The following is a 44,476-nucleotide window of genomic DNA, read 5'->3' on the forward strand; positions in this document are numbered from 1 at the left end:
TTGTAGTTAATAATAGGGTTGTAATTCTGAGCTTTAATAACTCCAAATGAAGCTATCATAATAGCTATTGCTGTAATATATTTTATAGTTTTCATTTTTTTATTGTTTTTAATTCTTTTTCCAGCTGCTGTACTTTTTTTTGTTGTTCTTTAATTAGTTTATTCTGTTCGATGGCATATAATGTCAGCTCTTCGATCTTTTGAAGTAACAGTTTCTGACTTTCACCAAGAGATAAGCCGTTGTCTATGACTTCTTTTGCACTGGGAATATTTGGAAGGTGGCCTTTTTCCTGAATATGTTTTTCGACTTCTTCAAGAGCTGACAATTGATAGTCACTTTGGAATACAAAATCTGCCCATCCGGCCATATCAACTTTTACCTCTTTAGCATGTACAGTTCCGTTAACATCCAGTTTATTTTGTGGATTAATAGTTCCGATACCTACATTTCCGTTTACATTTTCAGAAATAATTTTAACCCAGTCTGTCCAGCTATTTGAGTATCTTCCTCTAAAATAAATTCCTGAATTAATTGAAGCTGGAGATGAGTAGGGAATTGCCATTTGAGTAATATTTCCATTCCCGTTTTTACTTGCAAATTCAAAGTTGAAAGTATGAAAATACACAGCTCCTGCTCGGGTAATACCGTTTTGCGCTGTCCCGAGTAAAAGTGTTGCCCCTGAACCTGATTTTGTGTTTGAAACATCATTGAAATCCAGAACGCCTGAAGTAGAGGCAGCACCAAAACCTCCCTGAATAAGTCCGTTAACATCAAGCTTTTGAGAGGGAGTATTAGTGCCAATCCCAACATAAGATGTAGCTGGATTTGTAGTGCTTTGGACAAGTCCTGATGGTGTGGCTATCTGTGAAAAAGACAGAATAGGTATTAACGATAGGGATAATAATATTTTTTTCATAATGTTTTGTTTTTAAGATTAATAATTGATTTTATTGTTTTGGACAAAGATCATTGCTGGCGACGCCAAAACTTGACGTATTAAAAAAAGTTTTAGCTTTTTGTTTTTTTGAAAGGATAGTAATAAGAATTATAAAAGGTTCAGTTATAAGGGCTAGCTTCTAATCTCTAATAGAAGAGAGAGCAGGTGATGAAAGCACCAACCTGCTTCTTTCTCTCTTAATTTTAATATTTTGTACTTCTAACTTCCGACTTCGTATTTAATTCTTATATCGGTACTGATACTCTTTCAGTAAGTTTCCGTTTACATCTTTTACGGATTCCAGTCTGTTAGCCGAATCATACTTGTAGATTTCGCGTATCCCTGAAGATGGCGTGATGCTGGTTACACCAATCAGTGGATTATAAGTATAAGTAGTGATCTGATAAGTGGATAATGCAGTATTGTTTCTGAAAAGATCCAATGCTCCGATTAAAGCCTGTTCAGACTGATCAGTTCCTTGTGTATTATCTGCATCCGAAGCGGCAATAATAGCAGATACATAAGCAGAAACCTGATTGTAAGCAGCGCCTTCTATTTTTGCAATAGGTTGTGTCTGACCATAACCCCAGATAACCGTTACCGGCTTTCCTTTTACTGAGTACTGAAGAATATTTCCTTTGTTGTCATACAGATCATAGGTGATTTCAGCCTTAGCAATTGTCGGGTTTTGTAGATCCTTGCTTTGAACGGACTTTGGAAGTGGCAATCCTGAAGTTTCTGTATTAGCTTCTGTTTGACTGGTTGGATACTTGGTTTCAATATTAGATAAAGTTTTATTCACACTACCCTCAATTTTTGACGAAGTAGTTTGTAGTGGAACCCCGATTATGTTCTTATCAATTAGATACTGATTGTTTTTTTCGTGGGCATACTGGTATGTAGTGTTAAGGGATGTGCCATCAGAACTGTTCATTTTTGTTCCCGTTAATCTGTTATGCACTGGATTATCATACGTATTTGAGGTTGTTGTTATTAATTTTCTGTAGGAGGTATCATCTTGTACATTTACAGGAACATTGTCAAAATACTCTTTGGTAGCTGTACTTACTAGATTTCCATAATATGATGCCAGAGGATAGTATCCAATTAAAAAGTTTGACGTTGTTGTACCTGGTTGAACTCCTGATGGAAAGGTTAACTTTTCATAAACCTCAGTTCCTATCAAATTATAGATTTCTTTATTGGTTGTCTTGGAATAGGTATTATTGACCACTTGCTTTACAAAGAGGCTATTTCCTTCTCTCCTGAAGATTCTGTTTTGAAGTAACTGTCCGTTATATTTTTGAAAATATTGTTTTTTTCCTTCCAACGTCTGTTCCAGCAAATGAGTTAAAGAAGAAAAATCCGGGGTACTGCCATCTGCATTTTGTGGAAAATCTGAAGGAGTTACCAGAAACGCTATACTGTTAACATTTCCATTATCAAAAACTTTTTCTTCTCCACCTTTTTCAAAATTGTCTCCCCCATAACTCACAACAACATTATTATATGAGATATCATTGTAATTAATATCATCCAAATAAAGCATACTGTTAGGAGAAGATTTTAAATAATAATATGTAGCGCTTAGCATACCCCCTGTTGAACAGGATGAAGGCTGTACAAATTTAGCCTGAGACTTGATATCTACGAAGTAAGGTTTATAAATATCTCTTAAATTCATAATATCACCAATTCTATTATAATCAGTATAATAATATCTTTTTGTATTGATAGAAGAATTGTCTGTAGTATCATATTGCCTTTTTAACCTTAGTCCTGCATCTTCAGTGGTTGTATAACCATTGGGATAGGGTTCTACAGTAAGTATGCCCTCACATTCTTTACAATAAGCTCCAATCCTTAATACAATTCTGTAATTCACAGTTTTATCAATATCTAATGGAAAATCCACTGCTAAAGCATCATTCGTTTTTGGAATATTATAGGTTCGAGTAAACAATAGCTGATTAGTATCTCTATTGAAAACTTCTGCAATAAATTCTCCCTTTTGGACAGTGATTTGATCAATAAATGATGACATATCTATTTTTACATTTATTGATGCAGAATCGACTGTAGCCCCATTAATATCCAAATATGCCTGAGTATTTCCATTATATGAAACCCCAATACTTTGAGGAGCCTCATAAGTTTTTGTTTTAGCAATGATGGATTCATATTCAAAAACAGATTTTCCTTTACTCGGATAAGTAATAGATTTTAAAGTTCCTTTTTGGGCATTTATAAAACTAGGTCTCCGGTCAGCATCGCCGCTAATTTTTGCTATTTTCGCACCCATATACCACGCATAAATAGTATTCCCAAAAAGATCCGTATTGGGAAGTAAGGTCAAATTATTGATACCATTATAATACCCCAGATAATCCACACTATTACTTAGTCTTTTAGGTAATCCTTGTGGATCATTATACTCCAGTAGATACTCATCTTTTTTTGTTGTCAGTCCATTTTGATAGGTATAGCTTTCTATTTTTTCTAAGAAAAATCTTTCTTCTACTGCTGTAAAAGTCTGAATCAAATAATTAAATCTGAATTCACTTTTCAAATCTCCTTTATAATAGATTTTAAAATTATTAAGTTTGCTTGTACCCGGAGAAGATGGACTTCTGTCAAAAACAATTTCGGTATCATCTGTATAGATCTTATTTAGTGTAATGGGAGTTTTTATAGTAAACATCTGGTTATTTTCTACTATTCCATTATCACTTCCAAGTTGTGGACAGTTAGGATCGTCCGTCACATGCATTAATCTTGACTGTACCTTTTCTGAAGTGTATGATTTTGCAGAACCAACAGAATATTGATAGTTAACTTCATTTCCTTTTGTATCTACAATTTTAGTTAAAAAGAAACTGGTAACAGCTCTTGTAGCCATATTAAGTTTATTTCCGGTTTCTTCCTGTGCATTTACTCCGCCAAAATAGTATTTAATGCCAGAATTGTCTGTGACAACAAACTGATACCAGTCATTAAAGTTATTATTAAATTCTACTTTGCAGCTCTTGTTATCAGTAATCAGTACCGGCTTGTAGTTCTTGTCCAAATAAAAACTGCCAGAATTACCAGGATAAGTGAAGTTAAAATAATCAACCTCCAGATCAATAGTGTTTTGAGTAATTAGTCTATTAAGTTCAGTTGCTCCCGAAGTACCATCTGGAGTATTTAATGCTACTAATTCACTATAAGAGTCAAAATATTTTCGTTCCCCGGCTAGTTCGTCTGCAGCATCATTGATTGTTCTGTTGATTAGACCTCCTGTTTCCAGCACCCAGCTCATTCCAACATCATTAGGAATATCATTGACTTTAACGCCTAGTTTAGAATAATTCAAGGTTATAGGAATATTTATATCTCCGTATTTTAATGTATGTAATGGTATGGAAAGATTTTGCATACCACGGAATTCATTGGCAGGAACATTTCCAAACTGGGTTCTGTAAAAAGATTCCGGACTGGGTTTAATAGTCTCCGGTAAATTATAATTGGGCTCTGTTCCGCCAGAAAGTGCCTTGGGAACAATTTGAGGTGTATATAGTAAGCTGGTAAATAAACAAAGCATACTGTATATATTTTTCATAATATTTATTTTTAGGATTAATAATTGGTTAGATTTGTTTTAGGTTGTTTCTAAGGAGACCTATTTTTGGAATTTTTTAATGGTTTCATAATATTTTATTTTTTAGTGTTTCTCTTTCTGGTACAAAGATCATGGCCCGTGGCGACAGAACTTGACGTATTAAAAAAGACTTTCAGTTTTTTTTTCGTAGTGTTGAGAAGTTTATTTGTTAAATAAGGTTTTAATCTGCCCTTCAAGTTTTTGGATTCTTTCCTGTTGTGCTTTGTTCTGTTTATTCTGCTCAATAGAATAAAGTGTCAACTCCTCAATTTTCTGTAAAAGTTTAATCTGAAAATCGCCGATGTTTACACCTTCTTTTTGCATTTCAGCAGCTGAGGCAATCTCTGGTAGGTGTTTCTTTTCCTTAATGTGTTTTTCTATACTGGCTAGGTCGGGGAGTTGATACGAATCTTCAAAAACAAAATCTGCGGTAGGAGTGGTGGTGACTTTAATTTCTTTAGCCTCGAGCTTGTTAGTAACTGATACGTTACCCCCTGCTGCAATATTTAGTGCTTTCGTTGGCTTACCTGTAGCATCTACAGTAGTAAACAAAATCTGATTGTCCAGTAACCTCATGTAAGAGCCTCCTCTTAACAGATCAAATCGTGTAAAGGGAGTTTGTGAAGCTATATCCCAGTGTTTAATGTTATTCCCAATTCCCACACCATTGTACGTAAGACCAGGTTCTGACGCCCACAAATTTAAATAGGCTGGTACATCAGTACCATTACCAATTGAATGTAATAAAAGATTTGTATCTCCATGGGCTCCATAAATATTGAGTTTCGCCTGAGGAGAAGATGTACCTATCCCTATGTTCCCATTATAATTCAGACGCATCTTTTCCTGACCATTGATTCTGAAACCTAAACCTAAAATATCCTTATCCCCTCCTCTAATCATACCTATATCTGCATTTTCATTATACCAAGTAAACATTAATGAAGATGCTAATGAATAAGCAGGATTTGAATTGAGTACTGGTTGATAGAATTTTATTGTTTTAGGTTCATTATTAAAGCTGACTACCAATTTTTGATCTGGGGTTGTTGTTCCAATCCCTATATTTTTGGTTTCGGGATTAGTAGTTGACTGTATTTGCCCTAAAGGTGTTGTTAATTGGGCAAAATATAAACTAGGGACTGCAAATAGTAAAATGCTTAATTTTTTCATAATATTTTAAATTTTAAAAGGCTAATAATTGATTCATTTGTTTCATTGTGGTTTACGGTGGTTTTGTGATGTAGTGTTTCATAGATTTTAAGTCTGTAAGATTATTAAGATTATGAGGCTAATGGGTTTGAGGATATGAGACAGGAAGTGATATTTATTTCTAATATCTGACTGCTGACTTTTCTTTATGGGGCAAAGATGAAGGCTCGTGGCGACAAAACTTGACGCATTATATTTTAGTTAGGAATTTTTTAATTGAGTAATAGTATTTTACTGTTTTCGGGTACTGTATAATCCCCGGGATTTATTTCTTGCAGATTTAATAAACAGTTAAAAGGAGCCACAATGAAAATATATAACTTTGACCAAACGTTAGCCAGCCATGTTATATATTATAATGGTAGTAATGCTTCAGGCGCTGATTACGCTTGCATTATTAATGTGTTTAATAAAAAACAGAAAGTCTCTGCTCAATATGCTATTGCTCTATATTCTGGTAGTAGTACTGGACATGGGGTATGAATATTTTATTATTCAGAGATTTGGATACGAATGGGTGATGTATGAAATTCCGGGAAGCCTGCGCGTTTTTAAAGGCTTAATTTTTCTTTATGCTACAGCAGATCTTATTAATGCCCGCTGGCGGGACAAGCTGAAGTATCTTATACCACCTTTGTCTTTAGTCGTGGTGCATCATACGGTAGTGATATCAGCGAAATTGCTCGATCTTTCGTGGGCAGATGCTGCGATAGCCTTTTACAAAGCTTATTTCATTTACTATACTTATTACTGGATTCTATGTCTCGCTTTGTCTATTTTTCTTCTGGTGAAGCATCGGAAAACTGTTAATCATGCTATAGCTAATAACTTCAGATATCTTTTGTGCTATATTCTTGCCAGTATTCTCATTTTATATGCTATATCTTATTCTTCATCAGATAGAATGCAATATCAGAAGGTTTATATACTGATGTTTCTTATTCAGTTCGGGTGGATATTGTACGTTTATATTTTAACGTACCAGTTCCGGCTGAAAGAAGAACGCGAAATTATTCAGCAATCTGCTGAATCCAAGGAGACATACCAGTATAAAGATCTTTCAAAAATAGATTTCGATTCGTTACAGAAAGCTATAGAGTATTTTTATAAAGAGAGTAATGTTTATCTTGATGAGGAATTTACGCTGAGTCAGCTGGCAGATCATCTGGAAATTAGTAAAGCAGATCTTAGTATAACCTTTAATAAGTATCTGAATTCCAACTTTCATGAGTATACCAACAGAAACCGCATTATGCACTTTAAACAAATCCTGACACAGGATCCTTCAGTGAATGTTACCGATCTTGCTTTTCAGTGTGGTTTCAAATCCAAATCCACTTTTTACAAATATTTTAAGAGAGAATTTAACTGTCTCCCTTCAGAATATTTACCTGGTTTACAATAATTTAATATTTGTAATTTACTGACAATCAATATTTTGTTTTTGATGTTTCCGAATTTTAGTTGTTTAAAGTTTTAATGAACTAAAACTTTTTGGGGGACAGACATCTTTGTACAAAATTTTACGAAGATGACACGAAAAAGACTTTTGATAACGAAAGCTGCATTTTTCTTTTTAGGCTCTTTTGCTTTTGCCCAGACCTCCGTCAGCGGAACTGTGACAGATAATGAAGGTAACCTTCCCAATGCCCTTGTATATATTGAGAACAGGCAGGAGCGTATAACCTCTAATATAGATGGTTCCTTTATTCTGAATAATATTCCGGACGGATCATACAAACTGATTATAGAATATAAAGGCTATGATAATCTTTCTGTTCCTTTTACAATTTCAGGAACTGTCCCGGTAAGTTTGGGACTGATTAAGTTAGGCGGTACAAAAGTTAAAGAGAATAATATTCAGGGAGTTGTTGTTACCAGTGTATACAAAGCTTCTCAGGCCAGGGCTATTACCATGAAAAAGAATTCCAATACGATTACAGAAGTTCTTTCTGCAGATGCTATTGGGAAACTGCCGGACCGTAATGCTGCAGATGCTGTACAGCGAATGCAGGGTGTATCTATTGAACGGGATATGGGGGAGGGGCGTTTTGTTGCTGTAAGAGGAACACCTATACAATGGACTGCCTCTACGCTCAATGGAAACAGAATGCCGAGTGCCAGCGGAGACAATGCTAACCGTGGAATACAAATGGATATTTTTCCGTCCGAACTAATCCAGAATGTACGTTTATCCAAAGCACTTACGCCAGATCTTGATGGTGATGCTATCGGAGGACATGTAGATTTTATTACCAAAACATCACCTAATAAAGAAGTTTTAGCAGTAAGTGCAGCCAGCGGATACGTTAATATGGCTAAAGCTCCAACTTATAATGCTTCCGTGGTCTATGGGAATAAGATTACCAGTAAACTGAAATTTATTACTTCTGCTGTAATCTGGGAACGCTCCACAGCAATAGACCAGATGCGAAACATTTTCAATTACGGACTTGCTGATAAGACCGCTTCTTATTCTGTTAATCAGTTGCAGCTTCGGGATTATCTGGCCAACAGAAGAACACTAGGTTTTAATATGGGAATGGACTATGAGATCAACAGCCGGAATAAACTATATGTAAGAGGGTTATATAGCCAGTATAAAGACGGACAGTCTGTGCGGGAAACTTATTTCAATTTTGATAATAAGAATGTGACACTTCAGGCCAGACATGCAGATTATCTTACGGATTTGTACTCTATGGAATTAGGCGGGAGTCATCAGGCTGGTCAGCGTATGGAAATTACCTGGTCGTTATCAAAAGCACGCTCAGAATTCAGATTCGACTCACCGAAGAATCTGGAGAAATCGGAGCGGGGATATCCTATCGTTAATTTCATCCAGCCAATGACGTACGGAAATCTCTCTGCGGATGGCAGGAAATATATGGCGATGGATGCGCCGGACGGTATAGGGGACACGGGTGATTATACATTACCGCATCAACAAATGCCAATAGCAGCAGATCAGTTAAAGCTAAATCAGGTAATCCTTAGTCAGAATCACAACAGCGAAACAGATTTAAGAGGGCAAATAGATGTAAAGTATAAGGTATCGGATAATTTTGAATTAAAGTTCGGAACAAAATACGCAAATAAAGAAAAAGTAGTAGATGCCAGTGTATTGGTCTGGATGCCCAAATCTTCATTGGGAATTCCGGGTAACCCTGTTACTTATATGAATCAGCTGGAGCGTGAAGGATTTCCATACAAAGGAGGTTTTATGAATCCCCTGGGGAATCCTTATAATACTGTTATTATCGATCAGATTACCAATGGGCAGATCGACAATATGTATGATGCTGCAACACAAAACCGTCTGGGGCTGATGCAGGTAAGCAAGAAAGACAGCAACTCCAACCTGACAAGCTCTTACCGCGGAACTGAAAAAGTCTGGGGAACTTATATTATGGGAACCTGGAAAATTACAGACAATTTTCAGTTGTTGGGGGGAATTAGAAATGAATATAATGATATTACATTCTGGGGAAAGAAAGTTGTTGCAGATAAAGCGGAGGATATAAAAGATAGTAAAACTTATAATGTAGTCCTTCCGATGGTCAATGTAAAATGGAATCTTAGCAAAGACCGTATCCTTCGGGCAGCTTATACCCGTTCGTTCGCAAGACCGGACTTCAATGATCTTAATCCGGGAACAATTATAAACGACATTACCAATACAGTCAATCAGGGAAATACCAGGCTGGAACCTACATTTTCCAACAACTTTGATCTGATGTTTGAAAACTATTTTGGTAAGCTGGACCTTTTTACAGCTGGAGTTTTTTATAAAGATATTACCAATCTTATTTACAAAGATCAATCTATTGTGGATATCGGCGGGAGGCCATATACATTTACTTCGCCCAAAAACCTGGAAGGAGCCAGCCTTTTTGGTTTTGAAGCAGGAATATCCAAACGTTTTGAAGGCCTTCCCGGATTTTTAAAGAACCTCGGTTTTGAAGGAAATTATACCTATATCACATCCAAAATGAGGATGCCTGTATATGAAAACGGAAAACAGACGGGTACTATGACAGCCACTATTCCTAATCAGGCCAAGCATATTTTCAATGCAATATTGTTTTACGAAACCAGCAAATTGATGCTTCGTCTTGCGGGAAATTATAAAGGCAATTATGTTAGCGAAGTGAGAACTGCAGCAGGCCCGGATCATTACCAATATTTTGATAAAAACTTTACGGTAGACGCTTCTGCTTCATACAGCATTAATAAAAATATTCGCCTGTTTGTAGAGCTTAATAATATTTTCAACGAACCCAACCGCTATTATATGGGAGTAAAGAGCCGTGTTGAAAACATCTCTTATTCAGGAATCAGAGGACAAATGGGGATCAATTTCAATTTTTAGTCAGAAACAATTTTATTTATATGAAAAAGTATATATACACCGCTGCATTTTGTATGGCGGCGCTAATACAGGCACAGGACAAATGCCAAAATCTGAAAATTAACCAGATACAGGTTGTCGGAACACATAATTCGTATGCACAACCGGTAGATCCTAAAGTACTGGATATGGCATCACCAATTATTAGCGGATTGATGCAAAAATTTGGCAGTACGATGTCCGAAGAACAAAAAGCAAAGTTTAAAGAATACCATCCGTATGATTTTGATATAAAAGAAGGACTTAACTATAATCATCCGGATTTTACAGAGCAGCTGAATGCTAATCTGCGTGGTCTGGAGCTTGATGTATACTATGATCCGGATGGCGGCAGATTCAGTACTCCGGCTACTTATCAGATACTAAAAGAAAAAGGTATTACTAATTTGGCTCCTCACAATACAAAAGGACTGAATCAGCCCGGATTCAAGGTTTTACACATGGCCGATATTGATTTCAGATCACATTATCCAACCCTCAAAGATGCGCTTATAGCACTGCGCAGCTGGTCCGATGCTCATTCCGGTCATACCCCAGTTTTTATTATGGTCGAAGCCAAGGATTCAGGGTTTCCGATTTTTCCTAACAGTACCAAGGTTTTACCTTTCGATAAGAAAGCCTATGACGATCTGGATAAAGAAATCTTGCAGTACCTGGGTAAAGATAAGATTATCACTCCTGCAAGTATTCAGGGTAAATATGCAAGTCTGAAAGAAGCTGTAACTCACAATAACTGGCCAAAACTAAGCGACAGCAAAGGTAAGTTTATCTTTATGTTGCTACCCGGAAGCGCGGGGACACTTTCGTCTAAGAATAATCCATACCTGATAAACGGAACTCTTCAGAATCGTGTTATGTTCCTGAATAGTGAACCGGATGATGATTTTGCAGCTTTCATACTATTAGACAACGCTATTGTAAGACAAAAAGAAATTCAGGAAATGGTTAAAAAAGGGTTTATGGTAAGGACGAGATCAGATATAGAAACTTATGAAGCCAAAATGAATGATTTTACACGTTCCAAAGCTGCTTTTAGTAGTGGCGCACAGGTTATCTCTACAGATTTTTTTCGTCCCGGAAATACATATGGAACTTCCTATTTTGTACAACCGCCAAAAGGAGCGGGGTATATTAACAATTCAATCAATTCTTCATGCAGATAGATTTTTAATTCTGATATACCGAACCAGCAGCCCCATAGAGCTGCTGGTTCTATAATATGAATGCATACTATTTTAGATGATGCTATACCAATGTTAAGGTAGTATGAAGAAATAATTAAATATGTGTTGGTAAACAATTGCAGATCAGTATTCTAATTATTTTTGCGGGAAAGTTTTTCAAAGAGACTTATATACCAATCACAATTAATATTATAATATGAATTATCTCAATTGCAAACCTTATTGGTTTTTGTCATTACTAACTCTTATGTTTTTTGTTTCCTGCCGACAAGAGCAAACTTTGTTCAGAGATCATGATGCAGAAGCCAAAAACATTCAGAAATTCAATGAATTTTCCCGACTTGGAGGAAGCCAGATAAAAGTACTCAGTTATAATACCTTTCTGTTGAGAGATATTGCTGTAGCCTCTACAACTCAATGGTCGCAAAATACAAGAGCCGAAAAATTGGGTGATGCAGACTTTATCAAAAACTATGATGTTCTTTTATTACAAGAGTGTTTTGACAATACAGCCTGTACAAGTCTGCGTAAAAAACTATCCATCAATTATCCTTATCTGACACCGGTTTTGGGACAGACTAAACAAGGGTGGAACAATACACTTGGTGACTGGCGCGAGATTATATCCGGTGGATTTGAGAACGGGGGAGTAATGGTGGCCAGCAAACATCCTATTGAATATATGGATCAGTATATCTTTCCTAAAGGATGTGATGCCGATGGTCTGGCGCTGAAAGGTTTTGTATATGTCCGCATACTGAAAGATAATAAGCCTGTACATTTTATAGCTACCCATTTGCAGTCTACACAACCTGGATGCAAAGGAAGTGAGGTACAAATCCGGGAAAATCAGTTAAAGACCATAAAAACCTATGTAGACAATCTGAAAATTCCAAAGGATGAAATGTTAATCTATGGTGGAGATTTCAATATCATTAAAGATACACCTGAATACCCGAAGATGTTGAGCCTGTTGAATGTTTCTGCACCCAACTATAAAGGACTTCCTTCTACTTGGGATACAAAGACCAATACTATGGCTGCTTATCATTATCCATATCCGGCGAATAAGCAGGAATATCTCGATTATATTTTTGTATCCAGTGAACATTTAGCCCCTCCTGTATGGCAGAATGTTGTTTTCGATCCTGTAAGTCCGAATCTGATGACCTATACCAATCTTACACAGGACAAATATTACTGGACAGATTATTCCGATCATTATCCTGTAGAAGGGAATATTTATTCGGATGAAACAACTCCTAAAAGTAGTCTGAAGTTCAGAAAGTATGATAAAGTATCATTAAAGTCCGTAAAAACAGGTAAATATATTTCAACAAATCTATCAAAAACGGATGATTGGTTAAAGGTTTTAAGAAGCGTACCGGATGAAAACACCTGGTTTAATCTGGTGAATATTGATGGTGGTAATTATTTTGATTTGAAAGCAGGAAAAGTCCGTGTAGAAACCAGTGAACGTATTAATAATTTCTGGTATTGGGAATTGCTAAATGGTGGTGCTTATTACTACTTTCCAAAGTTTGGGAAATCACTCAAAAACCTGGAACTGGTGCTGATTAAAAAGAAAGACGGAAATACTTCGGCTAGTATTGAAGATGGAGATATTGTAGCTTTCAAGGATTATACATCAGCCGGGAATGCTTATTATCTTCAGGTATATAGTAAAAGTGGAACAGACTGGCTTTATCTGAATGGTACTTCTGCCGGAAGCTCGGAGCAATTCGAAGTTAAGTTTAATAACACTTCCGTTAACTGGTAAATATTCGGAACAGAATAAATAATCATAATTCAGCCAACAATCTTCAGAGGTTGTTGGCTGCTTTTTTTAAGAGGCGTGTACTACAGCCATAATCCGAATATGTTTTATCAATAATTAGAATTAATATTTCGTTAATGATACTTAGTTGCATTAAGTAAAACATTAATTATTTTTGCAGAGACAAAAATGTTTGATACACAAAATCAGAAAAAATGAAAACAGATAAATTATTTGATGTTATTATCATTGGTGGAAGCTATGCTGGATTATCTTCTGCGATGAGCTTGGGACGCTCCCTGCGAAATGTATTAATAATAGATAGCGGGAAGCCTTGCAACCGTCAAACTCCACATTCGCATAACTTTCTGACTCATGATGGTAAAACACCTCAGGAGATATCCCGGATTGCCAGAGAGGATGTAGAGCAATATCCTACTGTAGATTTTTATGAAGGAGAAGCTGTAAAAGGGGAGAAAACAGATGCCGGATTTGTAATAACAACAAATACAGGAGAGAAATTCCGTAGCCGAAAACTTATTTTAGCAGCCGGAATCAAGGATATAATGCCTGATATCAAAGGCTTTTCTGAATCATGGGGGATTTCTGTAATCCATTGCCCTTATTGTCATGGGTACGAATATCGTAATGAAAAAACAGGAATTCTGGCCAATGGAGACAGAGCTGTTCACATGGCTTCTTTGATAAATAACCTCACTAAGGATCTTACAATTTTAACATCTGGTACTGCAGAGTTTGATACGGAACAAAAAGCAAAACTTGAAAAACATAATATTCCGATTATAGAAAAAAAGGTTGCTGAGGTAGAGCACCAAAACGGACAGATTAGTCATATTATTTTTGAAGATGGAACGTGCATGGACTTCGAGGCTGTATATGCTGCCATTCCGTTTATACAGAATTGTGATATTGCAGAACAACTGGGATGTATGCTAACTGAGCATGGCTATATCCAGGTCGATAATATGCAAAAAACAAATATTCCGGGTGTATTTGCTTGTGGTGATAGTACTTCGGTGATGCGTTCTGTAGCCCTTGCAATAAGTTCAGGTAATTTGACTGGAGCTATGGTGAATATGGAGCTGGTGAGCGAGACATTTGTATAGTTTTAGAATTGTTATTTTAAAGTATGAGACATAAAAAAGCTGCCTGAAAAGGCAGCTTTGAAATATGTTTAACGAAACTCATGTTATAAACTGGTTCTGAAAAACGTATTATTGTTTTCGATTATCGAATTATTGGAATTCCTTTTAAACTTAAAATATAGCTTTCTGGATGATGTTCTTTGCCATAAATTATTAGTGTTATTCTGACTGCCAGGAGGATTGAAAGTATTGGTTACATCGTAATTTATAATCTCAAAAATATATTCCGAAGAAGTGCTTTTAATAACATTAACCATAGATTTATTTCCGTTTACAAAACCATAGCTGAATCGTGAACCTCCTGTTGTCAATATAAAATCATGTTCGAAAAACTGATATTTAATACCATCATTACCACTCCATTCTCCTTTTATCCACTCAGGCGGATTGAATGAAGCCGGTGTATCTCTGTTTTCGCAGCTGCTAAGTGAAAGTATAATTAAAGGTAGTAGTAGGAATAATTTTGTGAATTTGGTGTTTATATTTAGAAAAGCTGTGTTCATTTAGTATATTTTTGACTGTTTTATTTTGATAATAATGTTTTAGAGTACTCCAGTTCCGGATCTTTTTGTTCCTTCATCGAACTCAAGAAATAATCTGTTTTCAGTGTGTGATCAGGAATTACACCCGTACATTTGGTAATATTATCTCCCTCGCTGCTGTTAAAGAAAATCTCCGTTCTCGGAATTGAAAGTGTACTTTTTGTATTAGGTAGTTTGTAAGTAAGAAACCATGCTGCAGTTGTAAAATTGCTGCAAGATCCTGTTTCTTTTCCCACTACATTTCCTCTTTTTTCACTTTTAAAAAGAGAAGCGAAATATGTTGCAGCCGAAAACGTACGGTTATTAATCATCAAAATTACTTTTCCATCGAAGAATAAACCATCACGGGGATAACTTTTAATATAGGTATCGTCTAATCTCGTATTCCCAAAATAATAATCACCTTTATCGGACTTGTCGAATCTTTGGTGCATAAAATTGTTTTCATTGCGGATATCACTATCAGAGAAATATCGATCCGTCTGAGGATCTACCAAGTAATCCTTGTAATTGATATCCACTACTTTTGTTCCGTATTTATAGGAATTGTTGAATAATTTCTCTTTAGAAAGGAAAGAATATAGTAACGGAACATTACTGATAGAACCGCCAGAATTATCACGAATGTCAAGTATCAGATTTTTAGTCTTCAGGTTTTTCATATCCTGGAAATACTTCTTCAGCCTTTCATAGAAGTAACTTTCGTTGAACGAAAACGACTTTACAGCCAGATAATAAGTATCCGGATTTAGTTGATAGCCATAGACACCACTTCCGGAAGTTACATCTATAGGCAGTACCGCATGTCTGGATTCATAGTTGAATTCAGGATAGTTAATGCCTTTTAGCTCGATGGTCTTTTGTTCACCGGAAGGAGTCTCATATTTTATCTGATACGTCTTTGCATTAGTATAAGAAATAATAGATGACATGTCCAGGTCTTCAACTTTTATGCTGCCATCTGCCTGTCTTGAAGCCTTGCTGAAGAGGTCACTGATCTTTTTATTATTTACTTCCAGTATGCGGCTTCCAGCCTCTACACCGTATTTGTTATTACTGTTGATATATGTATTGCCGTTTTGAACATAGGTTGCCAACGGAAAAAAGGAAGTTTTGCTTACATAATCTTCCATATAATTAGATTCCATGCCCATTGAGCTATGCCCGTCCCCCAGTACTTTAGTCGGGGTATTCATATAAAAGCCAATATAGGTCGGATTCTTCTCTATTTCTTTGCGTAGAGAATCCAGCTTTTTGCCCAATATTTCCTTGCTGTGAAAGCGATAAGGATTAGGGTGCTGCTGTTTAATAATATCTACAGCGATGTCAAAATCTTTAAGATAAGCGTCTTTGCTTATTTCCGAAATAGAATACTGTGAAAAGCCTACTATACTGATCAACAACATAGGTAAAATAAGTACTTTCTTCGTCATAAATTATATTTAGTATTAATATTATATCTCAAAAAAATAAAATCGATTTCCTGATGTCAAAGACATTAATGGATCGTTTTAGGGCGATAACAGAATGATTTTTGGTTGTGTTTTTTACCAGAATCCCTTAAAAATCGGGGCAAATCTATAAAAATTATATACAGTTTCAGAATGACTTTTTTCATGTTAACAAAAAATTATGAACTGGTGTTTTAATATTTAGTACTGTATTACAGTTTGTTATAAGGTCTGTTTAATTTTCTGTATTAATAAATTTTAACACTAATTAGATTAAATAAAAATAATTAGATTATTTTCTTTATAGATAAAGAGCTAAGGTTTAATTTTGTTATTTGTAATAATTATAAATAATGAAGTCATATCAGCGTGTTTTTATCTTTCTTATCATGGTAGTGTCGACCTCCCTTATCAGGGCACAAGATTCGGGTTTTTGGATTCAGGGTGTTGTACAGGATCATACTAAACAGGGGCTAAACGGAGTAAATGTTTTTGTTGAAAATACAAAAATTAAAACACAAACCGACCAAAATGGAAATTTTAGAATTGCTTACAAGAGGGGGGAGGCAACATTGGTATTTAGCCTGGAGGGCTATAAAAAGTCCAGAAAGAAAGTTAGTTTTAGTAGCGAAGCTTCTGATTTAATAATTCAGCTGGCCGATGATCAGTCGGTTGTAAAGGAAGTTACAGTACATGGTAAAGGAAAAGTAAAAGCACTGCAGGACGGTGCTTTCACTGTTAATGCTATAGACGTTGCCAAGCTTGCCAATACTACAGCAGATCTTAATCAGGTTCTGAACAGAACTACGGGGATTAAAGTTCGCCAGCAAGGTGGGGTGGGTTCAGATTACAATTTCTCTATCAACGGTATGTCTGGTAAAGCGGTGAAATTCTTTATAGACGGAGTTCCTTTAGAAATGTTGGGAAAAGGTGTAGACCTGAGTACACTGCCTGTAAATATGGCAGACCGCGTAGAGATTTATAAAGGCGTGGTTCCGGTTCATCTGAGTACAGATGCTATGGGGGGAGCTGTAAATATTATAAGCCCTTCGGCAAGTAAAAATTACCTGGATGCAGGTATCAGCATCGGATCTTTTAATACCCAGCGTATCAACCTGAATGGACAGATCAAAGATGATAAGACTGGCATTATCCTGCGTATCAATAGTTTTTATAACCATTCGGACAATAACTATCTGATGAAGGATATGAAAATATGGAATGCAGCCAAAAACGAATACGAGCTCAGAAATGTAAAACGCTTTAACGACAGATATCAATCCGTTTTTGGTATGGCTGAGGTTGGAATCGAAAACAAAAGCTGGGCAGATTCCTTCTTTGTAGGAATGTCTCAATCCCTTTTCGATAAACAGATACAGACCGGTTCCAATCAGGAAGTAGTGTATGGTGGAGTAAAGCAAAATGGAGAGGCTTATAATTACTTTATGAAATATAAAAAGGCCAATCTTTTTAATGATCGTCTGGACCTGAATGTTTATGCAGGTTTCTCTAAAAGTATTCAGAAAGCAACAGATACCCTTATGCGTAAGTATAGCTGGGATGGTAGCTTTGAGCCCTCCGCTTCGAGTGAAAAAGGTGGCAAAAGTATAATGATGCAGTATGAAGACCGTGTTTATTCACAATTGGGAGCTACTTACAGAATTGCAGAACATCATAAGCTTATTTTTAATTATGTACTCGATTATATTAAGAATACTACATTTAATTCGCTTGATGAAAAGAAAGAAAATATTGATCCGGCTAAGATGACAAAACAAATTGTGTCTATGGCTTATCAGCAAGATTTTTTCAACAAACACTGGACGAACGTCTTTTTTGGTAAATATTATCGGGTAGGACTTCAGAAAATGGTTTTTGACCAGGCGACCAGAACTGATAATCCGGTAAAAGATAATTTCAGTAGTTGGGGTTACGGTTTTGCAACAACTGTGAAAATTCTGAGAGGACTGGGCGCAAAAGGATCTTTTGAGCGTTCCTATCGTTTGGTAGAGCCTCAGGAAATCTTTGGAGATGGTGTTGCTGTCACAAGTAACATGAATGTGAAACCTGAAACCAGCAATAATGTAAATGTTGGATTATATTACAATCACCAATGGGGAGCGCATGCATTCAGAGTAGAAGGTGCCGGATATATACGCGATACGAAAGACTTTATCTATACTGTTCCAAACCTTTTTAACAGCACCTTTAAATACGAAAACCTGTCCAATATCTTTACAAGAGGACTGGAAGGAGAGCTTAGTTACCAATACAAAAGGCTCCTGAATGTATTGATGAATGTAAGCTATAACAAAGCTTATGATAATACTAAATTTGCCAATAACAGTGAAGATGTTGTTTCGGCAACCTATAAAAAAGATGTTCCCAACCAACCCTGGTTATTTGGTAATGTAAATATAAGTTTGGGGAAAGACAACTGGCTGCAGAAAGACAGTCGGGTAGAGTTGTACTACGGATTACAAATGACCGAATGGTTCTACAAGAACTGGCAATCCTATGGTAATCCACGGAATATTCCGATTATCCCAAGACAAACCCTGCATAACATAGGTATCAGCTATTCCATGAAAAACGGAAGATACAATCTGGCATTCGATGTTACCAACCTTGGCGATGCACTGGCGTATGACAATTTCAAACTTCAGAAACAGGGACGTGCTTTCTATGTAAAATTCAGATACCTACTTAAGTAAAAACTATGATACAATATTTCAGAAACAGCATATTTTTAATACTCGCGTCTTTAATCATTATCAGCTGTGAGCGTGAACCTGGGTCCGGAAGTACCGGAAGCGGTGAAAAAGACTATAAATATTTCCTGCTTTCAGCTTTAGGAAGCTGGCCGAATACCGTACACTATATGACGGCTACCAATGACCTTACAAAAGGTGAAATGGATATTACCAAAGAAGGGGACGAAATCAATTCCAAAGGAACCTACTCTTATATTGTGAAGAACGGGTTTATATACAATTACAAAACCGATCAGGGAGTATTTAAAAAGTTTAAATATACCCAAGACAGGCTTACAACGGTAAAAGAAGTTCCATATACTTATATCAGCGATATTTCCGGTTATACCTGGATAGATGCAGATACTTTGCTATTGACAGGTGAAACAGGTGATGGTCAGCATATACGTTACACTATTTTTAGAGCATCCGATCTTAGTGTTATACGTCAGGGAGAGATTGAAGGATTTCCGCCATTCCCGAGTGGATACAATTTCTTGATGTCGGGTGCTGTCACGTATATAGATGGACAGGTCTATTTACAATATAGTTTCCGTGATGGTAAATGGTTGACACCGCAATACTATAACCTTGCGGTAATAGACTACAAAACCTTCAAAGTAAAGAATTCTGTAAGCGATAGCCGAAGTGTTGGGGTATCTAATGGTTCTCCATATTTCAGGACTGCTTTTACAAAAGATAAAGAAGCTTTTTATTATACTTGCTTTCCTCGTACAGGTGCAGGAACAGGCAAAATTTCACTACTCAGAGCGCTTAAAGGCGCAACTGAACCGGATGCCGGTTACGAGCTTAATCTTACGGAGCTTGTTGGCGGGAAGTCTCTGGAAACTGCAATAGACTATATTGGTAATAACAAAATAGTAATTTTGTATCGGGATCCGGCATTAGGAAACAGTTATAACGGTCGCTATGCTATTGTTGATATTGAAACCAGACAATTGGTTCGTGTATTGGATGAATTGCCAGGTGATGAACCTTATGAACAAGGCTTTTTCGTTCAGGATAAAAAACTATATATTGCTCTAAATGCTAGCAAAGGCGGTAACTATGTATGGATTTATGACCCACAGACAGATAAGACGTCCAAAGGGATGAAGCTTCCGGATCGTATTTCCGGCTTTGCCCGCTTCGATAAATTCTATGATTAATTTCTAAAATAGGAATTTATAAAATATGGTATATATTCTAATTAAATAGAATTTATACTCAATTAAAAAACTGTTTTCAAAATTATTGAGAACAGTTTTTTTGTTTCTATGAGAAAAGTAAACTCTTCAACTCAGTTCAGAGTGACAAGATCACCTAATTAAAAATGACCGGAAGAACTCTCCGGTCATTTACAGCTATCAGATAGCTTTTTATGATGTGGTGATTTAAAGCTTGTAATTGAATGAAAGTGTTACCACCCGGCTATCCAGATTGTATTTTTGTCGGATTGTAGAACTAAAATTATTCCCGGTTACACGATAGTTATTTGTTTTTAATAAGTCTGTTACCGCTAGTTTTACCGTCGCTTTATCTTTCCATAATGTCTTAGAAACTCCCAATGTCAGGTCAAAGTAAGCATCGCGGATAAACAAGCCAATATTTGATTTAGAAAAATATTGAGCATTAGCCTCTGCTTTTACACCCTTTGCAATACTGAAACTGTTTTGTGCATTTAATGTAAATGCCAATTGTGAGCTGTTTACAGAGTAGTTCTGGTAATTGCCTTTATACTCATTGTTGAATACATTAAGCATTGAGGTTAGCGACCACCAGTTTAAAAGCTTTGTAGTGGCTGTAATGTTGGCACCATATACATAAGACTTGTTCAGGTTGTCCTGAGTCTTAACCAGAATTCCGGTGTCCGGCTGGTAGTTGTAGACTTCCGTCATTACATCATTTGTAACGCTAAAGTAAGCCGATGCTATAATGTATTTTCCCCAGGTATAACCTAATTCTGTTGCATGTGTAAATTCCGGATTCAGATTTGGATTCCCTTGCCAGTAGTTAAATGGATCATCATAAAAACGGAATGGGTTCAGGTCGAAGTGGCTTGGTCTGTTGATTCTTTTACTGTATGATGCGTAGAATCCATGCTTATCATTCATCTGGTATTTAATCGATGCACTTGGGAACAGATTGGTATAATCCCTTTTTCGCTGCTCCTGGGAAGTTTTCTGATTAATATCCGTGTGTGTCATTTCCGCCCTCAATCCTAGTTGGAATGTCCATTTGGTTAGATTTAGCTTGTAGTTAGCATATAATGCATGTATTTGCTCTTTGTAAACATATTCATTACTTGCTTTATCATCGTTTATCCATTCTTCACCCTGCTGTATAAAATATTCAGAAGGATTTTTATTAGACTTTACAGTGGATTTTAGCCCTGTTTCCAGGTTATGCATTTCACTGAAAGGTAATGTGAAATCAACTTTAGCATTAAAAACTTTCAGGCGGGAAGCAATGCTGCCCCTTCTGTTGTTAAACTTCTCTGTTCCCTGATTTACCAACGCGTCTGAAAGCTGATTCTGACGGGAAGTGAAACGCGAGGTTTCGTATTCCAGATCAACATCTACTTTATAATCTTTATCGTTGAAGATGTGTGTACCTTTTAGATTATAGGTGTAATCGTACCAGTTCTCTTTGCTTTTGTTATCCGATAGTACATGAGCAAACAAATTATCAACAGGCTGATATATTTTGTTTTCACCTCTCGAAAAATCTTCATATCGTCCTATTTTAGCATCGAATAAAGCACCAATAGTCATCTTGTCGCTGAATGCGTAATCAGCACCAAATTTAAAATTATTGGAAGTTAAAGGTTCATTGGTTATTGAATTCTGATCTGTTCTCCGTGTCATCTGCTGAGGTTGTTTTTCATCGAAGAAAACCTGACTAAAGTTTCGCTTTTCTTCCTCGCCTCGGAAAGTATAGCTGTAATCTCCATATAGAGATAACTTTTTATGTGTATAATTTAGGCTTAGTCCGGTATTAATTCTGTTTTTTCGACCTCTTCCGCCGTTCAGATAATAGTTACCACTAAGCCCTTCCAGAGAACTTTTTTTCAGTATAATATTAATAATACCTGCATTTCCGGCAGCATCATATTTGGAAGAAGGATTAGCAATAATTTCAATATTCTTTACCAGTGTAGAGTTTGTAGAACGCAACAGATTGGCCAGTTCCTTAGTCGATAGAGAGCTCAGTTTACCGTTAATCATTACACTAACTCCCTTTTTACCGCGTAAAGATAGCTCGCCTTCCTGCGAAACCACTACACCTGGTGTTTTTCCTAATAACTCCAGTACAGTGGTACCGTCAGATAGTACACTGTTTTCTACATTAAAAATCATTTTATCAGCCTTTTGCTGGAAGACCGCTTTGCTGCCTTTTACTATAACGCCGCTAATTTCTGCTGTTTTTTCAGTCTGTAAAGAATCGTTTTGACTTTCCGTCTGCCCGTAGGCATTCAGGCTAGCCATTAGAGGTAACCATATATAGTGTTTCTTCATGATAATGGATTTAGGTTGTTGTTTTCTTTTTATTTCTCCGGCCCCACCAAATCATAAATCCGGTTATTGGCAATGAAGCACAGAATAAGCTCATGATAAAAGCCAATATTTTTCCTGGCATTCCGAAGAATGCTCCTACATGCAAATCATAAGTAGCATCGGTAGCTTTCTGAGCCATTAATTTATCCTCATGAGGACGATTAAACAGAAGCTTCCCTGAGTGTTCATCGAAAATCATCAGAGACGAATCACCATAAGTAAATTCTTTTTCTTTTATCCGGATGCTTAGGTTATCATGCTTGTGATCGGCTTCGGCGTGATCTTCCAGATCTATTCCAAAAGAATGCGCTTTCGGATAATGAGTTTTGACCTGCTCTATAATGCGGTCTATAGTAGTGATTCTTTCTGCAGATTCTGGTGCGGTTGTTTTGTACTGACTGTAATCTGGCGTAGCAGAGGAAAAGCCGTTGAGTAATACATATACCCACATTTGGGTAATACGGAACGAATACATAATACCGGTAATGGCAACAATAATAGCGAGGAAAGAGGCATAGAAACCAAGGATGTTGTGTACGTCGTAGTTTTTGCGCCGCCAGCCTTTTACTTTTTCCCAGCGGAACCAAAGACGCTGTTTGCGCATTTTTTTATTCTTCGGCCACCACAGGATAATACCTGTAACAAGCATTATCACAAATATAATAGTGGAAACACCTACAATTGTACCGCCAATGTTATTGTTCAATAGCAATGAACGATGTAATTCCATGCAGATAAAAAAAGGATTTTTCTTTATGTCATATATCGCCAGTACCTTGCCTGTATATTGGTTTACGTAAATGTTTTTGTAAACAAGAATGCTGTTGAAAAAATTCCAACCATCAGGATTCCCTTTAACCAAACCAAATTCATAGGATCGGGCAGGGTCTATAGGAATAGTAACCTCCTCTGTTTTTATGATTTCGTTTTTCAGTTGAGCGTTAACGATATCTTTTAATTCGTGTATTGGGATTGGTTTCTTGTGCTGGATATCTTTTTCTCCATGAAAGATGTGTTCTTTTCGCATTACAGCAGTAATGTCTTCATTGAAAACGAAAAATGCGCCAGAAAGAGAAACAATGAGTACTATAATGCCGGTGATAAGGCCGAGCCACAAGTGGGCTTTCAGAATATATTTCTTAAATCTACCTTTAGATTTCTTTTTATCTGGCTGTTGCATTCTTTATAGCTATTTAGTCTTATTAAAAATAAATAAACGACAAATATAGCTTTATTTGTAATAATTCTAAACAGAGTGAGAACTTTATTTTGCCTGAAAAACCTGATTTTTATTAGGCTTAAAGGATAAGAGAGGGAAGTTGTTTGCAGTAATTAAGAAATAGAAAAGGATGCTTTAGCATCCTTTTTTAAAATTCAGTACATTCAGGTAAATATTCCATTTCAGTTGTTTTCTGGCAAACCCCAAAGCAACATGCATAATTCCCACCGGGTCTACAGTCATTGGATGTGTGGCATTGTCCTCTTTCACCACTTCCCTTAATACCTTTTAAATCTTTTTTTGATAACTTTTTCATAATAAATTATTTATTTGGTCTGTAAATATAAAGACAATTCTCTATATAGTGATTTAATATGATGAAATAATTGAAAAAATAAAGATTTTAGCATTTAATTCTATCCAGATCGTCAACAGCTTTTTGCATATCGTCGACACTTGTATAGTTATCAAAGCACAAACCATAACTAACACCACAAGAAGCTGTATGATTATACCACATACTGCATGCTGCACTACCTTTTATATTTTTAAGATCATTTCTTGAAAGTTGTCGTAATTTTTTCATAATAAAATTTTTTTGATTCAGCTTTCAAATTATAGATATATTCATCAATCAACAAATAAATAAGCCAATACTTTTCCCCTAAAGAGTAGCTGACTCATAATCAGCAAACCTCTAAAAGCTGGAGATTATAACTAACATACTTGTAATCTGCTGATTTAATATGACTTTTAAATGTGCTTCAGCCCAAATCAGAGAAATATTTAGGTTCTCATTTATAAGCTAATTATATTAAAGAGGCTTTGCCTTTTCCAGCAAAGCCCCCTAAAATCTATCTTAGTATAATGTCAAAATTTTCAGACAATGTAGTTCTGATATGTTCCTGTTTTTCATTAATTTCATCATTTAGTAAAGTTCTTTCATTAGACCTGTACATAATGCGATAAGCTAAAGATGTTTTGTCTTCTTTGCAAAACTTATCCAGTAGATCAATGCTTTCAACAAGATCATTACCCTCTTCCCGTATAATTTCACAGAAATTGTTGAACTCATTCCAGTTGCCTTCTTTATTTTCAGTATATCCATTAACCCAGAATGATATGTCTTTATAAATCGGTGGATATTTTGAATATTGCTGAAATTCAATAAGACCGTTTTCGAATTGCGAAATAAAACGCAAGTCCTCTGTCCATAAATATCGTATATCGGGAATATTACAGTAGGAGAGTAATAAGCGGTCCAGGCCTAATCCAAAAGCCCAGCCGGTACCTTCTATATTGCAGTTTTTCAGGATCTGAGTGTGAATTACGCCTGCTCCCAAAACCTCCATCCATTCATTGTTTTGCCATACTTCGATTTGTAATGATGGTTCGGTAAAAGGGAAATAATCGTCTAAAAACCTGTATGCTTTTCCGGGATATAGATATTGAATCAATCCTTCCAGTGTTTTCTTTAAATCATCCAAAGCATCGGCTCCGGCTGGCAAGATTTTTACACCCTCCATCTGATGGAAAACCGGATAATGGGTTTTGTCGATTGTGTCTTTTCGGTATACATCTCCTGAAGCAATGAATCTTGTATGACCAGCTTTAAGCAGCATATTTTGGTGTGCAGAAGTTTGTGTCCTTAGGACATGATCGCTATCTGTATAATAAGTATCATTTGCAGATCGGGCAGGGTGATCTAATGGAATCAGTAAATCATCGAAGTTGTCCCTAACACTTACAATTTCATTTAAATCATCAAATACTGAGAAACCATTGAAATATAATTGAATCTTTTCTTTTAGTTGACAAATTGGATGGAGCTTATTGTTATGCAGTTTTTTACTGCGCTTTTCATTTATTAGATTTGATATATTATTCATAATTAAATAATTACTTTCTGCGACATTTATATGTCGTAGATTTTTGATTTAAAATAATGTGAGAATTTAATATGGTATATCTGTACGCAACAGACGTAGTTAATTATCTTGGCCTGTGGAGGCCAAAAAAGAAGAATGAAAATAATATGTTACGTCTGGTATTCACTATCTATAGCAAATCTACAAAATATTATTAGAATAATGACTATTAGATTAAAGGCCTATGGTTTAAATTTTAAGATTGGCATCTTTTAAATAAAAGAAAAGAGTAAATATAAATAAATATAGTTGACTTTGTCAACTATATTTATTTATATTTGTACCAAACTATTTGGAACATTTTAATCATGGAAAAAACGATAAATCAAATCAGAAGCTTTAACCGGTTCTATACTTCTCATATCGGACTATTAAATCAAAATTTCTTAGAAAGTCCATACTCCCTTACCGAAGTCCGTGTTTTATATGAGATAGGAGAGCATAAATCAGTTACAGCACAGTATTTATGCGAAATTCTTTATTTAGATAAAGGCTATATGAGCAGAATTCTTAATTTCTTTTTAAAGAATGGTACTATTTCAAAAGTAAAGTCGGAGAGTGATGGAAGAGTCTATAATATTGTACTTACTAATACCGGGGAGGAATTACTAAATGAACTGAATAACAGATCTGCAGGTCAGATCCATAGTTTTATGCAAAGACTAGGATCAGAAGAGAAAGATATGCTGGTTAATTCAATGAAAACAATTCAGAATTTATTATCCACAAATTATGACAATCGTATTCTCGCGAATGAAGTTTCCTTTAGAGAAGGTTTAAGGTCCGGTGATATTGGATATCTAATTTATTTACATGGAATACTATATTCTAAAGAATCCGGATATTCATTAGATTTTGAAGGCTATGTGGCTAAAACATTTGCAGATTTTCTCAGTAACTATTCTCCTGAACATGATAGGATATGGCTTGCCGAATACAATCAGCAAATTATAGGCTGTATTGCTATAGTACAGCATAGTGAAAAAGAAGGTCAGTTGCGGTGGTTTTTAACACATCCTGTGTTTCGGGGAACAGGAATTGGTAAGCGATTGCTTAAAACAGCAATAGATTATTGTAGAGAGAAAGACTATGATAATGTTTTTCTACTCACAACAAGTGTACAAGAGCGTGCAATAGGTATGTATAAAAAAGCTGGCTTTGTACAAACTGAGTCAGTTGAATCGGATCAATGGGGAAAAACATTATATGAAGAACGATTTGATCTGAAATTAAAATAAAAGTACTTAAGCTATAAAAGGTTTATAGCTTAAGTACTTTTGTTATGAAATATTAAAAACAATTTATGGCAATATTTGACGAAGTTCCCTCCTTAGATAAAGAATCTATTTGCGTTAATTATTCTGTGGAAATAATATTTTTCTGTTAATAAAATAAGCCACTATAAGATTCGGAACCCAACATAGCCATGCCACAACAAGATAAGACTGGGCAGAATCCTTTGTTAAAGCTGTTAGTAAAGGAAACCATAATCTGAGTGTAACGGCAGCAAAAGTACAGGCATAGCTATAAATCATCAGTTGCTGATGTTGTTTAATATTTCCTTTTCTGATCTGTGATAAAGCCATAGATGTTGTACTAAACCAGATCAGTCCCAGTAAGATAAATCCGGTTGCCGATATAATACCACCATTGGCATAGAATCCCATATAAATTCCTGCAACTGAGCTAAGGATGACTGAGACCACGTAAAGCTTTCCGATATTTCTGTGCAGTTTTATATGTTTATCTCTGAACTTTTTACCAAACTGCCGCCATCCGATAAAAAGCGATAATCCGCCAAAGATAATGTGAGTATAGAATGCCAGTTTCCAGATAATATTATGAAGAACTTCCGGAGTTTTGGATCCCAGAAAAGTATGATTGTGATCTACAAAAGCATACATAAACGGATATAGCCCAATAAGGAGTGCGAAAATACAAAGGATTGCAAATAGAAAATTCTTCATAAAAGATCGTTTAATTTTTTACAAAAATGCGGATCAAAAATGATTTAACTGTTCCATAATGAAAGGTGATACTAAGTTTAATTTATTGATTATGAGTTGATTAAAATATTTTGCGTGTTGTTGTATCTATACTGAATTATTGTAGGTCCAAATTCTGACTTTTTATAAATTCTCTGGGAGATATGTCCATATATTTTTTGAAATTCCGGTTAAAAGATGTCTTGGAATTGAAACCACTTTCAAAAGCTAAAGAAAGAATCGTGAATTTTTGGTTTTCCGGTAATGCCACTATCCTTTTAAATTCTTCAATGCGTTGTCGGTTAATATAATCATAGAAATTTTTATTCTCTACCGAATTAATGGTCTGTGAGAGTATATTGGGCTGAACATCCAGTAAGGTTGCGACATGATTCAGGTTTAGTTCCGGATCCTTGTACAGCTTTTCATGTTCCATTTGGTAGGTTAGTTTTTTATAGATATCCTGTATTACATCTTCTCCAGCAAATGTTTTTTGGTACTTTACAGTAATAATATCATCATTTTGTTCGGTTAGTTTTTCTTCGGGGATATCTGACTGTTTGGAAGCAAATTCTAAGATACCTACACGGCTGATTCCAAAATAAGCCGCAACAATTATGAATAAGCTTACCAATGTGAAGATCAGAATTTCATTCTTTATAATTACTGCAATCCAAATCAGAGCAATACCTGTAATGAGATAATAAGACCAATTCAGGTTAATTTTTTCGGTATTGGAATACAAATCAGAAATTTGTCTTTTATAGCGACGAACTGCTGAAATACTAAGTATAACGTATAGAATACCGGATAAAATAATGACCACCTTAATGATTTTTCGGAAGATTCTGTAGGCAGTAGTACCATGTTCATATATGTAGACTTTTTCCTGAGAGGTCAATGTGATAAAACTTATAAGGTAGATATAAGTTATAATAGCCGGTGCAAAATGTAGTAACCAATTGTACCTGTTAGGTTGTCGGCCTGTAAGGTATAGAATGTACAAATACAGCATAGGGCCATGGATGAGTGGCAATGGAATATCCAGTCCGAGTAAATAAGGAAAATTGGAAAATTGACCGGAATAAAATAAGATGAAAAAAATAAGATGTATTCCTATAATAAAGAACCATGTAGCCAACAGATAATCAGCAGTCTGTTTTTTAGCTTTTCCAAGAATAAGAAAAGCAGAAAAAAAGGCAATAAAAATACTTGCCAGGTAAAATATTACTGGGATTGACAAAAAATGAATATCAGAATCCGGCATATAAATGTTAAACTTAAAATCAGAGCTTTAATTTATTGATTTTTCCGGTTATGAGTTGAAAAGTTTTGTATTTTAGTTTCCTTTACAACGATGTAACTATAATAATAACCTGATAAACAGAGTGGAATGAATAGTAATAATGAAAGAGTATACAAAATGTCTTTTGCCGGAGTGTACCCGCACTATATTCAGAAAGCGGAAAAGAAAAGCCGGACAAAGGCCGAGGTAGATGAGATTATATTCTGGCTTACAGGCTATAATGCAGAAAATTTACAACAGCATATAGACCAAAAAACGAACTTCGAGGATTTTTTCAATCAGGCTCCAAAAATCAATCCGAATGTTTCAAAAATTACCGGAGTTATCTGTGGATATAGAGTGGAAGAAATAGAGGATCCAATTATACAAAAAGTTCGCTACTTGGATAAGTTGATTGATGAACTGGCGAAAGGAAAGAGTATGGAAAAGATATTGAGAGAATAGCTAGACAAAAATTGCATAAAACAATGAAATGTAATGACTGTAAAAATTTTCTATAAATGAAGAAAGTTATATTTAAATTCTGGCTGGTTAATCTTCTGATCAGTATTCTGCTATTTTTCCTTTACAAAATTGTGATGATGGAAACAAAACAGGCAGATGCAACTTTTCTGGGGAATATTCTGTACATAATTGATATTTTGCTAAACTTAGGTTTTTCCTTGATCTATCTGGCTATAATGGTTTTCGGTTCTTTATCTTTTTTCCTAAATCTGGTAGAGAAAATCAGAAATAATTCTTTCTTGTCTTTTTTAGCATTTTCAGGAATACCGCTTATCTGTGTTATTTATTTAGGTACTAATGTTTTAATAGAGATATATCAGTACAACTACAGCTTTATAATACGCCCATTAGTTTTTTTTATAGTTTATTTACTATGCACCAGTGTAGAATTTTTAATGTTCAGAAAAAAAGTAAAAAAGCATTTGAATATAAACCTTCAATAAAAATTTATGATATTTGAAAACAAATAAAAAATCTATTTAGATAACACTCAAACAAATTTAATTGATATGAAAAAAATGACAACCAGAATTGCGATTGCAGCAATTTCTTTATTTCTGTTCTCCTGTGGTAAGAAGAAAGGGGAGGATAACAATGTGAAACAGGATACTATAAAAACAGAAGAAAAGATGTCTGAACAAACAAATTCTTCAGCATTTAGTATTGACGCGATTCCGGTTTCGGATAAAAATATAGGCGATTTTCCTTTTTTCAGCATGCCTGAAGGGCTTGTTTCACAGAATAAACCTGTAGAAAAGAAATATGATAAAATATTTTTTCCGATTGGAGGTGTGATGACTCCGTTCGAAGGAAAAATATGGAAAGCTAATGTTGTTGTTAAAGAAGGAAGCAATGAACAATGGGCATTGCCATTTTTCGAAAAAAGTTTTGATGATGCTATTACATCTGTAGGTGGTGTAAAAATATTTGATGGCGAGATTACCGATGCGGAGTATGAAAAATACAATAAACAAGCAACTAACCTTGGGGAAGATGGAGGAATTGGATATGCAGGAGAAAATATCAAAGTGTATGTTATCAGACGCAAAGATCAGGGGAATATCTATATTCAGTTAACAGGTAATAGTGCATCCGGAAAAATCAATATACTACAGGAGGAAGGTTTTAAACAAACCATTACTTTGATAAAATCTGATGAGATTAAAAAGCAGCTTGATGAAAAAGGAAAAGCAGTGCTTCATATCAATTTTGATACAGATAAAGCGAGCCTAAAACCCGATGGTACAGATGCTGTAAAAGAAATTGTAAAAGTTTTGAATACAGATAAGACATTAAAGATTGCTATTAATGGCTATACTGACAATTCTGGTAATGCAGATCACAATCTAAAACTTTCTGACGCAAGAGCCCAGTCTGTAAAAGGTGAAATTGTTAAAGCAGGTATTACTGAAGATCGTTTATCGGCAAAAGGTTTTGGTCAGCAAAGTCCAATAGCAGACAATAGCACAGAAGAAGGCAAAGCCCAAAACAGAAGAGTAGAATTGATTAAGAAATAAAAAGAATATCAGTTGGTATAATGCTGACTTCTTGTAACTAAAAAACATGTAATCAAAAGAATTACATGTTTTTTATTTTTAAATTTATCAGGAAAGAACTAAAACCTACTCCTAAATTCTAACTTGTGTAAAATGAAAAGTACTAAATCAAAATATCATTTGGGATCCTGTATAACAATATTATGTATATTCTTTTTAGCAGCCGTATTTGTAAAGGCACAGAAAAAAATCACAGGTAATTCTGTTCCTGGATTGGCCAATGGTATTAATCACATTCTTGGATATGGACAATCATTATCAACAGGAGAGGAAAGCGGTAAAGTATTAACAACAAAGCCATTTGATCATAATATACTAATGATGCAGGCCGATACTTTTGTTCCCTATTATAATCAGAGTACAGAAAACCCTTTAGGCGGTTTAGGCATTGCACTTTCAGAACTTGGAGATTCTAAATACCATAAGATTCTGATGTCGTCTCATGGAGTTGGTGGTTTCTCAATAGAAAAGCTAAGCAAAGGTACTGTTCCGTATACCAATTTGTTAAAGGAAGTACAGAAAGTACTAACTATTGCATCTTCTAAAAAGGAAAACTATAATGTACTGGCGGTAGCCTGGACACAGGGAGAAAGTAACTATCAGGATTCGCCAATTACTTATAAAAATAAACTAAAGCAACTAAAATCTGATTTGAACAGAGATGTTAAAGCCATCACAAAACAAAATAATGATATAATATTTGTGATGTATCAGCCTTCATCATGGATGTCCGGAGAGCCAAAATCTACAATGACTACTGCTTATCTTGATCTGGCACTAACAGAGAAAGGGTTTTATTGCTCGAATCCCCAATATGATAAAAACTATGTTCGATCCTTAAACGGCGTTTATTTTCATATGCCGGCAGAATCCTATAGAAGATTAGGTGCTGAATATGGTCTGATAATCCACAATATACTGCATAAAAAAAATTATAAGCCACTGTACATTAAAAATGTAAGTTATAAAAAGAATATAATCGATGTTGCCCTTTCCGAACCAGTCGTAATTGATAAGACTTTGGTTTCACCTGTAGCTAATTTAGGATTTAACGTTACAGGAAACACAATTGAATCTGTGAAGGTTACCAAAAATAAGGTTACCATTGTTTGTAGTTCTAATATTGGTTCGGGAAATATTCTGACTTATGGATTTAACGGAACTGAGCATTCCGGATGGGAATTCGGGGAGCGTGGAAATCTAAGATCACCAGTTGTACAGACGCTTAGCTTTGATAATCTATATAAATGGCTTACCTATTACAGAAAAGAATTGTAAGGTAAACTGAGGCTTTTTTGCTTTTTGATCTAGGTCATAGTTTTGGCTTTTAGGACTGTCTAATTTCGCGGCATAATTATTAGCGTATGGCAGAACTTGAGAAAATTATCTGGATTTCTATTATTCTTATTGTTATTATTTCGGTAAAAGACAGACTAAAATTGGCATTGCCTATTTTACTTGTAGTAGCAGGATTATTACTAAGTCTTACTCAGCTGGTACCATCTATAGACATGAGTCCTGAGATGATTTTTTATGTTGTGCTTCCGCCTATTTTGTTCGATGCAGCATGGAATACTTCTATTCCCGATTTCAAAAAAGAGTTGCCAAAAATATCCTTGCTGGCAGTTGGTTTAGTTTTTATTACTACTACAGTTATAGCTGTTGTCGCTCATAGTATTATTCCCGGATTTACATGGCCGCTGGCTTTTATACTAGGTGCAGTTATATCGCCACCCGATGCTGTTGCTGCTACCAGCATAACAAGAGATTTACCGCTTCCTAAAAAACTGATAACGATATTGGAAGGAGAAAGTCTTCTAAATGATGCCTCAGCACTTATCGCTTATAAATGTGCTGTTACAGCTGTATTGAGTGGGATATTTTCCTTCTGGGATGCTGGCATACAATTTATTAGTATTAGTCTTGGAGGAATTGTGATCGGACTGTTAATTGGTTTTATTTTCCTGAAAATGCATCGTTTTCTGAACGGGAATAGCAATACTGAAACCTTTGCTATTGTATTATTGCCGTTTGCTACTTACAGCCTGGCAGAACATCTTGACTCTTCCGGAGTTCTGGCTGTAGTTGCTTTAGGAATGTTTCTTTCATGGAATTCATTTTCCTTATTTAGTTCTGTAAGCCGGATTCAGATGAGCCACTTCTGGGATGTTATAATTTTTGTTCTCAATGGGTTGGTATTTCTAATCCTTGGGATGCAGCTACCGCAGATTATTGCAGATATACCACATTCAGAGCTTCCCGTTCTTATTCTTTATGGTTTGTTGATTTTTGGTATTTTAATTTTGATCAGGCTGTTGATAACATTTACTTTTCCCATATTTTCCGGAACAAAATCCGGATATAAAGATATTTTGCTGCCACGTCTCCGGAAAGAATATATTATCCTTTCCTGGTCCGGAATGCGTGGAGTAGTATCTTTAGCTGCGGCCCTGGCGCTACCTGTGTATACCAATAGCGGAGAACTTATAGAGCAACGCAGCACCATACTATTTGTATCATTTGTTGTTATCATTTTCACACTGCTTATACAGGGACTCACCTTGCCTAGATTGATTAAATTGATAAAACCGGCTCCTGAAGAGAAGCAGCATGAAAAAGAACTGAATATTCTGTTAATTGAAAAATCGCTGTCCTGTCTTCAGGCAATGCAGGGAGAAAATGAAATGTCACGTGATATTATTTCCGGAATAACCGAAAAGCTGAAAAAGGAAGAGTCTGATCTCTTCAAGAACGATGTGGAAGCTCCTGATATGATGGCAAAGAAAAAATGGCGGGAAACCTATTTCAGAATAGAATTGGAGCTTATTGACTTTCAGCGTGAAGAACTTATAAAATATTACCATAAAGGAGAATATGCATTGGAAGAAGTCCGGAAAAAAGAACAGGAACTGGATTTCTGGACAGCTACCGTCTATCAGGAAATGGAGTCTCTGAGACCACAGTATTAAAGAAACTATAGTTAGTTTTAGCGATAAGGGAAAGAGAATATTTATACCTATTCGTTTTTTGACTCAGGTCAATGTTTCTAAATTTTGATGTTGTGATCTTTGCAGTGATAATAATTAATACAGGATTTTAGCAAATAAAAAGTTTATTAAAATAATGGAGCAGAAAATAACTAAAAAAATACGTTCTGTATTTACAGTGAAACATAAAGAATACCTTACGCCGCACCTTATTCGTGTAGTATTTGGTATGGACGATGAACAGACAGAATTACTGTCAGGAGTTAGATCGGGATCCAATAATAAAATATTTATTCCGGTAAATGATAGCGGCCAGGAGAGTATGGTGAGAACTTATACCAACCGTAAAATAGATCTGGATAAAAAAGAGTTGAGTATTGATTTTGTAGCACATGGTGATAATGGACCTGCATCTGCATGGGCACTGAATACTAAGGCTGGTGACCATCTGGGAATCGGTATGAAAGAAAGTTTGAGACCTTTGGTTCCGGAAGCAGATAGCTATTTGTTGGCAGGCGATGCTACAGCTTTACCTGTTATTAGTGCTATTCTGGAACAGCTTCCTGCAGAAGCTACAGCAAAAGTTTTTCTGGAAGTACCAACAAAAGAAGATGAACTAATACTGTGTTCTGCAGCCAACGTAGAAACAGAATGGCTGCATAATCCTGCTCCCGAGCAGGGAAGTAATCTTGCTGAAGAGGTGAGAGCATTTGATTTTCCGGAGGATGATTCGAAAAAGTATGTGTATATAGCTGCCGAATATACAACAGTAAAAGATTTACGCAGTTATTACCGAACAGATAAAGGTTGGAATCCCCGTGAAATGTATGCTTGCTCTTACTGGAAAGCAGGTGCTTCGGAAGACGAAGCATCCGATGATCTGAAAAACTGAAACTAATTAACAATAGAATATTTACAGAACCCGGATAAGAGGTTCTGTAGATATTCAACGATGAAAATTAGATTTTATCTGTTTTCCAAAAATGCATCAGATAACTAAGTATATATAATTTTTGAAATCTATTAAAGTTGGTCCTTGTCAGAAAATATAATTCTGGCAGGGATTTTTAGATTTATGAAAACACAGAATTGATGTAGTACAACAATGTCTTTTTTAATTTTATTACATTTGTCTGCTGACCTGATTTAGGATAATTACATGAACGAATTATTAGTATCATATATTAAAAGTAAGATATCGGTAACGGAAGACGAACTGAATACAATTCTCTCTTACTTTAAAACCATAAAACTTAAAAAAAATGAATTATTGCTCGCAGAAGGGCAGGTGAGTCAGCGTTCTTTTTTTGTAACCAAAGGCTGCTTACGGATTTTCTTTATCAATGAAGAAGGACAGGAGGCGACGCGCTATTTTGCCTTTGAAAATCAGTTTGCAAGTGCATTGGTGAGTTTTATTACAGCCGAAAAATCTAAAGAGTTTATACAGGCAGTAGAACCCACCGAAGTTTTTTACATCAGTCATAAAGATTTTTACCATCTATTGGAGATTATTCCACAGTGGGAAAAGTTTTACAGAATTTATCTGGAAATAGCTTACATAACCAATACCAGACGGCTGATGTCATTTCTTATACAGGATGCATTGGAAAAATACCGTCAGTTGCTGGCAGAAAATCCGGTTATTGTACGGAGACTTTCCAATAAAATGGTTGCATCTTATCTCAATATTTCTCAGGAAACCCTTAGTCGTCTAAAATCGAAGCTATAAGAATTTTTATAGCCATTTACTTTTAGCTTTAGTTTCTGTTTATACCGAATAGGTCTAGGAGCATATCATAATTTAGCAGACTCTAAATCTCCTTTTTTGACACAGGTCAAAGTTTTTAATCTTGTGATAGCGGAATTTTGCAACATGATTTTAAACAAAACCTATGAAGATGAAATCTATAATCATTGCGCTTGATGAGAGTACTTATTCTCAGGTTATAGCCCGACAAGGATTTGAACTGGCTACAGTTTTTAAAAGTACAGTAACAATCCTCCTGATTCGGAATAACGAAGCGGTAATAAATGCATCACTAGCCAATATCTCTATAGAAGAGAATGATAATTCCGAGGAAAAACTGATGCTAGACATTCAAGAGCTTACTAAAATATTTGATACTATAGAATATAGTATGACAACGTTGGAAGGTGATCCAATGGAAGAGATCATTCGCTTCGTTACCGGCAAAACAGCCGATTTACTTATTGTGGGTACCCACGGAAGAACCGGTTTGGATCATTGGATTACTGGAAGTGTTGCCGAACATGTAATCCGCCATGCTACAATCCCAGTTCTGGTGATACCTTATAATCACCAGGCGCACTAAATCCTAATATAACATAATTGCTTATTAATAAAAAAATAAGCGGGCTAAAAGCCTGCCTGGCGGAGCTATGCTCTGTTACGAACGAAAAATAGAAGAAATGAAAACATTAAAAATTCCATTGAAAGCCATCAGAACATCATTGTTGATGTATGCCGGCGGAAGCATGATGATGGTAAGTGTAAAGGCGCAGTCGAATATCCTTACACTTAATCAGACTATAGAGATGGCGCTCTCCAATAGTAATGCGTTAAAATTAAAACGCTCTGTTATTGATCTTGCTGTTAACAAATACAATCAGACAAAGGACTTATCGCTGCCAACAGGAAGTGTTAGCGGTAGTTTTTCTCATGCTGAAATTCCGGCAAATCATATCAGGCTAGGTTCTCTGGATTGGATATTACCGGACAGAGCAGATTCATATAATGCTAATGTTGCACTTAGTGAAACAGTATTTAATGGTTTTAAGCTGAAATATGCAAGGGCTTCGACCTTACTATTGGCAGAAATGGCTAAAACGAATGTAGCTCTTAGTGAAGATGAGGTAATCTATACAGCGGTACAAATGTATTTTGATTTGTATAAAGTAATCCAGAGCCAGAAAATTGTTCAACAGAATATGCTGGCTATAGAAAAACTTATTCAGCAAGCCGATCAGTTTTATCGCCATGGTATTGTTACCAAGAATGATGTGCTGCGTTTCAGGCTGCAAAAGTCGGCAATAGAAATTACAGCCTCTGATTTAGAAGCTAACCGAAAAATTATCTGTTATAATATGACTGTATTACTCGGGTTGCCGGAAGATACAGATTTAAAATCAGGACAGGTTTTACTGAAAGAAGATGTTCCCGCTCCGCTAAGCCAGTATGTGGATTTTGCTTTTGCAGAAAGAAAAGAATTGAAACAAAATGATCTGCAATACAAAGTTGAAGAATTTTCCTTTAAAACAATACAGGCAGAAGAACTCCCAAAATTATCAGTAAGTGCCGGGCTAAAATATCTTCATGCAGGTTCTGCGCTTATTCCTGTCAACGGAAATTTTATAGCACCAATTTCTATAGGTGCTACCGTATCATGGGATTTTTCTACACTGTGGATAAATAAAAACAAACGTTCCGAAATAAAAATCCGTCAGCAGCAAACGTCTATAGAAAAAAATATCTGGGTGGATAAAATCCGGACAGAAGTTAATCAGGCTTATCAGCTTTACCAGCGTGCTCTGAATAAGGTAGCATTGCTACACTCATCTATAGATGAAGCAGCGGAAAATGACCGTATGCAGGAAGATCGCTACAAAAATAATGTTACTACAGTCACCGACCGTATAGATGCTGATGCCAGACTTTATCAGGCACTTACCGATCTGGAGATTGCCCGTGCGGATGCTTCTGTTGCCTGGTATAATCTATTAAAAGTGTCAGGCAAAATTTCAACAATTAATCAATAATACGATAAGAAAATAAGACTTATGAATATGGAAACAACCCAGTCAAAACAGAAAAAATATACAGTACCGGCAATTCTGCTGGTCGTTATAATAGCCGGAAGTATTTTCGGAGTAAAGCAATATATCTATTACCAGAGCCATGAAGATACTGATGATGCGCAGGTAGATGGTGACCTTAGTGCCGTTGTGTCGCGTGTAGGAGGCTATATCAATACTATAAACTTTGAAGATAATCAACGTGTAACTAAAGGTCAAACACTGGTGACATTGGAGGATCAGGAGTATCGTATTAAATTGGAACAGGCAATGGCAGCACAAAAGACTGCAGGCTCCAAAATCGGAGTTTCCGAAACTCAGGTATCAGCTACTCATGCATCTTCACTAGGATATAAGGCTCGGATAGAAGAAGCAAAAGCCAGATTATGGCAGGCGAATCAGGATTACGATCGTTATGCTGCTCTAATCAGAAGCGGTTCTGTTCCGCAGCAGACTTTTGACAAAGCTAAAGCCGAGCGTGATATTGCTAAAGCAGCTTATATATCTGCCGAAGAACAATATAAAACAGCTGTAGCACAAGTTGGCAATACACGTTCGGAGCTTAATGTAACGCATACAGCAACAAACCAACAGCGGGTAGATGTGGATTATGCAAAATTACTTTTGTCTTATACCGATATTAAAGCACCAGTTTCTGGAATCGTGACTAAGCGTCGTGTACAAATGGGGCAGTTACTACAGGCCGGGCAAACCCTGTTTGCTGTGGTGGATGAAAATAACCTTTATGTAACAGCTAATTTCAAAGAAACACAAATGCAACATATACGTGCCGGACAAAAAGCCAAAATTGTGGTGGATGCATATCCGGACGAACCTATAAAAGGAATTGTGCACAATTATGCAGGAACAACGGGTGCTAAAATGTCTTTGCTGCCACCAGATAATGCTACAGGAAACTTTGTAAAAGTAGTGCAGCGTATTCCTGTAAAAATCAAAATTAATGCTTCTGCCGAACTCCTTAAAAAGATCCGCCCGGGAATGAACGTAGAGGTAAGCGTATTAACTAAATAATCTGGAAATAATGGCTGAAAAAGGATTTAGAAAATGGATTATAACCTTTACCATGGTATTGTCCTGTATGCTCGAATTTTTGGATACAACGATTGTAAATGTTGCCATACCACATATTCAGGGGAATATGGGAGCTATACTGGAAGATGTCGCATGGGTTTCTACCGGGTATGCGGTAGCCAATGTTATTATTCTGCCCATGTCCGGGTGGCTCGGAAGCCGCTTTGGCCGTAAGAATTACTTCCTGTTTTCTATTATTTTGTTTACAATAGCATCCATGTTATGTGGCAACTCGCATACGCTAACAGAGCTGGTTGTATTCAGAATATTACAAGGACTTGCAGGTGGTGGATTAATATCCAATGCACAGGCAATATTGTTGGAAACCTGGCCGCCGGAAGAACGGGGAACGGCTACTGCAATATTTGGCTTCGGAGCAGTAGTAGGGCCTACAGTAGCACCAGCATTGGGTGGCTATCTTACGGATCATTTATCGTGGCCATGGGTATTTTACATTAATCTGCCATTGGGTATTCTGGCAGCAATTCTTACCTATCAGTATGTGAGATCAACACCCAAGGAGAGTACAGGAAAGCCTGTTGACTGGTGGGGAATTTTGCTCCTTACTGTTGCCGTGGGAAGTTTGCAGACGGTTTTGGAAAAAGGTGAAGAAAAAGATTGGTTTGCAACAAAGTATATTATTGTACTTACCGTTACTGCAGTTATTGGTATACTTCTGTTTATATGGCGGGAAACAACGACAGACCATCCGGTTGTAAACCTGAAATTATTCCGGTACAGAAGCTTCTCTGCAGGTATGGTTACTTCTTTTCTCTTCGGTATTGGACTATATGGCTCCGTGTTTGTCTTTCCTCAGTTTTGCCAAAGTCTTCTGGGCTTTTCGGCAGAACAGACCGGATTCCTTTTGTTGCCGGGACAAATATTCACCATAGCTTTAATGCCTACGGTAGGTAAACTGTTGAAAAAAGGAGTGCCTCCACAGCTTTTTGTAATCGCAGGATTTATATGCTTCTTTATTTTCCCGATGATTATGAGTAAAGCAACATTGTCTTCAGGAAATACAGACTTCTATTTTCCGCTTTATTTCAGGGGAATAGGTATAGGACTGCTTTTTGTGCCTCTTATTACATTGGCGATTAAAGATTTGAAAGGACCCGAAATAGGACAAGGTGCAGGGCTCTACAATATGATGCGCCAGTTAGGTGGATCCTTTGGAATTGCAGGACTTGCAACAGCAATACATATTGGTAAAGGAAAACACCGAAATTATTTACTGGAAAATATAAATGAATACGGTTCTGCTTATTGGGAAAGAATGCAGAATTATATCTCCGGTTTTATGGGGAAAGGTTTCTCACATTCTGATGCTTCAGAAATGGCTTTGCGTGCGGTGGAAGGAACAATAAATAAACAGTCTATGCTAATGGGTTTTACAGATGCTTATCAATATCTGGGGATAGCGATGCTGTGTTGTATTCCGTTTGTGCTATTGCAAGGTTTTAAGAAGAAAAAAACAGAAATTCCGGCAGATGCACATTAATGTCATAATAAAAATACATCATGTTTATTTATAACCACAACAGTCACTACAAACTTAATGAAAATAGTATGTCCTTATTTTTCCTTTTTGTGTAACAATTGTTAAGCTAAAGTGAGTTGAAACATTTTGTTTTCTGTTGTGGTTTATTGATGTAAAACAAAATATAATTCTAAAAATATGTAAAATGAAATCAGAATTAAGAAATATAAACCGGGGTGAGATCGTATATCATAAAAAAATGACAACAACCTCGTGGCATCTTAAAATAAGAACAATTTTTCCAATGGAATTGGATATAGATAAGAATCCGGGATATGTAATTCCTGTCATGATTGGTTATGATAATCTGGGGACTCCTGTACTAAGAAGGTTTATGCTATGGAGCTACGATGCGATGCGTAATGTGGCAGATATTACAATTCATCCCAGTCCGGATAAAGAATTGTATAACTGGTTGGGAGATCTGCAAAACGGGAAGATTATAAAATGGATGAACCCCGAGGAAATGATGTTACAGGAATCGAATGCTGAATGTTATTACCTTATTGGTAATGCCGATGCACAATCTTTTTTTTACCAGTTCAACAGGAATCTTCCTTTTTCCAGCACAGTCAATAGTTTTATTTACAGCAGGCATACGGGCGAGTTTTTTCCGGATGTAGACGGGAGTTATCCGCTCAATTATCATATAATATATCCATATAGCCCGGAAAGAGTACTGGATCTTTTCAGAAATGATTTTATAAGAACAAGCAAGGATTTTAGAATAATACTGGCCGGAAGTGATGAGGTGAATAAGCTTTTTACAAACTTCTTCAAAAAAGAATGGGCGACTGCAGAGGATCAGGTAAGGATTATTAATTTTAATAATCCTTATTAAAGTGTATTTGTCACGGAGTTAATGATCGGTAGAATTTTCCGAAAATTAATCTGCCATTTTTGCTTCTATGTTTTAAAAGAAGCTTTTAAAGTGAAAAAAAACATGATTTTTGTTAATATGTCTAAAAAAAATCATAAAATATTTTATTTGGCAAGGCTTTTGTCTATAGTAAGTAAAGTATTTTTTCATATAAAATATTTTGTGATTTGGTGTTGGCCCCGATTAATTTCGGGGCTTTTTTTTTGCATTTATACCTTAGACTTTATTACTATTCTTAAATAGTTATCATAATAATTTGTGATGTATGGCATAAGCTAAGGCTTCGTTGATATTATTCACTTCTAATTTGTCAAATAATTTTCGACGGTGGAACTTGACAGTATCTACAGAGATAAATATTTTCCCAGCTATTTCATTAATATTAAGACCTTGATTGTAGAAGCGTAGTATTTCTGTTTCCCGTTCCGTAAGGGGTGCCTTTTTACGTTCTGTCCATTTATTGGTTACAAGATCCAGTTCCCATAACAAATCAGAATTTAGTTTTCCTATGGTCACATTACCAGACGAAGTGTTTGTAGAAAGGGAAACAATACACATCGATTTCCAGATCTTTCCTTTTTCTGTCAGAAAAACAGGTGTTAACTTATGGTTGATTAAAATAAATTTTCCATTTGCATTTTGTATATGGAAGTCATAAGATATAACGTATTGTTTTCTGTCTTCTAACGGTATTTTTTCATAGAATTCAAACCCCGAATTGTTTATGTTGATCAACATTTGAAAATCTTCGGCAGGAACAAATTTTTGGTAGAAGTCATAGCCCATAGACAATATCTGATCCGGTGTTAGCCCAGCAAGAAATAATGGGTTGTCTGAAACGAATTCAAATGTTTCAGTTTGATAATCGATAATATAGATACTCTGGTAGGTAACCCGTGAAAAAGCTTTTACAATTTCTATATAATCCAGTGGTTGTAATAAATCTTTTTCAGAAAGATTATCGATTCTGTTTTTTGTCGAAAACAAAGGGTTAAAATCCATTTTCGGTGTCTGATTTTTGAATTTGCATAAAACTACACAAAAGTGTAGTATTTGTCAAAACAAACCGCAATATTTTTGGGCGAAATAATAAGTAATAAACATGAAGAAACGAATTTTACTAAATCTGTTTATAATTGCAGTTGTGGTTTCTGCTATTGGTGGGATTAAAGCTGTAAATATGGGAAGTGATAAAAATGTAGAGCAATCCTGTTTTATGATCATTAAATATGAGTCAGTAGGATTTGAAAACGGAATTGAATTATTTGAAAAGATTATTCGTCAGTATATTGTCCGTTGGATAGAATGCTAAAAGCTAAAAAAATGAAAAAGACTATTTTAATCCTTGGGATTTTTATTTGTGCAAATTTGTCTGCACAAAAAGCGAAAGTTTTAAATTTTGCAACCTTTCACATGGTATATACACCAGATAAACATAAAGTGAAATTTGATCAGAACGACGAAAAAAATAAATCTGAAACTTATGAAGTAGCCAAAATGCTGGCGCAGTTTAAGCCTACCATAATTTGTGTAGAAATAGTTCCTGAAAAAAATAGTGAACTAAATAATGACTATTCCGGGTTTTTACAAAATAAAGAATATAAAGCTAAAATAGGTGGAGAAGTTGCTTTAATAGCTTATGAAGTTGGCAAAATGTCGGGTGTGAAAAAGATTTACGGTATAGATGAGCAGGCAACAGCAGCTTATAATTATAATATCGGAAATGAATTGGAAAATCAGGTCGACAGTCTGACTTCGAAAAATTATGTAAAAGGCCTTTACAAAGAGTTTGCTGCGATGGAAAAGCTATCGACATTAGATAAACTGAAAACCTTTAATTCTAAAGAAAGCTTAGAGAAATTTATCAATATCAATGCTGATATTTTGACCTATAGCAGTACTAAAGGAAATTTTGAAGGTGCTGATGAAGCAAGTAAATTTTACAGAAGAAATCTGAGAATTTTTTCAAATTTAAATCAGATTCCCGTTACAAAAGATGACAGAATATTTATCATTATGGGAGCTACCCATACAGCTTTTCTCAATGAATTTATGAAGCGAAGTCCTAAATATGAACTTGTGAATACAGCAGATTATTTGAAATAGATCTTTATGGTTTTTCTGGCTAAAATTAAAATGAAACATATTTCCCGGCACAAGTTGTCGGGATTTTATTTGTAATATGAATTTTTTATAGTATTATGCTTATTTAAAGAAAAATAAAATAAATTATGTTAAATAAATATGTAAAAAATTATTTTTAAGTTTAGCCAACCGAAAAAAAACAAAATTTCATATATGACAAAAAATTTATTTAAACCCTTTTTATGGGGAATCCTTTCATTTTCTGTATTATCTTCTTGTCGAACAGAAGATAATCTTACTAGTCAAAAGCAAGCAGAAGATAAACGTTTTGCAACATTCACTTCTCAATCGGGGAAAACAATTAACTATGCCAATGGCTTTGCATCCCTGATGATAAAGTATGATGAAATAAACAAATCTAATTTATCAGGAATTGCTAATAAACCAATATTAAAAGCCTCATCTGATCAAAATACATCTACTACAGGCTCTTATATAGAGTTCAATGTACGTTCTCAGGTTATCAAGAATTCTGATGGTAATATCTGGGTTGTTTTTCCTAAAGTTGAAAATGGTACTGTAATCAGTTTAATTGTTTCATTATTATCTGAAAAGGAAACCAAGTTATCCTATTATACTATAGATAAGAATGATGAGTTTTATAAAACTAATGCTCCGTTATTTCAAGAAGCCTACAATAGGTATAAGAAAAGAAATATGCGCTTAGCATTGAGTGCTAGTGCAAGTATACAATTCATGGCGAATAATGATTGTGATAATAGACCGGATGAAAGATGTAGTGAAATTGAAGAAGTAATTATTACTAATCCCAGACCAATTAAAACACCTAATAAAGTGTAAGTGTCCCTAAAAACCAGACAGTTTAAAAATAGAGAAATTTATTAATTTTAAACTGTAAAAGATGAAAAAGACAAGATTCACAGAGACACA

Annotated in this window: 36 protein-coding genes; 23 read left to right on the forward strand and 13 right to left on the reverse strand. The window is 35.6% G+C overall.

Annotated features, from left to right (window positions below; all coding sequences use genetic code 11):
• Positions 1–91: 91 nt before the first annotated feature.
• From C8J95_RS19105 to C8J95_RS18115, 3 genes are all read right to left on the reverse strand, one after another.
• Complete coding sequence (locus C8J95_RS19105; protein ID WP_255412883.1) at positions 92–916, reverse strand: pyocin knob domain-containing protein; 825 nt, start codon at positions 914–916, stop codon at positions 92–94.
• A 259-nt stretch (positions 917–1,175) separates the two neighbouring features.
• Positions 1,176–4,538, reverse strand: coding sequence for a hypothetical protein (locus tag C8J95_RS18110; protein ID WP_107810099.1), 3,363 nt, complete (start codon positions 4,536–4,538; stop codon positions 1,176–1,178).
• A gap of 201 nt (positions 4,539–4,739) precedes the next feature.
• Positions 4,740–5,750, reverse strand: a complete 1,011-nt coding sequence (locus C8J95_RS18115; RefSeq protein WP_107810100.1) for a hypothetical protein — start codon at positions 5,748–5,750, stop codon at positions 4,740–4,742.
• 382 nt (positions 5,751–6,132) lie between these two features.
• Here C8J95_RS18115 and C8J95_RS18120 point away from each other — a divergent pair, with 382 nt between their 5' ends.
• From C8J95_RS18120 to C8J95_RS18140, 5 genes are all read left to right on the forward strand, one after another.
• Positions 6,133–7,194 carry a helix-turn-helix domain-containing protein gene (locus C8J95_RS18120; RefSeq protein ID WP_107810101.1) on the forward strand — a complete coding sequence of 354 codons (1,062 nt, stop codon included), beginning with the start codon at positions 6,133–6,135 and terminating at the stop codon, positions 7,192–7,194.
• A 126-nt stretch (positions 7,195–7,320) separates the two neighbouring features.
• Positions 7,321–10,161, forward strand: coding sequence for a TonB-dependent receptor (locus tag C8J95_RS18125; RefSeq protein WP_107810102.1), 2,841 nt, complete (start codon positions 7,321–7,323; stop codon positions 10,159–10,161).
• 20 nt (positions 10,162–10,181) lie between these two features.
• A complete protein-coding gene (locus tag C8J95_RS18130) occupies positions 10,182–11,363 on the forward strand; it encodes a phosphatidylinositol-specific phospholipase C domain-containing protein (protein ID WP_107810103.1) in 1,182 nt (393 codons plus the stop codon).
• Between the two features lie 217 nt (positions 11,364–11,580).
• Positions 11,581–13,164, forward strand: coding sequence for a sphingomyelin phosphodiesterase (sph, locus tag C8J95_RS18135; RefSeq protein WP_107810104.1), 1,584 nt, complete (start codon positions 11,581–11,583; stop codon positions 13,162–13,164).
• 212 nt (positions 13,165–13,376) lie between these two features.
• Entirely contained in the window at positions 13,377–14,288 is a 912-nt protein-coding gene (locus C8J95_RS18140) for an NAD(P)/FAD-dependent oxidoreductase (protein WP_107810105.1), read from the forward strand.
• Positions 14,289–14,371: 83 nt separating this feature from the next.
• Here the strand turns inward: C8J95_RS18140 and C8J95_RS18145 are convergent, their stop codons facing one another.
• Both C8J95_RS18145 and C8J95_RS18150 read right to left on the reverse strand, forming a co-directional pair.
• Positions 14,372–14,830, reverse strand: coding sequence for a hypothetical protein (locus C8J95_RS18145; RefSeq protein WP_107810106.1), 459 nt, complete (start codon positions 14,828–14,830; stop codon positions 14,372–14,374).
• Between the two features lie 20 nt (positions 14,831–14,850).
• Positions 14,851–16,302, reverse strand: coding sequence for a S41 family peptidase (locus tag C8J95_RS18150; protein WP_107810107.1), 1,452 nt, complete (start codon positions 16,300–16,302; stop codon positions 14,851–14,853).
• 371 nt (positions 16,303–16,673) lie between these two features.
• On the opposite strand from C8J95_RS18150, the gene C8J95_RS18155 reads away from it, so the two are divergent.
• Positions 16,674–19,034 carry a TonB-dependent receptor gene (locus tag C8J95_RS18155; RefSeq protein ID WP_107810108.1) on the forward strand — a complete coding sequence of 787 codons (2,361 nt, stop codon included), beginning with the start codon at positions 16,674–16,676 and terminating at the stop codon, positions 19,032–19,034.
• A gap of 5 nt (positions 19,035–19,039) precedes the next feature.
• On the forward strand, positions 19,040–20,242 hold the full coding sequence (locus tag C8J95_RS18160) for a hypothetical protein (RefSeq protein ID WP_107810109.1): 1,203 nt from the start codon (positions 19,040–19,042) through the stop codon (positions 20,240–20,242).
• Positions 20,243–20,467: 225 nt separating this feature from the next.
• On the opposite strand, the gene C8J95_RS18165 is transcribed toward C8J95_RS18160, so the two are convergent.
• The 5 genes from C8J95_RS18165 to C8J95_RS18180 form a co-directional block, all read right to left on the reverse strand.
• A complete protein-coding gene (locus C8J95_RS18165) occupies positions 20,468–22,591 on the reverse strand; it encodes an outer membrane beta-barrel family protein (protein ID WP_107810110.1) in 2,124 nt (707 codons plus the stop codon).
• A gap of 10 nt (positions 22,592–22,601) precedes the next feature.
• On the reverse strand, positions 22,602–23,810 hold the full coding sequence (locus C8J95_RS18170; protein ID WP_107810111.1) for a PepSY domain-containing protein: 1,209 nt from the start codon (positions 23,808–23,810) through the stop codon (positions 22,602–22,604).
• 187 nt (positions 23,811–23,997) lie between these two features.
• Entirely contained in the window at positions 23,998–24,165 is a 168-nt protein-coding gene (locus C8J95_RS18770) for a hypothetical protein (RefSeq protein WP_158267976.1), read from the reverse strand.
• Between the two features lie 87 nt (positions 24,166–24,252).
• Positions 24,253–24,435 carry a hypothetical protein gene (locus C8J95_RS18175; protein WP_107810112.1) on the reverse strand — a complete coding sequence of 61 codons (183 nt, stop codon included), beginning with the start codon at positions 24,433–24,435 and terminating at the stop codon, positions 24,253–24,255.
• A 268-nt stretch (positions 24,436–24,703) separates the two neighbouring features.
• Entirely contained in the window at positions 24,704–25,738 is a 1,035-nt protein-coding gene (locus C8J95_RS18180; protein ID WP_107810113.1) for a hypothetical protein, read from the reverse strand.
• A gap of 347 nt (positions 25,739–26,085) precedes the next feature.
• On the opposite strand from C8J95_RS18180, the gene C8J95_RS18185 reads away from it, so the two are divergent.
• A complete protein-coding gene (locus C8J95_RS18185; RefSeq protein ID WP_107810114.1) occupies positions 26,086–27,015 on the forward strand; it encodes a helix-turn-helix domain-containing GNAT family N-acetyltransferase in 930 nt (309 codons plus the stop codon).
• Between the two features lie 114 nt (positions 27,016–27,129).
• On the opposite strand, the gene C8J95_RS18190 is transcribed toward C8J95_RS18185, so the two are convergent.
• Positions 27,130–27,744: a DUF2306 domain-containing protein gene (locus C8J95_RS18190; protein ID WP_107810115.1), complete on the reverse strand. Its 615-nt coding sequence runs from the start codon at positions 27,742–27,744 to the stop codon at positions 27,130–27,132.
• A 136-nt stretch (positions 27,745–27,880) separates the two neighbouring features.
• Positions 27,881–29,005, reverse strand: a complete 1,125-nt coding sequence (locus C8J95_RS18195; RefSeq protein ID WP_255412884.1) for a helix-turn-helix domain-containing protein — start codon at positions 29,003–29,005, stop codon at positions 27,881–27,883.
• Between the two features lie 150 nt (positions 29,006–29,155).
• Here C8J95_RS18195 and C8J95_RS18200 point away from each other — a divergent pair, with 150 nt between their 5' ends.
• The 12 genes from C8J95_RS18200 to C8J95_RS18255 all read left to right on the forward strand — a co-directional run bounded on the left by C8J95_RS18200 (position 29,156) and on the right by C8J95_RS18255 (position 41,401).
• Positions 29,156–29,512 (forward strand): DUF2200 domain-containing protein, encoded by a 357-nt coding sequence (locus C8J95_RS18200; RefSeq protein ID WP_107810117.1) that lies wholly within the window; start codon positions 29,156–29,158, stop codon positions 29,510–29,512.
• Between the two features lie 56 nt (positions 29,513–29,568).
• A complete protein-coding gene (locus C8J95_RS18205) occupies positions 29,569–30,015 on the forward strand; it encodes a hypothetical protein (RefSeq protein ID WP_107810118.1) in 447 nt (148 codons plus the stop codon).
• A 66-nt stretch (positions 30,016–30,081) separates the two neighbouring features.
• Positions 30,082–31,089, forward strand: coding sequence for an OmpA family protein (locus C8J95_RS18210; RefSeq protein WP_107810119.1), 1,008 nt, complete (start codon positions 30,082–30,084; stop codon positions 31,087–31,089).
• A gap of 132 nt (positions 31,090–31,221) precedes the next feature.
• The gene (locus C8J95_RS18215) at positions 31,222–32,406 is read left to right on the forward strand and encodes a sialate O-acetylesterase (RefSeq protein ID WP_107810120.1); all 1,185 of its coding nucleotides are present in this window, start codon (positions 31,222–31,224) and stop codon (positions 32,404–32,406) included.
• 86 nt (positions 32,407–32,492) lie between these two features.
• Positions 32,493–34,097, forward strand: coding sequence for a Na+/H+ antiporter (locus tag C8J95_RS18220; RefSeq protein WP_107810121.1), 1,605 nt, complete (start codon positions 32,493–32,495; stop codon positions 34,095–34,097).
• Positions 34,098–34,251: 154 nt separating this feature from the next.
• Positions 34,252–35,007, forward strand: coding sequence for a siderophore-interacting protein (locus C8J95_RS18225; protein WP_107810122.1), 756 nt, complete (start codon positions 34,252–34,254; stop codon positions 35,005–35,007).
• Positions 35,008–35,274: 267 nt separating this feature from the next.
• Complete coding sequence (locus C8J95_RS18230) at positions 35,275–35,844, forward strand: Crp/Fnr family transcriptional regulator (RefSeq protein ID WP_107810123.1); 570 nt, start codon at positions 35,275–35,277, stop codon at positions 35,842–35,844.
• Between the two features lie 169 nt (positions 35,845–36,013).
• Positions 36,014–36,448, forward strand: coding sequence for a universal stress protein (locus C8J95_RS18235; protein ID WP_255412885.1), 435 nt, complete (start codon positions 36,014–36,016; stop codon positions 36,446–36,448).
• A gap of 97 nt (positions 36,449–36,545) precedes the next feature.
• Positions 36,546–37,892 (forward strand): TolC family protein, encoded by a 1,347-nt coding sequence (locus C8J95_RS18240; protein ID WP_107810125.1) that lies wholly within the window; start codon positions 36,546–36,548, stop codon positions 37,890–37,892.
• A 21-nt stretch (positions 37,893–37,913) separates the two neighbouring features.
• A complete protein-coding gene (locus tag C8J95_RS18245) occupies positions 37,914–38,960 on the forward strand; it encodes an HlyD family secretion protein (protein WP_255412886.1) in 1,047 nt (348 codons plus the stop codon).
• A gap of 10 nt (positions 38,961–38,970) precedes the next feature.
• Complete coding sequence (locus C8J95_RS18250; protein WP_107810126.1) at positions 38,971–40,521, forward strand: DHA2 family efflux MFS transporter permease subunit; 1,551 nt, start codon at positions 38,971–38,973, stop codon at positions 40,519–40,521.
• A 184-nt stretch (positions 40,522–40,705) separates the two neighbouring features.
• On the forward strand, positions 40,706–41,401 hold the full coding sequence (locus C8J95_RS18255; RefSeq protein ID WP_255412887.1) for a siderophore-interacting protein: 696 nt from the start codon (positions 40,706–40,708) through the stop codon (positions 41,399–41,401).
• A 285-nt stretch (positions 41,402–41,686) separates the two neighbouring features.
• On the opposite strand, the gene C8J95_RS18260 is transcribed toward C8J95_RS18255, so the two are convergent.
• The gene (locus C8J95_RS18260) at positions 41,687–42,442 is read right to left on the reverse strand and encodes a response regulator transcription factor (RefSeq protein ID WP_107810128.1); all 756 of its coding nucleotides are present in this window, start codon (positions 42,440–42,442) and stop codon (positions 41,687–41,689) included.
• A gap of 100 nt (positions 42,443–42,542) precedes the next feature.
• Between C8J95_RS18260 and C8J95_RS18265 the strand changes: the two genes are divergently transcribed.
• The 3 genes from C8J95_RS18265 (at position 42,543) to C8J95_RS18835 (ending at position 44,386) form a co-directional block, all read left to right on the forward strand.
• A complete protein-coding gene (locus tag C8J95_RS18265; RefSeq protein ID WP_107810129.1) occupies positions 42,543–42,752 on the forward strand; it encodes a hypothetical protein in 210 nt (69 codons plus the stop codon).
• A gap of 11 nt (positions 42,753–42,763) precedes the next feature.
• The gene (locus C8J95_RS18270; protein ID WP_107810131.1) at positions 42,764–43,546 is read left to right on the forward strand and encodes a DUF5694 domain-containing protein; all 783 of its coding nucleotides are present in this window, start codon (positions 42,764–42,766) and stop codon (positions 43,544–43,546) included.
• 192 nt (positions 43,547–43,738) lie between these two features.
• Complete coding sequence (locus C8J95_RS18835; protein WP_185124634.1) at positions 43,739–44,386, forward strand: hypothetical protein; 648 nt, start codon at positions 43,739–43,741, stop codon at positions 44,384–44,386.
• The last annotated feature ends 90 nt before the right edge of the window (positions 44,387–44,476 follow it).

Origin of the sequence: Elizabethkingia sp. YR214 (assembly GCF_003058195.1) — a bacterium.
GTDB lineage: Bacteria > Bacteroidota > Bacteroidia > Flavobacteriales > Weeksellaceae > Elizabethkingia.

Coding starts and splice junctions, on each gene's coding strand:
- C8J95_RS19105 (WP_255412883.1), bottom strand. CDS start 916: ATGAAAAAAATATTATTATCCCTATCGTTAATACCTATTCTGTCTTTT.
- C8J95_RS18110 (WP_107810099.1), bottom strand. CDS start 4,538: ATGAAAAATATATACAGTATGCTTTGTTTATTTACCAGCTTACTATAT.
- C8J95_RS18115 (WP_107810100.1), bottom strand. CDS start 5,750: ATGAAAAAATTAAGCATTTTACTATTTGCAGTCCCTAGTTTATATTTT.
- C8J95_RS18120 (WP_107810101.1), top strand. CDS start 6,133: ATGTTATATATTATAATGGTAGTAATGCTTCAGGCGCTGATTACGCTT.
- C8J95_RS18125 (WP_107810102.1), top strand. CDS start 7,321: ATGACACGAAAAAGACTTTTGATAACGAAAGCTGCATTTTTCTTTTTA.
- C8J95_RS18130 (WP_107810103.1), top strand. CDS start 10,182: ATGAAAAAGTATATATACACCGCTGCATTTTGTATGGCGGCGCTAATA.
- sph (WP_107810104.1), top strand. CDS start 11,581: ATGAATTATCTCAATTGCAAACCTTATTGGTTTTTGTCATTACTAACT.
- C8J95_RS18140 (WP_107810105.1), top strand. CDS start 13,377: ATGAAAACAGATAAATTATTTGATGTTATTATCATTGGTGGAAGCTAT.
- C8J95_RS18145 (WP_107810106.1), bottom strand. CDS start 14,830: ATGAACACAGCTTTTCTAAATATAAACACCAAATTCACAAAATTATTC.
- C8J95_RS18150 (WP_107810107.1), bottom strand. CDS start 16,302: ATGACGAAGAAAGTACTTATTTTACCTATGTTGTTGATCAGTATAGTA.
- C8J95_RS18155 (WP_107810108.1), top strand. CDS start 16,674: ATGAAGTCATATCAGCGTGTTTTTATCTTTCTTATCATGGTAGTGTCG.
- C8J95_RS18160 (WP_107810109.1), top strand. CDS start 19,040: ATGATACAATATTTCAGAAACAGCATATTTTTAATACTCGCGTCTTTA.
- C8J95_RS18165 (WP_107810110.1), bottom strand. CDS start 22,591: ATGAAGAAACACTATATATGGTTACCTCTAATGGCTAGCCTGAATGCC.
- C8J95_RS18170 (WP_107810111.1), bottom strand. CDS start 23,810: ATGCAACAGCCAGATAAAAAGAAATCTAAAGGTAGATTTAAGAAATAT.
- C8J95_RS18770 (WP_158267976.1), bottom strand. CDS start 24,165: ATGAAAAAGTTATCAAAAAAAGATTTAAAAGGTATTAAGGGAAGTGGT.
- C8J95_RS18175 (WP_107810112.1), bottom strand. CDS start 24,435: ATGAAAAAATTACGACAACTTTCAAGAAATGATCTTAAAAATATAAAA.
- C8J95_RS18180 (WP_107810113.1), bottom strand. CDS start 25,738: ATGAATAATATATCAAATCTAATAAATGAAAAGCGCAGTAAAAAACTG.
- C8J95_RS18185 (WP_107810114.1), top strand. CDS start 26,086: ATGGAAAAAACGATAAATCAAATCAGAAGCTTTAACCGGTTCTATACT.
- C8J95_RS18190 (WP_107810115.1), bottom strand. CDS start 27,744: ATGAAGAATTTTCTATTTGCAATCCTTTGTATTTTCGCACTCCTTATT.
- C8J95_RS18200 (WP_107810117.1), top strand. CDS start 29,156: ATGAATAGTAATAATGAAAGAGTATACAAAATGTCTTTTGCCGGAGTG.
- C8J95_RS18205 (WP_107810118.1), top strand. CDS start 29,569: ATGAAGAAAGTTATATTTAAATTCTGGCTGGTTAATCTTCTGATCAGT.
- C8J95_RS18210 (WP_107810119.1), top strand. CDS start 30,082: ATGAAAAAAATGACAACCAGAATTGCGATTGCAGCAATTTCTTTATTT.
- C8J95_RS18215 (WP_107810120.1), top strand. CDS start 31,222: ATGAAAAGTACTAAATCAAAATATCATTTGGGATCCTGTATAACAATA.
- C8J95_RS18220 (WP_107810121.1), top strand. CDS start 32,493: ATGGCAGAACTTGAGAAAATTATCTGGATTTCTATTATTCTTATTGTT.
- C8J95_RS18225 (WP_107810122.1), top strand. CDS start 34,252: ATGGAGCAGAAAATAACTAAAAAAATACGTTCTGTATTTACAGTGAAA.
- C8J95_RS18230 (WP_107810123.1), top strand. CDS start 35,275: ATGAACGAATTATTAGTATCATATATTAAAAGTAAGATATCGGTAACG.
- C8J95_RS18235 (WP_255412885.1), top strand. CDS start 36,014: ATGAAATCTATAATCATTGCGCTTGATGAGAGTACTTATTCTCAGGTT.
- C8J95_RS18240 (WP_107810125.1), top strand. CDS start 36,546: ATGAAAACATTAAAAATTCCATTGAAAGCCATCAGAACATCATTGTTG.
- C8J95_RS18245 (WP_255412886.1), top strand. CDS start 37,914: ATGAATATGGAAACAACCCAGTCAAAACAGAAAAAATATACAGTACCG.
- C8J95_RS18250 (WP_107810126.1), top strand. CDS start 38,971: ATGGCTGAAAAAGGATTTAGAAAATGGATTATAACCTTTACCATGGTA.
- C8J95_RS18255 (WP_255412887.1), top strand. CDS start 40,706: ATGAAATCAGAATTAAGAAATATAAACCGGGGTGAGATCGTATATCAT.
- C8J95_RS18260 (WP_107810128.1), bottom strand. CDS start 42,442: ATGGATTTTAACCCTTTGTTTTCGACAAAAAACAGAATCGATAATCTT.
- C8J95_RS18265 (WP_107810129.1), top strand. CDS start 42,543: ATGAAGAAACGAATTTTACTAAATCTGTTTATAATTGCAGTTGTGGTT.
- C8J95_RS18270 (WP_107810131.1), top strand. CDS start 42,764: ATGAAAAAGACTATTTTAATCCTTGGGATTTTTATTTGTGCAAATTTG.
- C8J95_RS18835 (WP_185124634.1), top strand. CDS start 43,739: ATGACAAAAAATTTATTTAAACCCTTTTTATGGGGAATCCTTTCATTT.